The sequence below is a fragment of the Aliarcobacter vitoriensis genome (assembly GCF_003316695.1).
GTDB classification, from domain to species: Bacteria; Campylobacterota; Campylobacteria; order Campylobacterales; family Arcobacteraceae; genus Aliarcobacter; species Aliarcobacter vitoriensis.
In genome coordinates, this window is sequence record NZ_PDKB01000017.1 from 1 (window position 1) to 56428 (window position 56428).

Here is a 56428-nt window from a genome sequence, read left to right on the forward strand (position 1 = left end):
GGTTATAGCTTTCATCTTCTTCATCAAATTCATATTTTGCATGGGCTTTTGGTGGAGGAGGGGATTTTTTACCAAACAATCCACCTACTATTCCTCCTATTACATTTCCTATGGCTGAACCACCAAACACCACAAACACTGCAGCTATCCAACCTACTGGTCCCAAAGTAAGTAAACTTCCGATAAGTTGAGCTTGCATAACAGAGACAGCTACTGTTCCAACTGCTGAACCTATACTTGCTCCTAAAGCTTCTTCTTTACTATCCCAACCCATTACTTTATTTGCGAAGGCATTTCCTAAATATCCTCCTACTGCTCCTACTACTCCAGCATAAAGGGGATTTACTGCATTACTAGTTGCTCCTGCTGTTGAACCTATTGTTGATGAACTTGAAGAAGCGACAGTAGAAGAAGCAAAAAGTTCTGACACAGCTTGTGAACCATAATAACCAAGTGTATAACTCACTGTAGAATCTACCAATCCACCTACAAGTGTCCCATCCATCCCTAGAATATCTGCTAAAGTATCATTTTTGGCAAAAAAAGATGATATTGCAAATGATACTACTGCTCCTTGAAGTGTATTTTTAAAATCTGCTTCTATATCTTGAAATGCTCCACTACCATTCCCATTTTTACTATCCCAAAATACATATTCACCTACATTTTGTCCGATAACTGTTGTTGAAGTTGAAATAGCTAGTTTTTCTATATTTGAATAGTCATTATTTGCTATGATTATACTTCCTATACTTCCACCTATAGTACTTCCTAATTGTGTTGAAAGTTGTTTCCCCTCTTCTGTTTCAAGAAAAACTCTCTCTTTAATATCAGGTGGAGTATTCGGTTTAAATTTCCCATCTCCTGTTATCCAACTTGCAACATCATCATTCCCTTTTTGTTCCAATACTTCTTTTAATTTATTCATAATACTAGGAGATTTCTCTACAGCTTGAATTACTTCAGCTAAGCTTATATCTTCACCTTTACTAAATCTATCTAAAGCTACTTTTGCATGATATTCATCTTTTGCTTTTTGTTCATTATCATGGTGTCTTACATCTACAACACTATATTCTTCTCCACTACTTGTTTCTTCTTCTGTAATACTTGGGTCATTTGCATTGTTCCAGTCAGATGTATTATCTGTAATAGATTTTATCTTTTCTTCTAACTCTTTATTAAGTTCTTGGAGTTTATCTAATGTTGGGTCATAATCCAATGGTGTTCCACCAGAGTTTATCCACTCTGCTTTTTTTTCTGGACTTAAACTTTCCCAAGCTTCATACTTATTTTGTTGATTATTTGTTATATCTTCTAGCTTATTTAAAAAGTAATTTTTAATTGCAAATACATCATAGTCTTTTGAATCTAAATAATCTAAGACTGCTAATCCCATACCAATAGCTAAAACTCCTCCAGGTAAAGTAGTTCCTGCAACAAGAGAAATAAGTCCTGCTGTACTAGTTCCAATTGCAGTAACATCTTTTATTACATCTATATAATCATTTCTTGTAGCTGTACCATTATCTATTTTATTTACTAAATCTCCAAAGCTAGTAACTATTCCAGCATTTGCTGTGAAAAATTGTACATAATATTTCTGAGGTCCAGGAATCATTCCTAAAAGTTGTAATTTATCTACTAATGATTCAGCATTTTGAATATTACTATTTTCTTGTTTTATAGGTTTATCATCTGGTGTTACTATTACAGGGTCTAATACTGTTGTTGCCATTTATTATTTCTCCTCTCCCTAATTTAAAATATTATTTTTAAAATAATTATTGAAAATATACCTATACAAATTAGTACAATACCTATTTTTAAGAATAATGCCTTACTTACAAATATTCTGATGTATAAGTCAAATTGATAAAACCAATTTAATTTACCTTCTTCATTCATTTTTAAACGCTCTTGTAACACTTCTTCAGAAGATTTTTTTGCAATATATCTATCATCAAAACCTGCATCAACTTTCATATATATTTGAAGCAAAATTAAAAATACTCCTAAAATAATCAATAATAAACCATAATCTTCCATTTTTTATCCTACCTTTTTAAATAATTTATTACTTTTATAATTTAAAGATATCAATACATTACTACATTCCCAAGCTCTAATTTGATAATACATACTTTTATTAAAATTATCATAGTTTATTGTTTTTATATTTTTTGATTTTAAAAAGAAAGTTGTATTAGTTATATATCTAAGTATATAGCTAAAACTTATAAGTACAGTATCTAAAGATTTTAATTTTCTAAAAGTTTTCACTTGTTTCCTTGTATAATTTTAATATTCTAAACCCTATTAAAAAATGATATTAAAAACTTAATTATTTAATATCAATTGTCATTTTGTATATTATATTTTTATTCCTTAAAGTATCTTTATTTTATGATACATTTTTAAATATTTTATTATTACTATAACTTATATTATTTACAGAAAAAGCAAAAAGTTCTGATACAGCTTGTGAACCATAATAACCAAGTGTATAACTCACTGTAGAATCTACCAATACTCCTACAAATATACATCTATCATAGAAGCTTATGAACCTATTCCAATTAAAATACTAGTAGTAATCGCACCTTGTATAAAATTTCTCTTATCGTGGAAATTTCATAACTTTTTCTAGTTCTTTTATAATGTCTTGATGAAATTTATCTATATCTTTATTTTTATCAAGATTTGGAAATGTAATGAAAGCTGAATAACCAGATGTGTTATGATATTCACCTAGTGTAAATTCTTGTGAGTATATTAAATTATCTTTGTTTAAAAATTTTATATCATTAGCATAATTCTTTATATCATCTTTATTCCAATTCTTAGAAATTTCTTCTGTATCGTATAATTCAATTTTAATATCTATTCTACTTGGTGTACAATTTTCATCTAATTTACTGAAGTATCCTTCTGGTTTTATAATTAGAACTTTTTTTGTAGGCTCTATATATTTAATTTTGACATTTCTTTCTTGTAACAATTTTGAAATCAATGTTGTATTTAGAATTTCTTTATCATACTCCTTTCTCATTTGTTTACATTTGTAAGGAGTTGTAGAATATTTACTAAATGTTGTACTATTACTCTCGCTGCCTATAATAGAAACTTCATCTAAAATTTTATAATTTTCTTTTTTAGATATATTATTATATATATTATTTTTAGTTCCACAAGCACTAAATCCTAATGATATAAATAGTAAACTTATCATTATTTTCGTATACATTTTATTTCCTTATTTTAATTCTAATTTATTTAATTCTTGGATAAATTTTGCAAAATTTAGTCTTATTGCTCCTGAATAAGAATGTCTTAGAGATAAATTTGTAAAATGTTCTTGTTCACTCGCTATCTCTTTATCAACAACATAAGCCGTATATTCTAAATATTCTTTTCTAAATTCAGGAGTATTATATAGATCATCATCAACTCCATATAAAGCAGAATCTAAATATTCTTCATTCTTTTCTGTTTTATTATCTTGTTTTCTTGAATATTCTGATTGTATATTAATAGTTTTTATAAGATTATTATCTTTATATACTTTGTAGATACTTTTAGTTTTAACAGTAACTTCAAGAACAAATCCTTCTCTTTCCAAATCCATAGATAATTCTACTTTATAAGGATTTATTGTAGAGTTTTGTGGATAAAACTTATCAAGATTTTCTTGTAAACTATTTTTTATATTTTCTTCTTCAATAACGAATCCTTGGACAGTATAAGTTGGTAAATCATTAAGCAATTTTACATTAGAAACTTCAAAGCTAATATCTTTTTTAGCATTTGTTAAAGTGTCTGGATTTAAAGAAAGAACTTTCCCTTGCATACTATATACAGTACACCCACTAAATACAAAAACTGTAAATACAGTAACAAAAGCTATTTGTAGCAATTTTGCCATTTTTATTTCCTTGATTATTTGCTATAAGAAGTTGAAAATTCCAACTTCTTATTTAATATATAGTTCTATCGTGTCTTTTTGTGCTTTTTTTTCAAAATCTTTTTTATCACCTAGTTCTTTATAAGTTTTTTCTAAAAAGATATTTCCTTTACTAGAGTTTATATCTCCAATAGCTTTTAATGCCATAATCTTATCTTCCCAAGCATATGATGAGTTGTTATATATACTTATCAAATAATCAAGATATTTTTCTCCACCTAGCATTCCTAAAGTAGAAATAGAAGCAAATCTTACATAGTCTGGATAAGTATGTTTAGTATGTTCATATATAAAATCTAATGCCAAAGTATTGTTAGAAAGACCTAGTTTATAAACTGTTAAATAAGTAAGATTATATTTATTTGAAATTTGATTATTTGCTATTGTTATCAATTCTTTTACACTCTCATCATCTAGTTTATAATCAAAAAATATTTTATTTAGTTTAGCTACTATTTCTTGTATGATAATAGATGTAGGCTCGTAATAACAAGGTTCATAGCTTTCAGTTACACTAAGCATAAGCATTTTAGCTCTTTTTACTACAGATACGATATTGTGTTTTTCATTGTCTTTTTCTAAAGATAATTTTACTTTTGTGAAAGTAGTCAATGGAGTAAATCCAGTCGTTTGATGAGAGTTTATTTTAAAACTATTTAGATGAAGATTATTGTCTGAAACTTCATCTTTTTGCAGTTTTATAGGTAGATTTCTTGCTTCAATCTCTCTTTTTAAATTGTTAAATATAAAATCATAACCATTTATATCTTTATTTTGATATTCTAAGAAAAGTACCTTTTCAAATTTTCCTTCTGTTACTTTATCATTTTTAGTATCATTTACTAAATTTAGTTTTATTTCTTTATCACCACTAGTAACTTCAAATTTTTCTTCAGAAGTAGTCACATCTTTCATTGGTATTTTTGTAGTACACCCACTAAATATAGCTATTATAAATAGCAAACTTAAAACCATTTTTTTATACATCTTTTTTCCTTATATATTTTAATGAAACCAATTATTAGTTGCATAACAAAATTATATCAAAAAATTGTCACATTGCTGTCACATTTTTATAATATTTGAAATTTATATTATTTTTAGAAGAAAATAGCTTTATATATAGAGTTTTATTAATTATAATTTATACCATTTAAGGCATAATTAGAACAATTAAACTAAAATAATTGAGTTACTTTGAAAAAAATTTTATTCGTATTTATGATATTTTTATCTTATTTATTTTCAAACTCCATTGATATAAATAAATCTTCAAATAAAGATATTTTAGCTTATTCTGAAATATTCATTGACTACACAAAAGAATTGACAATTAATGAAATATTAAATAATCAAGTTAATTTTTCTGAAATTAAAACATCTATTAAAAGATTTGGTTATTCTCCTGATTTTAAAGTATGGATTAAATTTACATTACAAAATACGAAAGATGAAAATATTTCAAAGATTTTAGAATTTGATGACTCCTTGGTAACAGATATTATTTTATATGAAAATAACACTTTTATAGACAAAGAAGGATTATTAAATACAAATATAGAAAGGAAAACCATAAATCCTATATTTTATATAAATTTAAATAAATATGAAACAAAAACTTACTATATAGAAGCCTCATCAAAAAAAACCTCTTTAACATTAGAGTTAGGACTTTATTCTTTTGATGATTTTTATACAGAAGAGATAATCCATCAAATAATTTTAAGTCTATTTTTTGGAGCAATGATAGTATTGGCGTTGTACAATTTATCTATATATTTTATGATAAAGGACATAAGTTATTTTTATTATGTTGGATATATAGTAACTTTAGTATTTCATCACTTACTTTATGTTGGGTTTGCAAATTTATATATTTTCAATTCATCTTTTATGGAACATATAGTTAATTATGCAGCAATTTTTATAGCTTTACCTGTTTTGTTTTTATCACTTTTCTCAAAGTCATTTCTTCAAACATCTCAATATTATAAAATAAATTTAACCTTAAATATTTTCATAGGATTATTGGTTCTATCAGTTATATTTTTTATCTTCACTAATTACTTTGAGAAATATAGAAATGTTATTCCAATATCAGTTATGATTTATCTATTTTTTATAACTTTGTACTCTGTAATCAAAAAAAATAGCCAAGCAAAATTAATATTATTTGGTTGGGCTGCCATCCTTTTTGGTGGATTGATTATGTACCTATCAAGTGCAGGGATAATAAATGTTGATTTATCGTCATATTATGTTGTTGAAATCTCTTTCGTATTGGAAGCTTTAGTATTTTCTGTTGCTCTTGCAAATAGAATAAAAAAATTACAAGATGAAAAGGACAAAATACAAATCAAATTAATTGCTGAACAAAAAGACATCCAAATTAAACTAAATAATCTTGTTAGTACAAAGACTAATAATCTACAAATTGCTCTTGAAGAAAAAGAGATATTGTTAAAAGAATTAAATCATAGAGTTAAAAATAATATGCAAACAATAATTTCTTTGATTAGACTACAAAATGACGAAATAAATGATTCAGAAATAAATAGACTTTTAACAACTATTCAAAATAGAATCAGTGCTATGAGTCATCTACATGAGCTTCTTTATCAAAAAGACACTATTACATTTATAGATGCAAATGAATACTTTGAAAGGATTATTTTTGAAATACAACAAAGTTTTGAAAATAATATTGAAGTTGAATACAACATAAATTGTACTTTAAGTTCCGAATCTGCTATTTATTGTGGATTAGTAGTAAATGAACTATTAACTAATAGTTTTAAACATGCATTCAATAAGGATGAAGCAGGAATAATATCAATAAGTTTTTTCAAAAAAGATGAAGAATATTATCTTATTTATAGTGATAATGGAAAAGGATATGACCCAACTATCAAAAAAAGTTCATTGGGATTAATACTAATTGAAACGCTGACAAAAAAACAATTAAAAGCACAATTAAACATAATTAGCAATGATGGTGTAAAAGTAGAAATTACGTGGAAAGACTAATTTTGTGACACAAATGTGATTATATTACTGTAATATACCTATAAAAAATTTGGAAATTTAAAATATGACAAAAATATTGATTGTTGAAGATGAAACTATTGTTGCACTTGATACAAAAAGCACTTTAATTAAATTAGGTTATGAAATAACTGATATTGTGACTAATTATGATGAAGCAATATCTTCTTTTTTAAGCAATAAACCTGATATTGTATTAATGGATATTTTTCTAAAAAATAGTCTTAGTGGTATAGAAATTTCAAAAAAAATAAATGAAATAAAAACTACTCCTATTATATTTATGAGTGCTTATTGTGATGATGAAACATTGTCACAAGCTGCTAAAATTGAACCTTTTGGTTATTTAGTAAAACCTTTTAATCGTAATGATTTAAAAAGTACTATGAATATAGTTGTATATAAACTACAAAAAAAACATATAAATCATAATTTAGTTGATGGAAAATTTAAAATCTCTGATGGTTACTATTATAGTTTGGATGGTTATCTAAAAATATTCTATGAAAATCAAGAAATTGAATTAACAAAAAATGAAAGATTATTTTTAGAAGTTCTTATAAAAGCAAAAGGAGAACTTGTTACATTTTCGGATATTGAGCATTTTATCTGGTCTAATAAAACAGTATCAAGTAGTACTTTAAGAACTCTTATATATAGACTTAGAAGTAAATTAAATCATAAATTAATTGAAACTATCAGTTCTTTAGGATGTAAAATAAAGATATAATGATTTTTTTAAAATATAAAATTTATTTCATAGCAGACAATATTTTGTACTCTTCCAAAGCAAAGTCATCAGTCATCCCACTAATATAGTCAATTATCAGTCTAACTCTATAATAATATTCTAAAATATTGAACTCTTCAATATTATCAATATTAAGTTTTTCAACATCATTTTTATAAGCTACTATTTGTTTAGAAGATACTCTTTTTATCAATCTTTTTGATATAAAACAATCTATTTTTTCATCTTTTAAAAGTTTTGAAAAATCTTCATTTTTTAAGTCTAAAAGTGGTTTATACATATCAAACAAAGAGTTGATAATTGTATAAGCTTGAAGCTCCAAAGTTTGAACTTCTTTATTTTGATAGATATATTTTATTGAAATATCTTGTAAAACTTTCAAAGCTTTATAATATTTACTTTGTTTATCATACTCCAAAAGTGCGTGATTGAAACTTCCTTCAAAGATAGCTTGATGATTTTGTACAAATACACTCGAAACATGTCTTACAAAACTAGTAACCAGTCCAACTCTTAAGAATGTAAAAAACATATTAAATTGATATGGTTCATCATCTTTTTTTGCTTTTTCATACTGTTTTTCTATGATTTCCAATAAAAACTCTTCATTTTGTTTTTTACACTCTGTTTTGATGATATTATAAACTTCATCTAAAGACAAAATTCCTTTTTCAACACTATCTTCTAAATCAGCTGTTAAATATGAGATATCATCGGCTGCTTCCATAATATAAGTTATTGGAAATCTATGTCCTACTTCTATTTTTAGTCTATCTTGTATTTTTTCAACTAACTCTTTTTCACTATAATAAAATCCTGGTTTTTTCTTCAAATATGATAAATTATCTTCTTTTAAAGGTTTTTCTTCAAAAGCACCTCTTGTATATTTTAAAACAGCAATTATTTGAAAATATGAAAGATTTAATCTTTGAAGTTTTGTAATAATCCTTATAGCTTGGGCATTTCCATCATAGTTACAAATATCTTTAGATATTAATTTTTTCAATTCTTTAGCTTCTTGTGTTGTTGATTCAAGTCTATCTAAAATCGGTAAAATATTTATCTTTATCCATTTATTTATAGTCTCTTCTGCAAAATGCCCAAAAGGTGGATTTCCTATATCATGAATCAAACTTGTCATTTCAGAAGTTGATATAAAAGCATTTTCTAAACCATCTAATCCATAAGTTTCCAATTTCTCTTTTTTCAACTCATCTAAAATAGTTCTAGCAATATATCTTGCATTTTGTCCAACTTCAAGTGAGTGTGTAAGTCGTGAACGAATAGAAGCATTTAATTCCAAAGCAAAAACTTGAGTTCTTTTTTGAAGTCTTCTAAAAGCTGATGAAGATAAAATACGTCCTCTATCACTTTCAACTGTTATTTCTATATCTTTTGATGGATAAAACTCTCTATCTAAAGTAAATTTTTCTTTATAATTTATCATATATCATCTCTTTTATATAAAAGTTTATTCTAGTATCTTATCAAAAATATCTACTATACTTTCATCTATTTTGCCATTTTTAGCTTCATTTTTCATAATTTCTATTGTTTCTTTATGAGAAAAACTATCTCTATAATCTTTTTTCTCTCTTAAAGCACTATAAATCACCAAAGAAATAAGCAATCTATCTTTAAAACTCAAATCTTTTGCACTTAAACCAAAAGTTCCACTGCCATCAAGTCTTTCTTGAACTTTAAAACTAAGATTACAAATATCAGCAAATCCCATAATAGAGTTTAATACTCTTTTTGTGTGATATGGATATGATTTTATTATCTCTTTTTCTTCATAAGTTAAAGGCTCGATTTTCTCCAAAATCTCTTTTGGAATATATAATTTTCCTATGTTTTGTAGAGATATTGCTATTAAAAAAATTTGTTTATCTTTATGTTCAAATTCAAAATAATCTGTGATTATTGAAGCATATTTTAAAATCTTTGAATTTAGATTTTGGAATTTATGGAATATTGTAGTCATATTTAAAATATCTTCAAAATCTAAAACTTTTGTAAAATCACTCAAATTTGAATAAATAAACATCACTATTTCACTTTCATTTTCTAAATCAAGCCAAAATGAAAGTTTATTTGAAATTTTACAAAATTTTTCTATCAAATCTTTACTATAAATATCCTCATTATTTTTTATATACTCTAGACATTCAACTCTTTGTTTTATACTATTTTTATGAAAATCAAATCTTTTACAAATATCATTTGAAAGTTTTACAATATCTTGAAAAACTTTATCTTCGAAATATGCTTTATCTATAAAATCAAATTTTTTTATATCATCTTTTGAAAGATTTGCTATCAATGAATATGAACATAAATCAGCTAGTTTTTTGGCTTCTAAACTATATTCTAAAGCTAAATTCAAAGCGATGTATGAAGTTTTTTTACTATCCAATATTTCGCTAAAAGATAGTAGAAAATTGTTTAAATTAAATGCCATCTGTTTTTTTTTATCCATTTTATCCTCATTTCAAATTACTTATATAGAATAGATATTATAATATAATTTTTAATTATACTAAAGGAGAATTTTATGTTGAAAAAAGTTGCTTTTTCACTAATTCTTTGCTCTTTTGCTTTTGGGTTTGATTATAACTTAAAACCGCAAAAAGTGAGTAAAGATATCTGGTGTTTTTTTGGAAAAACTGAAGTTCCATCAAAAGAAAATGGTGGATTTATGGCAAATTCTTGCTATATAAATGCAAAGGATAGCTATGTTTTAATCGATAGTGGTACAAGCTACAATTTTGCAAAACAAGCATATGAAGCTATGCAACAAATAGCAAAATTACCTGTTAGCAATATAATAATCACTCATGAACATGATGACCATTGGATGGGAAATAGTTTTTATAAAGATAAATTTAATAGCACAATTTATGCTCCAAAATCAATAAATGAGAACTATGATGAAAAATCTCGTCCTAGAATTTTTGATATTTTAGATGCAAAAGATTTGGAAAATACAAAGATTATAAAAGCAGATATTTTAGTAAGTGATGAAAAAACATTAAAAATAGGCAATAAAGAGATAAAAATCATACCAACAAAAATAACTGCTCATACAAATGATGATTTATTAGTTTATCTCCCAAATGAAAAAGTAATATTTACTGGCGATGTAATTATGAATGAAAGAATTACATCAAATAGAGATGGTTCTGTAATAGGCACTTTAAAAACTATTGATTTTATAGAAAATCTTGATTGGAATATTTTGATAGCAGGACACGGACATATAACAGATAAAATGGCACTAGAACATACAAAAAAATATTTTACTCTTTTAAAAACAAGAGTTTTAGAAGCTATCGATGCTGGAGTAACAGCGCAAGAGATTGCAAAAATTGTAACAATGGATGATTTTAAAGATATTGCTATGTTTGATGAATTAAATAGTAGAAATGTTTTTGACGCTTTTACAGAGCTAGAATTTTATGATGAAGAATAAAGAAGAGTAGAAAATTCTACTCTTCAACTAGTTCAACTATAGCATTTTTAGATTCACTTGTCATATCTAAATCAAGATGGACTCCATCTTTAACCTCAACTAAATTTACATCTAAGCCTTTTAATTTTGCCAGATTATAAAAATCTATTGTCATTTGTGGAGTTGAAATATCATCTGCTGTTCCATAAACCAAAACTATTTTAGTATTTTTTGAAATATTATCTATCACATCAATAGCTGAAATAAGATTTTTATCATCACTTTTTTGATGAATATCGTAAATTCCACCAACACACACTAAATTATCAACTAAATCTGACTTTAAGCCAATAAGTGTTGAACTCATCAAACACCCTGCACTATGACCTATTAAATTTATTTTTGAAGCACTATATTTTTCTTTTAAAGCTTCCACCAAACTAGCTAAAAAACCTATATATTCTTTTGTAGCAGCCAAATTCTTAACTTTTTTATTTCCAATAGAAAGAAGCTTATTTGATGAGCTTTGTGAGTATCCTGGAAGTGCAATAGCAATAGTAGAAATATCACTCATCATTGCTATATCTTCTGCAAAAGGCGAATATCTAGCTAAAGTATCACTTCCTTCATCCCATGTTCCATGAATAATAATATTTAAAGAATCTCCATCTGCATCAAATTTTTTATAATTTATACACTCATTTTGTACAAATATAAATCCTTCACCTTTTTTACTGCAATCATCTTTTGTAATATTTGCTAAAAGTGAACTAGCAAAAAATAGTGATAAAACTAAAAATTTCTTAAACATTTTCTCTCCTTTTATTTAATTAATACGCTGTAATACCTATATATCCATCAACTTGCAGTTCTATAACTTCTACAATTCCAGCTTGTACAAAACTCATACCATCAATAAAATCTTCGTCTTTCCAACCCATACTATCCATAGTATTTCTACATCCTATGAACTCCACATCATATTCCATTAATGATTTTATTCTGTCTAGTGTTGTTTTATCATAGTCATTTTTAAATACTCTCATACCTTTTCCATAAGCAACAACAACTATTTTTAAACTTTCCGCTGGATACTCTTTTAAAATATTGTACATAGAACCAACTGTTGCTTTTACAGTATCCAAATCATTTACATATAAAGAGTAAACAACTTTTCGTGGGTTTTCAAAGCTTGGTTGTGGATTACTAAAAGTACTTGCTCCAAATGAATAAATAGCAAATATACAAATTATTAGTAGTTTCTTCATATCTTATCCTTTTAAATAAATTTTAGTATCTTTTGATACAACACCACTTTTTAAAATTCTACAATAAACTCCCCTATGTCCTTTTAATAATTTTGGTAAGTTTTCATCAAAAATACTTAAATGATTACAAACGGTACAAATTTGAGTAATTTCTATGATACTATTTTCTATTTGTAGATTAACTCCAACTTCAAAATCATGTGGGTCAAAATCTAATAAAATATTTTCTCCCAAACTTCCAAACTCTAAATCAATTCCATAATTTTTTGCTATTTCATAAGATTTTAATCCCACAATCATAACTGTTTGATCAAGATTTTTCAAAGCAAATTTATCAAACTCTATTCCATAATCTTTGATTAAATTCAATTTTTCAACTTTTGGTCGTGGTAAAGAAGAAATAGAATCTTTTTTAGCACTAAAAACTTCTAAAACTTGTCCTATTTCTAACACTATTTATTCTCTTGCAAAATTTTAGTAAAATCTTCTAATGTCCATGAACCAACATATTGTTTTGAAAAAGTTGCATTTTTATCTACAAAAAAGAAACTAGGAGTTATTTTTTTATACTCTTTTTGTAAATTAAATGGTAAAGAAACATTATCCATATCAACTTCTATAAAAATATAGTTTTTATCAAGCAAAGTTTTAACTTCACCTTTTGGAAACACTTCTTTATCCATTCTTTTACAGAAAAAACAAGTTTTTGAAGTAGCATAAACTATGATTTTTTTATTTTCTTTGTTTGCAATTTTTAGATATTTTTCTTCATCTTCAGGCGATAAAAAAGGTTTTTTTTGAGTAATTTCTTCTTTAAAATTATCCTTATATTCTAAAAAATAGTAACTAAGATTTGTATAGTCATCTTCGCTTAATTTACCTTTCATACTATCTTTATTGTCATAGTAACCTAAAACATTTTCATCACAAATTGAATTAAATCTATCTGGATTTTCCAAATAATCTTTTAAAAATTTTTCTATTTGTATTTGTTGAAAATCTGGTTCATTTGGATCTCCTATCTTTTTAGAACTATCCATCATAGCCCAAACTATCATATTTGCACTTGGAGCTTTTAAATTTAATAAGCTATTGTTTTTCTCAAAAAAATTCTCTTTGATAAGATTTAAAGATATATACTCTTTATGGCAAGTTGCACATTTTTGTACAAAAACCTCTCTACCATCTTCAAAAGATGAAAAAAGAGTTGAAATACTTAATAAAATCAAAAATAAAACTTTCATATTTTTATATAATCCCTGGATTCCCTTTAACTCCAACAATATCAGGAGTATCAACTTTTAGGTTACTTATATGTTTTACATTTTTCAAATATGTTTCAACAGTTTCCCAAACTGGTTCTCCTTCACTTTGAGCACCAACAGTTGACCAACCAGCAACTTTATAAGATTTATTTGCATCTAGTTTTTCACCAGTTTTTGTTAATACAATTTCAGAAATTCTACTTCCTATTTTTGCTTTTGGATCTATTTTATATGAAATCCCACCTGTTCTTACCATATCACCACCTTGTTGGTAAAATGGGTCTTCATTAAACAAGTTATCAGCAACATCTTCTAAAATATCTTTAATATCACTACCTTTAATATCCCTTGCATAGGTTTCAGGATATGTCATCGCTGTTTGAGTCATTAAATCATCAAAAGTTATAGTTTGACCAGCTATTACAGAAGTTCCCCATCTAAATCCAGGACTTAGCGAAATTTGTGCTTCTTTAACTTCTAAAAGAGCATCACATATAATTTGATCCCAAGAACCATTGAAGTTTCCTCTTCTAAATAGAGTCTCTTCCGTTGTAGCTATTGGTCTTGTTAATTCTTTTATAAATGGTAATCTTACATCTTCAATATATTTTTTCATCTGTTTATCTTCAGGAACTAAATCAGAGAAAATAGGAAGAAGTGTAAATTTAAAATCTTTTATTTTTCCATTTTGAATATCTAAATCCAATACATTTAAGAATTTTCCATTACTTCCAGCATTGCAAACATAAGTTACACCATCTGCATTTTTAACTGGTACTGCTTCAGGAACACCATCGTGAGTATGTCCACCCATAATAAAATCTATTCCAGTAACAATTTCTGCCATTTTTTTATCTGTATCAAAACCATTGTGAGATAAAACAATAACTGCATCTGGTTTCTCTTCTTCTCTTATAGTATTAACAAGATCTTGCATAGTATCATCATATATACCAAAACTCCAATCAGGAATAAATCTTTGTGGATTTGCAATAGTTGTATATGGAAATGCTTGTCCGATAATAGCAACTCTAGCATTTCCCATTTTTTTAATAGTATATGGTTTAAATGCTAATCCACTATCTTCATCATATGCTTCAACTCCATTCATCAAAGAATCTTCTTTAACAAAGATATTTTGTGCTAGAAATTCTGCATTAAGCTCTTTTATATTTTCTAAAATTTCTTCAGCTTTATATGTAAACTCCCAGTGTCCAACACAAACATCAACACCAAGCAAATTTAAAGCACCAACCATATCTTTTCCTCTAGTCCATAAAGATGTTGCACTTCCTTGCCAAGTATCTCCACCATCTAAAAATAGAGTTTTATCTTTTCCAAAACTATCTCTTAAAAAATCAACAACTGTTTTAATTTGAGAAAAACCACCAGTTCGTCCCATAACTTTTGCATGTTCTTCAAAATTTACACATGAATAAGCATATTCAAGTCGTTTATTACCTTTTATTCCATAATGTTCTAAAAATTTTTCTCCAACAATATGTGGAGTTTTTCCTAAATTTCCAAATAGACCTAAATTTACGCTAGGTTCTCTAAAATATACAGGAAGTAATTGAGCGTGAGAATCTGTCATATGTAAAAATCTAGCATTTCCAAATGGTTTTAATTTATAATAATCTTCAAGTTTTTTTGAAGTTTCTACCATTCGAGTATGGGAATTTGCAAATACTGGTGCTGCACCTAAAACTGCCATCATATAAACAAATTCTCTTCTACTTAATTTACTCATTTTATATCCTTTCATTATAAATAAAAAAAGCCAAGATAAAATCTTGACTTTTTTAAATAGATACTTTTAAAATTTAATACTTATATCCATCACTTGGACTAGCTAATTTCCAAGTTTTCTTTGATTGTTCTTTTTGTGTTAAAGCACTAATACCAAAGCTACACGCTCTCCAAGCTGCAAATTCAATAGAAACTTTTTCTCCAGTTGGTTTAGCTTTTTCATCAACTAACTCTATCTCTTTTGAACCATTTTTTAAAGCATCTTGAACTGATTGAATATATTGACTAGCTTTCATTCCAAATCTCATAAATTCAACTTTTTCTTTAATGGCTATTTCATTATACTTTGTAGCTGTTTGTATCACTTTTTCTATACCATTAGATTTTACATCACACTCTTTTTTTACATCAAGATGAGAATAACTATCTGAGAATAAAGAAACTGAAAACAAAGCTGTAACTAAAGATATTTTTAAAATTTTATTCATCTTTTATCCTTTATTTTCTTACATCAGGTCCATCAACTGGTAAACCATTTGACATATAAGCTAAGAAGTAAAGAAGTTCTATCATCTCTTGACTCTCATCTTTTGGTGGAACTTGTCCTTGATCAACAACACAACCAGATATTCTTCTTTCTAAAGTACCTATTTCATCCCATTTAAGTCTATAAACAGGGAAATGTGTTACTTGTCCAACTAAAGGAGAAAGTATCTCATTTCTAACTCTTTTTCCTGCTCCATCAACATGGCAATTAGAACAAGCTAGTTTTAAATAACCTCTTTGAGTATAATAATATTCTTTCCCTCTTTCATAAGCATCTTTTTGTGCTTGACTTTCTATTTTAATATCAAAAATTTTACCAGCTTCTTTGCTTTCATTTAAAAAATATGCTTGAAACTCTGCCATAGAACCTTTTCTAGTTCCCCACTCTTTTTCTCCATTTGACCTTAAACAGTCATTAATTGCCGAAGTTAAAGAAACCATCTTTTTTGTTTTCTCATCATAGTATGGGAATGTACCAGCAATCGTTAAATCAGGAAAACATGTTTGTAGTGAATTACCATTTAAAAAAGGTTTTGTGTAGAGTTCTTCTCCTTTTTCGATAGCATCTTCATAAGGTGGCATCTCTTTTAATTCATCATATTGAAATTTTGCATCTTTTGCATAAGCATAACTTCCAATATTAAAATCCAAAAATTTCAAATTTTTTTCATACTTTGTTTCTAGTTCTTGAGCATCAGAATATGGAAAAAATCTAGCTTGGTTTTTTGCTGCATCTTCAAACTTTGCCTCAAAATATTTAATCATTTCAAGTCTATCTTTCTCTGCTTCTTTATTAAAATTTGAAGCATTTAAAGATATAGTTGAAATAACTAAAAAAGCTATTGTTGTAACTATTTTAGAAAACATCTTCTCTCCTTTATTGAATCAAGTAGTTAAAACTACTTGATTTTTTCACTACTTGTATCAGTATTACCTTTTAAATCTTTCCAAGTCATTTCAACAGTATCTCCAACTTTTGCTCCCGTAAATGAGAATTTAAAGTATGGATCTTTTGATAAAAATTGACTTGAACTTACTTCATAAACAACTTTATCTCCAACTTTTGCAACTAAATAAGTAATAAAATTCGCCTCTTTTTTTGCTCTTTGTGCTTCTTGATAACTTAACATTTCATGACTTGCCAAAGCTTTTACTTCACAAACACCATTTTTATCTATTTTTGCTTTTATTTTTGTAGTTCCTGACATACTATATCCTTTTTAATTTATTTATATTTTTAATTCTTTATTTTTTATGATGATAAAATCAACCACCACAACCACCAAGTGTAACTTTAATCTCTTTAGTTGCAGAGTGTAATTTCCCATCAACTTCTGCAATAACAGTAACTTTCCCTGTTTGAGCCATTTTAATTCTAAATGCATAATCTAAAACCATACTATCATTTACAGTAAATACTGCAACTGTACTTTCAGGATTTGCATCTTGGAATACTGCAATTTTTGAAGCTTTTAATTTTGTATCAAATGATATAGGCACAACTGCTCCATTTTCTGCAATTTCTGGTGCTTTTAAGTTAATACCACTTTCAGTTGTAGCAGTTGTTCCAAAAAGCTCTTTTATTGCTTCATCAACTTTTGTAGCAGTCCAAGCTTTTGGCTTGCTTGCTCTAAAATCTTCTGCACTCAAATTTGTAGTTGCAATTGCAACAGCACTTAAACCTATTCCTAAAAATTTTCTTCTATCTAACATAATTCATCCTTTATTTTAATTTATTGTTTTTATATATGCAACAACAGCTTTAATCTCATCATCACTTAACCAACCATTTCTTCCAAAAGCTGGCATTGAAGTAGTTGGATTTGTCGTTGATGGATCAAAAATTTTGTCATATAAAACTTCCTGCGGCCACAAAGCTAAAAATTGTAGTTTTGGTCCCATATTTCCTGGTCCATCAAGTTCTTTACCATTTGCATCATGACATGCCAAACAATTTCCTTTAGTATTTGTATTAAAAATTTCTTCTCCCTTTTTAATCAAATCACTATCCAAAGCAAAGCTATTTAAAGCTAAAAAAGAACTTATTGATAAAACAGTTACATATTTTTTGATTAATGTCATTTGAAATCCTTATTTACTTGAATTAATCATATAATCAATGATTTCTTTTGTTTTTTCATCGCTTATATCCACTCCACCTTTAGGTGGCATAGTATTTATACCATTTATTCCATTATAATAAACTTGTTCTAAGCCTTTTTCCATAACCTTTATCCAAGCTTCTTTATCCCCAACAACTGGTGCTCCAATAGCTGCATTTGAGTGACAAGCTGAACAATTAGTTTCATAATCTACTTGTCCAGGAAGCATAATACTTGTATCCAATTTTGGTAACTCTCTAAGCGTTGAAAGTGGTTCATTTGCAGTTTTAGTTAAATCATCTTGAATTCTTAAAACAAGATTTTCAACATCACCTTGAATACAATCTTTCATACATCTAGTTCCAGTTCCATAATTTGTTGGATTACCAAGATATTCCGTCATATTTTTTACACCTTGAATTGGATTATCAGTTGTGTTTGTTTCAGGATAAAATCCATTTACATTTGGCATAACAATTTTCAAAAATTTCTCTTTATCTAACACATAATCATCATCTAATTCTTCACCATCTATTGTAATATCATTTAAAGATAATAAATAAGCAGTTAAAGCATAAGTTTCACTATTTGTTAAAGTTTTTGGAGCATTAAATGGCATCGATTCTTGAACATACCAAAATAATGTACTAGCATATGGCCAAAATGAACCTATTGTTTTATCAGGGCTTTCTGGATTTGGATGTTCATCTGCTGGATTTAGTCTTTGTTTTTTCAAACTTTCAACAGTTCCACCAGCTAGTTTTGGATAACCTTTTCCTCCACTTCCAAAATCACCATGACACATAACACATTGAGCATCATAAAGTTCAGCTCCCTCTTCTACACTTCCTTGGGCTTTTTTTGGTTGCCCATTTTCATCTAAAACAGCTTTTCCATGTTTCATATCAAATTCTGGTAATCCTGTACCATCATACATAACATCTAAATCCCAAGCTGCAATTTCAGTAGGAGTTGCATCTCTTCCTATATTAAACTTAGTACTATTTATATTTACATGGTATTGTGTATATTTTTCATCTTTTATCGGATATTTCACTCCTCCATCAACTGATGTTTGAGTTTCATTATTTGTACTTGATGATTTATCAGATGTATCATTACAACCAGTAGCTACTACTATAAAACCAACAGCTAAAAGAGCAATTTTAAGCTTTGTGATGTTTTCTAATATGAACATTGTTACACTCTCCTTTATCTGTAATTTCCCAAGTTACTATTGCATTTCTATGGTAAACTGACTCAACTCCAACGGCACTTGTTTCTTGATCAATTGTTGGTTGAATATTTCCAAAATCATCATAAGCACGACTTGAAAGAAGTATGGGTTTTCCATCCCATTTATAAATAAAACTAAATCTCGTCCAAGATTTTGGTAAAACTAAACCTTTAAGTTTTGCTTCAACCCAATTATTTCCACCGTCAAAAGATATATCAACACCTTTTACTGTTCCATGTCCACTCCAAGCAATACCTTCTATTTCTACCATATCACCAGCTTTTAGTTGTGTCCAAGGTTTTTCTGGACATGGTTTTGTAATAACTGAATTTACTTCATTTACCCAAAAGAATCTTATAGATTTTCCATCTTTTTGAAGCATAGTATATTTTGAAGTTTCTTCCTTTGCATGCCAAGGTTTGTCACTAAATTCTAATCTATTTAACCATTTAGTATTTAAATTACCTTCCCAACCTGGAACAACAAGCCTTATTGGATAACCTTGTTCTGCCCTTAAAGCTTCACCATTTTGTCCCCAAACAACCATCACATCATCAAGAGCTTTTTCTACTGGAATTGTTCTTGGATTTGAAGCATTATCACTTCCAACAGCTAACATCCAAACTGCATCTTTTTCTAAACCAATATCTTCAAGTATTGTTTTTAGCATAACTCCAGTCCATTGTGCTGAACTCATCATACCTTTCATAAACTGTAAGCTATTAAATTGTGGAGCTCTCCATTCTGGACTTCCATTTGCTGGACATTCGATAAAATATGTTCTTGTTTCACTTGGATATCTTTTAATATCTTCTAGTGTGAGAACTACCTCTTTCTTTACTTTACCATGAATCATCAATCTATACTCATTTGGATCAATGTGTGCTGTTCCACCATGATTTCTAGTAAAAAATAATCCATTTGGAGTAATTATCCCTTCACTTTCATGAATTGGGCACATTGATATAGATGCATATGCATCACCAGATGATAATAAATCATGAGTCCTTCTAATATTATTATGTTCATAAGGAGATGGTAATCCATAAGGATTTTTATTTACAACATCTCCAAGCTTCTGTCCCCAAGGTGCTTCATTTATAATTGCTGGATCATCTGCTCTTAAAGCAACTGGCGATAATACTGATGCAACACTCAAAGCTCCAGCTGAGTACATAGCAGTTTTTTTAAAAAAATCTCTTCTGCTAGTTACTTCTACAACTTCAGAATTTTTACTATTATCTAAAACTTTACTGCTCTCCAAGCTAACCTCCTATAAAAATTTATTTAAATCTATATTCTCAATTTGATTATAAATACCATAAGTTAAATTTAAACTTAAAATATTAAATATTCTTATATAGATTTAAAATTCTACACCCATTGAGTAGCATAAATATAGCATTAAAAATAAGTTTTTATTGATTATTTTATTTTCTTATAATTAAAAAAACAGCAAGTTATAATTTGCTGTTTTTTATAAAGTTTAGTTGATTTGAGGATTTACTTTAAAGAATTTATATAGTTTTCTAATAATTACCATTAAAAGTAAACCATCTATCATACTTGCAATAATAAATGAAAAATATTCAGATTCACTAATCAATCCATAATTGTATGAAAGCATTGCAATTGCAACCATAAAAGTAAGTGGCATAGAATCACTTAAAGCAAAAAGTGCAGTTTGTTTTGGTTTTAGATATTTTAAAAATACTAAATAAGAGCTAATAAACCTTATACTAACAATTGCACACATAATAAATAGTGCATGAGTTAAAATATCTAAAGTTATCATATCTAATTTTACAGTTGAACCAGTATATATAAAAAATATTGGAGCAAAAAAACCAAAACCAAAAGATTCTATTTTGTGTAGAAGTTCTTGTTTTTGATGAAAAAACATTTTAAAGAAAAGTCCAGCTGTAAATGCTCCCAAAACAACATCTATTTTTAAAATTAGCATAATAGATACTAATATTAAAAGTAGTGATATCGAAAATCTTATATCTTGGTCATGTTTATCATCAACATTATCTGGAATTAAATATTTTTTTACTTCAGGAAACCACCAAAAAGTCATATATGAAAATCTTAATAATAAAATCGTAGCAGCAACAACTCCTATAATAGTAAGGATAGAAATAAAGAAATTACTACTTAATCCATACTCTGTCCAACCAGCAAATAAGGTAAGTGCCAAAATACTTATTATTTCTCCAACAACACCTATTGATAAGGCAAGATTTAGCCATGGTTCTTCTTTTCCATACTCTTTTATAAGCATCATTAACATTCCAAGAGAGAAGATAGGAAGAGCAACAAAATAAGTTAAACCTAAATCAAAAATCCAACAAACAATACCTGAAATAGTGTATAGAAGTATAAAATATAAAATAACATTTACAGCCATAGTAGATTTTATAACTTTTACTAATTTGAAATTTATTTCTAATCCTGCTAAAAACATCAAATAAACAAAGCCAAACTTAGCAACAAGTTTTAATGTCTCATCATCATAAATAAGACCTAAATAACCACAAAGTAATCCTAACAATATTTCTATAACAACAACTGGTGTTTTTATAAGCTTTGAAATAAGTGGAGATACCATAATTATGGTACAAATCGTAATAATTAAAAGTATTTTTTCCATATTTTTCCTAAAAAAATATCAACATTTTATTGATTTTCATCTTTGATTAATCCAGCTTCTTTTAAAAATGGACTATAAATAAAAGTTAATTTTTTTATTTTGTCATATTTTGCATAAGATAGATATAAAATATCCTTTGCTCTTGTAACGGCAACATAAAAAAGACGTCTCTCTTCTTCCAAACTTCCACCTTTACTCATAAGTTTTCTATTTGGAAATCTTCCATCCATAAGATCTATTACATAAACTTCTTTAAACTCTAACCCTTTACTTGCATGGATTGATAAAAGGTTTACTCCTTCTCCTTCACTTAATTCACTTCCGCCTAAAATCATAGAATTGATAAATTTTGATAAATCACTAAAATTTCTTGAAAGATTTTTTAAAAGCATTGCTTTTCTATTGATTTTAGCTAAGGCTTTTGTTTTTTGTATTGGATTTATTGTTCCATCTTTTTGAGTTGCTCTTTTTGTAGATAAAAACTCTTTAATTTTTGAATAAGCCATTGATGAACCAATCATAGTTATTAAACTTTCAGGATTTTTTGTTCTTCTTAATTGTTTGAAAAGTAAATATAAATCATATAAATACTTTGCACTATCAACATTTAGTTTTGGATGTTTTAATATAGGATTTGATAAAAAAGATTCTTCAAAATTACAATCTTTATATTTAGATACACTTCCTAATTCTAAAAAATCATCAAAAAGTCCTAGTTGCTGATTTTTAACTTTTTTATTATCAAAAGGGTTATTTATAGATGGATTAGGAGAAAAAAGTCCCTGAAAAATATTTCCATCTCCTAAAGTAATCAAAGCATCGAACAAATCTTTTGCAACGGCTTTTCCTATGCCTTTGCCATGTTCTACTATATGAATAAATGCCATCATATCATTGTTTGAAACTTGTAATACCAAAATATCAAGTATAAATTTAACCTCTACTGAATCAAAAAAACTCATTCCACCTTTTCTTTTAGCTGGAATTGAAAACTCTCTTAAATTTGCTTCTATTCCATCTGCACTTGAGTTATTTCGATAAATTATTGCTATTTCATTATGTGGAGTTTGACTTTGTGAAATCAGTTTTGAAATATATTCATATTGAGAAAAAAGTTCATCAAAAGCTAAAAGTTTTGGCTGGTAAATAGCTTCACTTCTTACAACTTCAAGTTTTTTTTCATAAATTCTTTCATTGAACTCTATAACTTTTGTTGCTAAATCTAAAATAGGTTTAGTTGAACGATAGTTTTTTCTTAAAGTAAAAACATTTGAATCATTATATCTTTTTGAAAAAGTAGAGATAATTCCAATATCTGAACCATTGAAAGCATAAATACTTTGGTCATAATCTCCTACACAAAACAGAGATTTTGGTTTAAAAGCATCAAGTAATCTTCCTTGCAAAGGATTTGTATCTTGATATTCATCTACTAAAATTTCTTTAAATTCAAAATCTTTATCTCCTAAAACTTCAAGCATAGTTGTAAGCAAATCATCAAAGTTTACATATCCATACTCTTTTTTTAGAGTGTTAAACTCGTCAATAACATCTTCATATATTAAAGTATATATTTCATGTGCTGGACTTTTTTCTTTTATCCATGTTGAAAAATCTTCATTATTATGAGAATTTAAATATAAAGAGTACATATCGTATAAATATCCACCATCATAAGGCGAAGCTTCATCGCTTCTATCCATAAAAACTCGTTTTTCATATAAGGATTTAAATAAAGTTTTTAATTCATTTGGTTGTTTTAATGCAATATTTAAGTTTAGCTCTTTTAAAAGCTTATACGAAACGGAGTGAAAAGTTCCAGCTGTAATTTTTTTAGCTATCTCATTTCCAAATATTTTAGAAACCCTAGAAACCATCTCTTGGGCTGCTTTATTTGTAAAAGTAAGTAGTAAAATTTCTTTGGGATTAATACCAGAATTCAACAAATAAGATATTCTTCCAACAATCGTAGATGTTTTTCCTGTTCCTGCACTTGCAATTATAAGATTATATCCGCTTCTGCAAGTTGCTGCTAAGAGTTGTTCTTGATTTAAGTTTGATAGAGGCATTTTTAGGCTTATTTAATTATTGTATAAAGTGAAATCATTTTGGAATAGTATCATAAAAGTTTTAAGAAAGATTGAAAAAAAGACAAAAAAAAAGGTCGCCTAGGGGAAGCGACCTTTTCTACACAAGGAAACATAAAAAAATTATCTATTTAAGAAACTTATCTTAAAAATACTCGTATAAATTAAGCTATGTTAAACTTAACTTATACCGAAATTATACACTAAAAAGATTAATCGAAAATTAATTCGAACTCCATTTTGAAATATTTTCTACCTTTTTTTCATTTTCCACTAAAATAGTAATGTATTTAAAAGACCATATTATAAGGGCTAAAACTAACAAAATAGCACTTAACTCTATAAAAAAGATATAGTTTAAACCAAAATTTGAACTAATTGAAGCAAAGATTCTAATAAAAGTTAAAATCTGAACTGCAACAAAAACTGAAACTGCAAAAAGTTTTGTTTCTATTTTTCTTCCAGAGTGTCCTAAAACAACTCTAGTTCCAAATCCAACTAAAACTGTAACAAAATATCCAATAGCAATAGTATGAATTACAACTTTCTCAAAGAAAAAATTTGGGTTAATAAAAGCAAAAATTCCTTCAATAATTGATATAAAAAATGCAATTAAAATCCAATACAATCCCAAATGTAAAATCCAAACAATTGGAGGAACTTTAAAAGTTGGTAATTTCCATATAAATAACTCTCTTACTAAAAATATAAAAATAGGAATATCAGAAATTAGATTTAATTTAGGATTATCAAAAGATAGCAATATAACTTTTAAAATAAGTAATAGAAATAATATATCTAAAAGTTTGCTACTTTTATTTATAACATAGTTTGGAACCATAACTCTTGTAAAAAAAGGTATCATTCTTTGAGAAATTGCAAAAACAATCATAAATAAAAAGAGATAAAAACCACTATTTATAGCAACTTTTGATAGCATATAAGAGTTTGTAAACTCTAAATTTGAAGCAATGTAAAAAAAGTGAGATATAAGTCCAGCTATAAAAGAAATTAAAACCCATTTTGTATCATTTTTATCTTTCATAATACTTTTTTTATGAATTGAATATAGCAATTTAAAGCTCATAATCTGAACAATAAAAAGTATCATTTGGAAAATAAAAGTTATTTTTGAATAAAAAATCAAAGATAAAAAAATACCAATACTGGCAAATAAATATATAAAAAATTGCTTCATATATTCACTTACAGCTATTTCACTTTGCATCAAAAATTTTGGAAAAACAACAAATAAAAACCCTAAAAAAAACTGTATAAAAACAACAAATATTAAACTATAAGCATGATAAGTTAAAAGTGAACTATCTAAATTTATTATATTAGAGTAAGCAAAAGCAAATATTGTAATAAAAAGTATGAAAAAAACTATACCATTTGTAAAAAATGGTTGATGTGGCTGAGAAGCAAATTTTTTATACCAAGAATTCATAAAATCTCCTAAATATTAATTTAGAAGATTTTATCTATTTTTTATCAAATCTACCTTGATATTAAACAAGATCTAAAGATTATTCAACTCTTTACAAGCAATATCTAATTTCATATCACAAGCTTGTTTAAAATATTGTTTTGCTTTATTTTTATTTTGTGATAAAAACTTTCCATCAATATACATAACTCCCAAATTGTAACAAGCATAAGAATATCCTAAATCACAAGATTTTTGATATAGATTTATAGCTGTTAAAGGAGATTGTTCTACACCATCTGCATTATTGTATTTTAGTGCCAAAGAAAAACAAGCTTTAGGATTGTTTAATTCACAAGCTTTTGTATAAAACTCTACAGCTTTAAAATTATCTTGCTCTACACCATTCCCCTTTTCATACATTGTTGCCAAGTTAAGACAAGAAAAACTAATTCCATCTTTACAAGTTTTTATATACAAATCAACAGCTTTAAAACTATCACTTTGTACTCCTTGTCCTTTTTCATACATATATGCTAAATTATAACAAGCATTTTTATGCCCTTCATCACAAGCTTTTGTAAATAATTGAAAAGCTTTTTCATAGTTTTTAGCTATATGTTCACCCTTGTAATACATAAGTCCTAAATTATAACAACCAGCAAATGCACCTTTTTCACAAGCATTTTTAAATATATTTGCAGCTTCTAAGACATTACCTTTTTCAAGTTCTAAATAACCATCTTCTACCAAACTTGCATTTGATATTTGAAAAGAAAAAAATGATACAAACAAAAGTTTAAGTATATTTCTAATCATAATTAACTCCTTTAAAATAAAAAGATTTTACGAAACATGTTACTATTTTTAGATTAATTAAAGATAAATTAGAGAGATTTTAAAAGATTATAGCTTAGAATTTTTCTAAGCTATAATTATATTATTTTAGTGACAACTTCCACAACAAGAAGTTGATGTAGCATCTTTAAGAGCAGCTAAAACAGAAGCATAGTCTGGTTCAGAAGTTATTTCAGGAACTATCTGCTTATAAGTTATTTTCCCAGAAGGATTTATTATAAATATTGCTCTTGCAGTTAAACCTGCCAATGGTCCATTTGCTTGTAAAACTCCATAAGACTTTGCAAAAGCTTTTGCTCTAAAGTCAGATGCAACTTTTAGGTTTTCAATTCCTTCTGTTGTACAAAATCTTTTCATAGCAAATGGTAAATCCATTGAAATTATAACAACTTGGGCATTTTCTATTTTTGAAGCTTCTTCATTGAATCTTCTAGCTTCTGCAGCACAAACACCAGTATCTAGAGATGGAACTGCTACAACAATTTGAGTAAGACCTTGTTGTCCACCAATAGTAACATCACTTAAATCAGCTCCAACTCCACTTACAACAGGAGCTATATCTCCAACATTTACTTCGCTACCACTTAAATTTACTTCTAATTCACCTTTAAATTTTACTGTTGCCATTTTAAATCCTTTGTATTAATTTTTTATTATACTTTTTTCTTCTAATGCCTCTTTTTTTGCTTTTTCATTTATCTCATCAAATCTTTTTAATATAGCTTCAATACCATAAAAAAATTGAAAATAAAAAGTAAAAAACATAGGAATCAACAAAGAAAAAAACTCATAACTCTTTCTATAAACTATAAAATCATAAGTTTGAAAAGAAAAAGATGCAAAGAAAAGTAATAAAAAAAAGAAATAACCAAATTTTCTAAATTTCTCAAATCTTATACTATTACTAAATCCAAACATACCTTTCCTTTTTTTTTATGATATTCGTTTGTAATTATATTAAAATAGGATAAAAATACTCTTATTCTAAATCAAGAATTTTTACTATTTAATCTAATACAATTTTCTTCTAATACAATTTTTTTTCGTTCTATTAATTTTGTTAAAGTAGCCTTAAAAGCCTTTTTACTCATAGCAAATATATCTTTTATATCACTAGCTTCACTTTTATATGTAAAATTTACACTTCCATTATTGGCTTTTAATATCTCAATAACTTTATCTTCATCAACTTTTTGTCCTATTTTTTGTAAGCTAATATCCAATTTTCCATCTTCTCTTACACTTTTTACATAAGCTCTCTTTTTGTCACCTATTTTAATATTTTCAAAAATTTCAGAGTGAAAAATCATACCTTCATAAAGATTATTTACAATAACTTTAAAACCAAGTGGAGTTTTTGAATATAACAATATCTCAACCTCATCACTTTTATTTAAATTTTTTATCTCTTTTTTTAATTCAAATTTTTCAGAAGCACAAAGTCTATTTGTTCTTTTATCTAACTGAAGTTGAAGAACTTTATAAGTTCCTTTTACAAAAGTACTTTTTTGTTTATTCTTTGGAACTAAAATATCTTTTGGCAACCCAATATCTACAAAAGAACCAAATTTTGCATTGTCAACAACTTGTAAAAAAGCAAATTCATTTACATAGATATAAGGTTTCAAAGTGGTAGCAACAAGTCTATCTTCACTATCAGTATAGATAAAAACATCAAGTAAACTATCTATTGCCATCTCTTTTTTAACATAGGCATTTGGCAATAAAACCTCTTCTTCATCTAAACTTTTTAGGTAAAGCCCTGGTTCACTTGCTCTATAAATTTTTAGGGTATTTATCTTCCCTACTTCTATTTTTTTATTCATTTTGGTTTTTCCGTTTCATTTTTATTTTTTATATTTGATTAGCTTTACAACTCCTAAAGCAACAACTGCGACCATAATTATACTAGCTCCAGAGCTTATATCATAAAAATACGAAAATATAAGCCCAACTATTGTAAACATTGTAGCTAAAATTGAACTAATTATCATCATAGTAGATAATTTTGAAGCAAAATTTTCTGCTAAATATGTTGGAATTGTAAGAAGTGCGATTACAAGTATTAATCCAACAGCCTTTATAGCCGCAACTACACAAAGTGCTGATAAAATCAATATCAAAGTATAAAAAAACTTTACATTTATACCTCTTAAAGTTGCAAATTCACTATCATATGAAACTGCTAAAATTTCTTTATAAAAAAACAAAACAATTGCTATTATAAAAATATCTAATAAACTCATATATACTATATCTTCACTAGAAACTGCAATAATAGAACCAAAAAGGTAACTCATCAAATCTACATTATAGCCAGGTGTTAAATCCACAAAGATAATACCTATTGCCATTCCACTTGCCCACATCATACCAATAATTGCATCTATTCTGCTTCTATTTTTCAAAGTTATAATAGCTATGATGATGGCTGTAATTACAGCAAATATAGTTGCTCCAAATAAAACTGGAATTCCTAAAAAAATAGCAAGACCAATACCACCATAAGCACTATGTGCTATTCCACCAGTTAAAAATGTTATTTTATTTACTACTACTAAAGTTCCAATAACCCCAGCCGCAATAGATATCAAAACTCCTGAAATAAGTGCATTTTGTATAAAATCATATTGTAAAATTTCCATAAATATTTGCCTTTAATGTACGTGGTTGCAACAAATTTGTGTTTTACCTAAAGCTGAAAGAAGTTCAACTTCACAAAGATGGTCATCTGTTAAAGTAACATTTTTTTGTACTTGTTCTAAACTATGAAAAACTAAACTTCTATTTACATGAGCTACATTTTTTGCATAGTTTAATAGTATTGATAAATCATGACTTACAACAACTATACAAATTGATTTATTTAACTCTTTCAAAAGTTCATATATCTCTTGTTGCCCTTTTACATCAATACTTGCTGTTGGTTCATCCAAAAGCATAATTTTGGGATTGGAACACAAAGCTCTTGCAATAAACACTCTTTGCCTCTGACCTCCACTTAAATCACCTATTTTCTTATTTGAAAACTCTTTCATACCTACTTGCTCTAAAGAAGTTAAAGCACAAGCAATTTCATCTTTTGAATATCCAAAAAATCTTTTTTTACTACTTATATGTCCCATTAAAACAACTTCTAAAGCTGTAATAGGAAAATCAATATTTAAATTTGTATTTTGAGGAACATAGCCTACTTCACTAGTTTTTATATTTTTTTCTATTGTTCCATTTTGAATAGGTAAAAGCCCTAAAATCAGCTTTAAAAGAGTTGATTTTCCACCACCATTTGGTCCTATGATAGCTAGAAAATCATCATTTTTAATTGTTAAGTTTACATTTTCCAAAACATCTGTTTTTTGATATTTAAAAAAAAGTTTATTTATATTTATTAAATTCACTAAAAACCTTTATTTGCAACTTTGTTGCAATAGTATCAAAATGTCGATTAAATTTGCTGTTTTTTATTTTTATATAATTAAATGCTATAATAAGAGCAAAATCATAAGGAGTAAGTTTTGAAAATAACAAAAAAAAATATAAAAAGAATTAAGCTTAACTCAAATAATATTTATGGTAATGTGTCTTGTTCAATAACAAAAAATATAGATCTAAATAAGTTAGTTCAATCTATGAAAAATTATAGGTTGAAAAAGATTATCTTATCAGATGTTATGAAAACTAATTTAGATAAATTAGGTATATATTATGCAAAATAGACCAAAAGCTTTTATATTTGTCGGTGCAAATGCTTCTGGAAAATCAACATTTATTTCACATCTATTAAATAACAAAATCATTGCTGGAACTTATATAAATCCTGATTTAATACTGAAAGAAGAATTAAAATTAGAAGAAACAAAAGAAAACTATATTAAAGCTTTTAAAATAGCAGAAGATAGAAGAAATGAATTACTACAAAACAATAAAGATATGATTGTAGAAACTGTATTCTCTACACAAGAAAAAGTAGATTTTTTATTCAAATTAAAAGAAAAAAACTATGATATAGTAACTTTTTTTACAAATACAGAAGATGAACAAATAAATGTTTTATATCTTTATAATAGAGTTAAACAAGGTGGTCATGATGTGCCAATTAAAAAACTCATTGAAAGAAAAGAAAAATGCTTTAATAATGTAAAAAAATCAATCAAGAATATTGACTGTTTAATATTAATAGATAATTCAAGAATAAATGAACCACCCATAATTGTAAAAAGTATTTCTCAAGGGAATATTTGTTTTGATAATTTAGTTAATTTAAAAATAAACTGGATTGATGATTTGACAAAAGATTTGATTTTTGATGACTCAAATATCCAAAAAAGTCACTTGCAATTATGTAATAATATTATCAATTCAATGAATAACTACAAATATATTCTAACTAAAACATATAATGAAAAAAATAAGATTCTTCAACAATGAGATTTTAAAACCTAAGTATGAGTTACAAAGTATGAAAGGAAATGCTATGAAAATAAAATTATTTTCAAATTGTTTATTGTTTATCGTATTTTAATCTAAAATTTAATCACAAGAAAAATACTTTATAACCCACACTTAAATTTTTTCATTCCCAAGTTAATAACTTGAGAACGAATAAAAATAAAAAATCTATCTATTTTAGAATGTATATCTAGCACTTAACCAGAAATTTCTACCTGCTGGTTTATTATTATACTCATCATAGTAATTTGTAGTTCCAACTCTATCAGCTAAACCATATTCTAAATAATCTTTATCAAATAAGTTGTTTACTCTACCTATAAGAGTAAAATCTTTTGTAAACTTATACGAAGCACCTAAATTCCAAATAGAGAAATTTTTATAGTATAAATCTTTATTATTTCCATTAGAATCTGCATAAGTACTTCTATATCTATCGATATCTCCTGATAATTGTAAATATGTATTAAGTTTAGATGTAGCTTCCCAATCTAAAGTAGCATTATACATATGTTTTGGAGAATTAGATAATGGTTTATCATCTGCCTTATTCTCTGAATTTAAATATGTATAGTTTGCTTTAATAGATAAATTATCTAAGATATAATATTTACCAGCAACTTCAATACCTTTTATAGTAGCTTTAGCAACATTTTCTTTTTTACTTAATGAACCATTTGCAGCTCTTAAAGCTTCCCATCTATCTCCAGCTGTTCCTTTAAAATCACTATTTGTTTCAATTTTATCTTTAAAATTATTTTGGAATAAAGTAACATTGAAATTATGTTTATTTTCATGCTCATAGTAAGCTGCTATTTCATAACTTATAGATTTTTCAGGTTTTAAATCTGGATTTCCAATCATAGGATTAGCCCCTTGAGATCCAAATCCAGTAATACCATCATAAAGGTCGGTTGCCTTTGGAGCTTTATATCCAGTAGATACTCCTCCTTTAAACGTCCAACTATCAGTTGCGGCATAGCTTAGATAAACTCTTGGGCTTATATTATCTCCAAAATCTTCATGTTTATTATATCTTGCCCCAACAGTAAGAGTTAATGGATCTATAATATTCCAATTATCTTCTGCATATAGAGCATACTGATAATATTCTTTAGATACATCTGAGTTTCCTTTTTCCATACCAAAAACACCATCTTTAAGTTCAGATTTTTGATATTCAGCTCCTACAACTAAGAAATGATTATTTAAAGGTAATTCATATTTTGCACTATATGTAGTATTTTTTGATTGTAATGGTCTATCAGGTCTTGGTAACATAGCAAGAAAAACTGGGTCTTGCATTGCAGCAGCTAATTTTGCTTGATTTGCTGCACTATTTACATTACTACCACTATATAAATACCCCATATTTTTCATATATTCTCTTTCATCAAGAGTTGGAGGTAAAGTTCTTCCATTATTATTTGTATCCACATGATGAATACCAACTGTACTTTTACCAACAGCCCAATCAGCTTCCCAATTTAAAGCATATTGTTCTCTTTCAAATCTTAACTCATCTTTATACCCAGCTCTTTGTTGAAGTAAAGCACTATATGTATCATTCGTACCTAATGGATCCCCTATTGTGCCATCTCTTTTTATATAAGGTGTATTATCATATTTCTGTTTTGCTACATCATAATCAAATTTAATTGTATGATTTTCATTTGGAGTAAATGCCAATCCTGCGCCAAATGTCCAATCTTCATGCTTAACATTTCCTTTTCCTGAACCAAAACTATCATTTCCCTTGCTAACATCTGTTCCATTATAGTACAACTTAGCATATTCAGGATTTGATTTATCTACATCAAAGAAACTTCCTCTCAAACTTAAACCTAATTTATCTTTTACAATTGGTCCCATAATAGAAAAATCTACTCTATCATCATTTCCATAATCATTTTCTGTTTGGATAGTTTTAGCATAACCTATCGCACCTGTCCATTCATTTGATATTTTTTTAGTTATGATATTTATAACTCCACCCATTGCATCAGAACCATAAAGTGTACTCATAGGTCCTCTTACAACTTCTATTCTCTCCACCATAGAAAGTGGTGGAATACTTGCCCATTGAACACCGCCAAAACTATTTGGATATAAATCTCCATTATTATTTTGTCTTTTTCCATCTACAAGCAAAAGAGTATAGTCAGCACCCATACCTCTGATACTAACTTGTCCATTGTTAGTTTTATCATTTGTTTCACCTATATCAACACCTTCGATATCTTTAACAGCATCTAGTAAGTTTGTATATGGTTTTTTTTGTAAGTCTTCTTGAGTGATTACAGAGATTGATGCGGGAGCATCTGTTATTTTTTGTTCATACCCAGCAGCAGATGTTACAACTTGTACATCATCAAGTACAGTTGTTTCGTTAGCACTTAGTAGGTTGTACCCCCCCCCGTAAACTAGTAGAGCTGTCGCTACTGTTTTAGCCATTCGTATTTTCATTTTCTTCCTTTTTTTGTTTTTTTCGACTTAAAATTTCTTAAAATAGTTTTAGGAGAAACTATTTTATTATCTTTGTATTAATGTTGATAGCAACTATTAATAAAAGGTAAATGCCATCTTAATGTTTTAAACTTAAAAAAAGATAAAATCAATAACAATTATTAGAGATTTTTAGAAATTTATTGTTATATGTCACCTTTTAGGTAAGAATATAATATTCCTAAATATTCATGAAAAGCTAGTTCAACTTTTTTTATATTATTTGCATCAAAAAATGAAGTAGGATAAATCGTGCTATATCCTTTGTGTTGTGTAGGGCTTGGAAGTACGGTTAAACCCTCTTTTTCAAAAAGTAACACAGCTCTTTTCATATGACTTGCACTTGTTACTAAAATAACTTCTTCATCTTCTACTATTTTCTTTGTTTCTATTGCTTCCTCTTTTGTATCTTTTGGTGTATCAAGAGTGATGATATCATTTTCATCTACACCCAAAGATATTGCTAATTTTTTTTGCATTTGTGCATGAGAGTTTATATCATCAAAACTATATCCAGAAACTATTAGTTTTACAGCATATTGCTCATTCTTCAAATTATTATAGTGTCTTATACCATCAACCAATCTATTAATGGCAGTCTCTTTTACTTGAGAAGATATAGCCAAATTTTCATCACTTTTATGTGCATTTCCTAAAACTAAGATATAGTTTACTTTTGGTGTATCTATCAAAGCTGGATAATAATTTTCAAGGGGAGAAAGAAGAGCATTTGATACTATTTGATTTGATATTAAAACAAACCAAACAAAAGAAAAAACTAAAAATAATTTAGCTTTTTTATATGAATTCTTTAGTAAAAAGAACAGAGATAAAATTAATAAAAACAACCCTATTGGGATAGGTAGAAAAAAAGCAGAGATGATTTTTTTGATTACAAACATAGAAAAACCTTACAAATTTGATATAGATTTAAAACTATCTTTATAACACAAATTAACAAAATTTTTGGCAAAAACACCCAAAATTTAAGATAAAAAAAGCCTTTAAATGCTAAAACTCTATAAAAATTTTTAAATTGAGAGAAAATGAACAAAGTATATTTAACAGGAGCAGGTCCAGGAGATATTGAACTATTAACTTTAAAAGCCTGTAAAGTTATAAAACAAGCAGATATAATAATCTATGATAAATTAGCAAATCCTGATATTTTAGATATGGCAAAAGATGGATGTGAGTTTATATTTGTAGGAAAAGAGTCTGGAAAACATATAATTCCACAAGATGAAATAAATGAGATAATATACCAAAATAGTTTAAAATATGATGTTGTTGTAAGGCTAAAAGGTGGAGATCCTTTCGTATTTGGACGAGGAGGAGAGGAAGCACTATATTTAAAACAAAGAGATGTTAAATTTGAAATAATTCCTGGAGTTACTTCAAGTATTAGTGTTCCAGCTTATGCTGGAATTCCTGTAACTCATAGAGGAATAACTTGTTCTTTTAGAGTTGTAACGGGGCATGAAACTCCAGATAAAGATGTTTGTCAAATAGATTGGGAAAGTTTTAAAACAAATGAAACAATAATTTTTTTGATGGGACTTCACAATATTGAGTTAATAAAAAACAGACTATTAGAAATTGGAAAACCATCAAATACACCTTGTGCTATTATCTCAAAAGGAACAACAAAAAATCAAAAAGTTGTAACTGGAACTTTAAAAGATATCGTACAAAAATCAAAAGATATGCCAACTCCCGCTATTATAGTAGTTGGTGAAGTTGTAAAGCTAAGAGAAGAGTTAGATTGGTTTAGTTAAATCTTATCTTTTATCCCAAGAGTTTATATAATCTTTTACTTTTTTATCAAAAAGTTGCATTCTTTCTTTTCCTTTGGGAATGATAGTTCGTAAAGATTTTAACTCTTTTAAAAAATCTTCTACATCTTCTGGTATTACTTTTAAAAGATACTGCTTAAAATTTTTAGCAAATGCAGGAGAACTTCCACTTGTTGAGATAGCAACTGTTAAATCACCTTTTTTTATATACGAAGGGAAGATAAAATCACAATATTGTTGTAAATCTACACAATTACATAAAATATTGTGATTTCTTGTTTCAAAGTAAATACTTTCTTGTAGATTAAAATCATCAACTGCAACAATAACAATATCAAAATCTTTTATATCACCTTTTTCATAAGCTCTTTTAAAAAATTTTAAGTTATTTTCATCTATCAAACTTTTTGTTTGAAGTAGATAATCTTTTGCTATTAAAGTAATATTTGAAGAAAAATTTAGAATATGAGTTAGTTTTTCTAAAGCTATATTTCCACCACCAACAATTAAAATACTCTTATCATCAAACTTTAAAAATGCTGGAAAATATGCCATAAATAAGCCTTTTATTTTATAATATCTTTAATAGTTTCTATAAATTCATCACTATCATTTACACATCTACAAACTTTATAATCTTTTATTCCTAAATTTTGTGCAATATGTCTATATTCAATATCTAGTTCAAAATCCGTTTCAGAGTTATCAACGATAAAAGACAATGGATATATGATGACATTTTCATCTTTGAAATTTTTTAACATTTCTTCAAGTGATGGTTCAAGCCATTTTAAAGGTCCAACTTTTGATTGATATGCTAGATTTATTGATTTAAAAACTTTACCTTTTTCTTCTAACTTTTGCTTTAAAAGTTCTATTTGTTCAATCATTTGTCTTTGATATGGATCTCCATTGTCCACTATTTTTTGTGGTAGTCCGTGAGCTGAAAATATTAGATTGTAATTTGTTTCATCATCAATATTTCTTAAAATTTCATTTACAATACTGTTGTTAAAACTATCATTTTTATAAAAATCATATATTACTTTTATTTTAAAACTATTTTTTTCATATTTTAAAAAATCTTCTAAAGAAGATTTTGTAGTAGTTGTAGAGTATTGTGGATACAAAGGAAGCAAAATAATCTCTTCTATACCATCTTTTTTCATTTTTTGTATTACTTCATTTGCAAAAGGTGGCGTATATCTCATAATTTGGTAAGTTTTAAAATCTTTTATTTGTTCATTACATTTTTCAACCAGTTTTTCTGTAAGAGGATTGATAGGAGAGCTATTACCTATTTTTTCATAATTTTCCCAAGCACTATCCAATCTTTTATTTACAATAACAGAAGCTACTATTTTTCTAATCAAACTATTTTTTATTGTTAAAATATTTTCATCATTAAACATATTTGTTAAAAACATTTTTAATTCATTTTTGTTTCTAGCTCCGCCCATATTTAGTAGAACTATTGCTCTATTTGTTTGCATCTTCTAACCTTATTATTTTATTACTACACCATTTTGCCATATCTATATCGTGAGTTACCAACAAAATAGCACTATCTTTCAAAAGTGTAATTAAAAGTTTCATCACATCATAAGCTATTATATTATCAAGTGCGGATGTTGGTTCATCTATCAAAAGTAAATCTGGCTTTTGTAAAATTGCCCTTAAAATAGAACATCTTTGAAGCTGTCCGCCACTTAACTCATAACTTTTTTTATGTAAAAGTTCCAAATTTAGACTTAATTTTTCCAAAATAGTATCTATCTCTTCTTTAAAATCTCTTTTTACAACATCACATATTTGTTCATAAATCGTATATGTTGGATGAAAAGAGTTAAATGGGTCTTGAAAAATCATCGCTATTTTTGATTTGTATATTGTTCCTTTTTGTGCTTTTAAATTGCCTAATATAAGTTCAAAAAGTGTTGTTTTTCCACTTCCACTTTTTCCAAAAATAGTTACAAGTTCTCCCTTTTGTAAAATCAAATTAAAATCTCTATAAATTGGACTATCTTTTTTGTAATAAAAAGATAGATTTTTTATCTCTAAAACTACATTTTCCAAATAAATATTCCTTTGTTTTTAATCTACACAATCATTATACAATAATAAGCAAAACTTCTAATTGTAATAGCTAAAAAAACCATAGTTATTAAGCAAAAAAACAAGAAAAGATTGATAAAATTCTTGTCCAAATTTAAAGGAGTTTAAAATGAAAAAAATAGTTCTTGCAACTGTAGCAATGGCTGCTTTCGCTTTTGCTGATGCACCTGCTGCTTATGTAACATGTAAAGCCTGTCACGGGGTAAAAGGTGAGATAAATATTACTACTCAAAGTAAATCTCATGTTCCTGCTAATCAAACTAAAGCTGAAATTGAAAAAGCTTTACATGGTTATAAAGATGGTTCTTATGGTGGTCCTATGAAAGCTTTAATGAAAGGTCAAGTTGCTAAATTGTCTGATGCTGATATCAAAGCTTTAGCTGACTATATGGGTAAATAATTTAGATTATTTTTCTATTCTTGAGGAAGATTTTTATCTTCCTCTTTTTTTTGCTCTTTTTTAGCTTCTTTTACAGAATTTTCTTTTTTTATTGCATCATTTAAATCTTCTACACTATCAAAAAGCAATCCATTTGTCATTTTTGAAGAATCATCAAATTGTCCTGATTTTGCTCCCCAAATAAATAACATTAACATTCCTGCAGATATTATCAAACCTACAATTAACATAAAAAATAGTGTATCATCAATCATAATTTATTTTAATCCTTTTTTTATTCTCAGTGAGTTTAAGATTACAATAAGTGAACTTAAACTCATAGAAAGTGCTGCAAACAGTGGTATTACATATCCTAACATAGCTAATGGTATTGTAACAGCATTGTAAACAAGTGAAAAAATCAAGTTTTGTTTTATATGCTTATATGTTTTTTTAGATATTACAAAAGCATCTTTTAAAGCTTTTAATTTTGAATTAAGTAAAACTATATCTGAAACACTCAAAGACACATCAGCAGAATTTCCCATAGCAATCGAAACATCGCTACTTGCGAGTGCAACACTATCATTTACACCATCCCCAACCATAACAACAATTTTTCCAGAATTTTTTAACTCTTTTATATAATTTGCTTTTGATGTTGGAGTTTGAGAAGAATAAAATTTTTCTATTTTTAGATTATTTGCAACTTTGGAAGCTACATATTTATTATCACCTGTTAGCATAATAACTTCAACTTGCTCTTTTTTTAAATAATCTATCAACTCTTTTGCATCATCTTTTATATCATCTTCAAGTTCAAAAATAGCAACAACTTTTTTATTTATGGCAAAAATATATAAACTATTATTTGTAGTAAATTCAAACTCTATTCCAAACTCTTTTAGAAGTTCAATATTTCCACCTAAAATTTCTAAATCTTCAAAAGAAGCACTGAGTCCTTTTGCTTCAATATTTTTTATATTTTCTAAAAATAATTTCTGATAAGTAATATTTTCTTGTAAATATTTTTTGATACTTTGACTAATAGGATGATTTGAACTATCTACCAAAGAGAATAGTAAACTTAAATTTTTTTCATTTTTATCAAAATATGTCGCATTTACAATGCTTAATTCACCTTTAGTTAAAGTTCCAGTTTTATCAAAAATAACAGTTGTAGCATTTGCAATAGTTTCTATAAATTTTGCTTCTTTAAAAAGCAGTGATTTTTTAGCCAATTGTGAAATCCCAACCAAACTAGCCATAGGAGTTGCAAGTGCCAATGCACAAGGGCAAGCTATGATTATTACAGATACAGCTACCATAAAAGACCGCTCAAACTGATTTATACCGTCAAAATAAAATCCTAAATCAAGCCCTAGAAAATACCAGACTAAAAATGTAATAAATGCTATTGTTAATATTGTCGCACTAAATTTTCTTGAGATTTTATTTGCTAGAGATTGGATTTTTGGTTTTGAATTTAGTGAGTCTTCAAGTAAAGTAACGATAGATGAAAAAGTTGAATTTTTAAAATCTTTTGTAACTTCAAAATGTACTAATGAGTCTAAATTTATAGTTCCACTATATACATTATCACCCTCTTTTTTATATACAGGCAAACTCTCTCCTGTTAAACTAGATTCATCAAAACTTGCACTTCCAAAAGTTATTTTTCCATCAACTGCAACTTTTTCACCAGTTTTTATCTCTATGATATCTCCAACTTTTACACTATTTAAAGCAAGTACTTTTTTTTCACCATTTTTTATAACTGTTGCTTCCAATGGAATAGTTGATTTGATCTTATCCAAAGTATCAACAGCCGATTTTTTACCTATTACTTCCAAATATTTTCCAACTAAGACAAAGGTTATTATCATAGCTACAGAGTCAAAATAGCTTTCACCTCTGGTAATATGAAATAAAACTGCCATAGAGTATGTATAAGTCAATGTTGCACCTGTAGAAACAGCCAAATCCATAGATACAATTTTATTTTTTAAGCCAAAATAAGCACCTTTGTAAAATACCCAACCACTAAAAAACAAAACTGGGGTTGTAAGTATAAACTCTGCAAAATGTATCATCTGTTTTACTTCATTACTCATTCCAGTAAAAAATCCTGTATATTTTGCAACACTTAACATCATAATATTCATAGTACAAACAACTGCAACCATCATTCTTATAAAATAATCTTGTTTTGCCTTATTTGCTTCAATATCAGCTATACTTGAATCATAAGCATAAGCGTTATATCCAATAGAACGAATTTTTAAAATAATTTGTGATAATTTAATAACTTCAGGGTTAAAAATAATTTTAGCTTTATTTGTAGTAAAATTTATATTTGCTTCAAAAACACCTTTGGTATCATATAAAACCTTTTCATTTAACCAAACACAAGCTGCACAATGAATTCCCTCTAGGATTAAATCAATTTGTAAAAAACCATCTTTTGTAAAAGTTGTGTAGTTATCTAAAAAATTTTGTGAATCAAATTTATCTAAATCATTGTTTGAAATTTCTAAAGGTGGAGCTATTTTTTTATTTCCAAGTTTCTCATAAAAAGATTCTAAACCATCACTTTTTAGGATATGATGAACATTTTGGCAGCCATTACAACAAAATCTTAAATCATTCTCTTTTATCATTATTTCATCATCAAATGATAAATGACAATGATTACACTCAACTTTTGGCAAAAAAACACTCCATTTTTATTAATATTAAACTTCTTATTAAAATTTTTGTGTATTATATCTTAATAATTTTCAAAGAGTGGTTTAATGAATAACGATATATCAAATCTTAAAAATATTACAGTTTTATATGTAGAAGATGAAAAGGATTTAAGAGAAATAACTTCTTCAATTTTACAATCTTTCACAAAAAATCAGTTTATTGCATCAAATGGTCAAGAAGGTTACAATCTTTTTTTAGAAAATGAATTAGAAATAGATTTAATTATTACTGATATAAATATGCCAATTTTAAATGGCTTAGATATGATAAAAAAGATAAAAGATATAAATAAAAAAGTTCCAATCATTGTAACAACTGCCTTTTCAAATAAAGAATACTTACTTGATGCTATTGATATTGGTGTAGATAAATATGTTTTAAAACCAGTTGATATTTCAAAACTACTACATGCAATGGCACAATCTCTAAATTATCATGAACTAAAAGATTTATATACAGATGCATTAACAAATCTTTCAAATAAAAACAGATTAAGAAAAGATCTAAAAAAATTAAATTATGAAATTATGGCTATGATAGATATTGATGATTTCATAGCAACAAATGATCTATTTGGAGAAGAAATAGGTGATAAAATATTAAAAGAATTTGCACATAAAATGAGAACATTTTTTGATGTTGATGAATATTTGTTATATAGAATTGAATCAGATAAATTTGCAGTTGTTCCCAAAAATCAGATTGTAATTGAAAAGTTTTTTACTATTTGTAAAGAATTCCTAGAAAAAATAGAGGGTGAAACATTCTTAATTGATGAAAATGAAATTGATGTAAATATTACTATTGGAATTGCACAAGGAGAAGGTCCACAGGCATATAAATATACAAAAAGAATTATAAGTTATGCTAGAAAAAAATGTCAAAAGATTATGCTTTATGATGATTCATACAATATTCATAAATCTTTCGAAGAAAATATTAAATGGATAAAACAGTTAAAACAAGGCTTTAAAGATAATCTTTTGAAAGCATATTTCCAACCAATAGTAGATACAAGAACAAAAGAGATCATAAAATATGAAGCACTGATAAGATATATTTCCCCTGAAGGTGTTGAGTTTGGTCCATATAGCTTCTTACATATTGCTAAAAAAACAAAAATGTACTCAAATATTATAAAAGTTGTTTTAGATGACTCTTTAAAATTAATAAAAGAAAAGCATAAAAGAGTATCTGTAAATATATCTTATGAAGATATTTTAAATGAAAAAACTACGAAATATATTTATGAATTCTTAGAAAAAAACAAACAATATTCATCTAGTTTAGAGTTTGAAATACTAGAATCAGAAGAAATTTTAGATTTTAATCTTGTTGATACATTTATTGAAAAAGTATCTTTATATGGTTGTATTGTAGGGATAGATGATTTTGGAGCAGGATATTCAAATTTCCATCTTTTATCGACTTTAGCTATAAACTTCATAAAGATTGATGGTTCTTTAATAAGAAATGTTCACGAATCAAAAGATTTAGAAATTATTGTAAAAACTATCTCCAATATTGCAAAAGAGTTCAACATCAAAACTGTTGCAGAGTTTGTTGCGAATGAAGAAATTTACAATAAAGTAAAAGAATTAAATATAGATTTATCACAAGGTTACTACTTCGATAAACCTCTAAGTTATGAACAAATTGACTAATTAATTTAGCCAGTTTGATACTATTTCATCTTTATTAAAAAGCTTTGATTTAGTTCTTGCAATACTTGCTATAGATAAAATTTCTTGTGTGGCTTTATGAATATTTTCGTTCACTATCAAGTAGTCATAGTCTGTAAAAGATTCTATTTCAACTTTAGCATTTCTTAATCTTTTTTCAATCATCTCTGAAGAGTCTGTATCTCTACTAACCAATCTTTGTTCCAATATTTTTAAAGTTGGTGTTGTAATAAAAACCGAAGTTATCAAAGAATTTAACTTTTCTCTTAATATCTTATGTCCTTGAACATCTATATCAAAAATTACTAACTTTCCTTCATTTAAAGCCTGTACTATTGGTTGTAATTTCGTTCCATAATAGTTGTCATGAACATTTGCCCATTCTAAAAAATTTCCATTTTCTATGTCTTTTTCAAATTCTTCTTTAGTTACAAAAAAATAATCAACTCCATTTTCTTCAACATCTTCTCTTTTTTCCCTTGTTGTTGTTGAAATAGAAAAAAAATAGTTAGGAATATTTTTATAAATTTCTCTTAAAAGTGTCGATTTTCCGCAACCGCTAGGACCTGAAATAATTAAAATTGCACCTTTAATCTCTTTTATCATTGTTCATCCTTTAAAGATATTTTTATATCAATAGTTTCACCACGACTCAATTTATCAACTAAATCTTGATTTAATTTTGTTAAAAGTGGTTTTAAATCATCAATTTTAAATTTACTTAATATAAGATGGTACTGTTCTTCTTCATTTAGTTCAAATTCGTAATCTTTTACTTCATCTAAAGCTTCATCTATTATTTGTGAAATATCTTTCCAATCTTCTTCTTTGATAGTAGTTGAAGTATCTTCTAAAATTGTATTTATCTTATTTAATTCAGTATTGTCTAAAACTCCACCTTTTTGTAAAGCACTTAAACTCACTATACTTTCGTCTTCTTCAATATAATCTTCTTCTACTTCAAATTCTATATTATCCTCAAGTTCATCATTTATAAAATCTACTAAAGGGGTTACAATATCTTCTTCATTTTCAGTAACAAAATGAGACAATCCTATATTATCTTTCTGGTCTTGTTTTATAATCTCAATTTGTTCTTTCAATAAACTTTCAAGTTTTGTTGGAAGAAAAGGTCTTGGAATTAAAAAATCTCTTGGCTTATCAAAAGGTAACTCTTCAGCACTTATAGCTCCAATTTTTTGTGCAAATCTTTTAATTTTTATAAATTTACTATCTAAAAAAGGCTGGTCAATTATTATCAAATCGTATTTTGCTGAAACACTATTCGTATTTTGGATAATAAGCTCAATCTTCAATCTTTTACATACTAGAGAAAAAATATGCTCAATTATAGCTGTGTTGCAAATTAAAAGTAATTTCACTTTATAATCTCCCTTAAACTAAAATCCTCTAACTTATATACTTTATCACATTTAAAAGCTAAATCATGTTCGTGTGTTACCAATATAAGTCCTGCGTCATAATTCTTTATATAATCAAATAATGAATCCATCACTATATTTGCTGTATCTTTGTCTAAATTACCTGTTGGTTCATCTGCAAAAATAATTTTTGGTTTTTTCATCAATATTCTAGCAATAGATAATCTTTGCTGTTGCCCACCACTTAACTCTCCAACACCTTGATTTATAATATGTTCTATATTTAATGCTTTCAATAAATCATTATCTAAATTATTTTTACTTAAAAGTGTAGCAATTTGCAAGTTTTCAAAAGCACTAAATCCACGAAATAAATAATGTGCTTGAAAAATGATACCAAAATCATCTCTTCTAATTTTTAGTAAATCATTTTGTTTTAGTTTGTAGATATCTTTACTTTGAAAAACAACATTTCCAATTGTTGGCTTTAAAAGGGAAGATAATACATTTAACAAAGTAGATTTTCCACTTCCACTTGTACCTATAATAGCGATTGATTCTTTTTTATGTAAGCTTATATTTATATTTTTAAAAAGTTCATAATCAAAGTTATGAGATATATTTTTTGCTTCAAGTAGAGTCGATGCAAGGAGTGTATCCTTCTTGAAATTTTCACTCATTGCATACCCTTTTTATATTTTCATAGTTAAAGAACTATGTTATTTTCCCATTTGTTTTGCAACTTCAGCTGCGAAATCTTCTTCTTTTTTCTCAATTCCTTCACCTAACTCAAATCTTACATATCCAGTAATTTGAATAGATGCATCAACTTCTGCAATTGCTTGTTCAACTGTTTGTTTATCGTTCATAACATAAGCTTGAGATAAAAGTGCAAATCTTCCATCTAATTGAGTATTATCAATGATAAATCTTTCAACTTTTCCTGGAATAATATTTGCCCAAATTTTTTCTGGTTTTCCATCTGCTCTTAACTCATCTTCAAATCTTGCTTTTGCAGCTGCAATTGCTTCATCTGTCAATTGAGATTTAGAAACAAATTCTGGAATTTTTTTAAGAGGTTTTTTTAATCTTACTAACTCTTCATTTTCAGCTTCAATCTCAGCTCTAATAGCTCTATTTTCACTTTCAACAAATGCTGGATCTAAATCTTTATAAGATATAACTGTTGGTTTCATAGCACTTGCATGCATTGCAATATTTCTTAATAATACTGCAGCTTTATCTTTAATACCAGCATCACATTTTGCAGCTAAGATAACACCTGTTCTTCCAGTAACATGCACATAACCATTAACAACTTCTCCACTTAAAGTTGATAATTTTCTAGCAACAATATTTTCACCAATAGTTGCAATTTTTTCTGCTAAAAATGTTGAAAACTCTTGTCCATTAATTGATGAACTATTTAAAGCTTCAGCATCTTTAATTCCATTATTTGCAGCATGAGAAGTAATCTCTTTTGTTAAGTTAATAAAATTCTCATTTTTAGCAACAAAATCTGTTTGTGCATTAAGCTCTAAAATTACACCTTTAGTATTGTCACTATTTATTTCAATAGCAATTAAACCTTCAGCAGCTACATTTCCAGCTTTTTTAGCAGCTTTTCCAAGCCCAGCTTCTCTTAAAGCTTGAACAGCTTTATCTAAATCTCCACCAGTCTCATTTAAAGCATTTTTGCAGTCCATCATTCCTGCACCAGTAAGTTCTCTTAATTCTTTAATTAATTGTGGTGTAACTGCCATATTATGCTTCCTCACCTTCAAAAGCAACTTCTTCACCTTCAGCCATAGCTTCAGCTAAAACTTCATCTTTTTCAGTTTGAGTTACGGGCTCTGCAAATTCTTCACCATTTGCATCAGCAAGTGCGGCTTTACCTTCGTTCATAGCTGCTGCCATTTCGTTGCAGAATAAATGAATTGATCTAATAGCATCATCATTTCCTGGAATTGGTAAATCAACAACATCTGGATCGCAGTTTGTATCAAGTGGAGCTACAACAGTAATTCCAAGTCTTCTAGCTTCAGCAATAGCAATTTTCTCTTTTACTGCATCAAGAACAAACATCATATCTGGTAATTTATTCATTTCTTTAATTCCACCAAGATATAACTCTAATTTTTCTTCTTTTCTAGTAAGCATTAAAGCTTCTTTTTTAGTTAAAAGGTTTATTTGGCCTTCTTCTCTCATTTTTTTAATAATTTCTAATTTTCTAATTGATTTTTTAATTGTTCCAAAATTTGTTAGCATTCCACCTAACCATCTGTGGTTTACATATGGCATACCGCAAGATTCAGCAGCTTTTTTGATAGTTTCACTAGCTTGTTTTTTAGTTCCAACAAAAATCATTGTTTGACCTTCAGCAGCTCTATCTCTAACAACATTGTATGTATATCTGAAATATCTTAACGTTTTTTGTAAATCTATAATATAGATATTTTTTCTAACACCGAAAATGAATTTTTTCATTTTTGGATTCCATCTTCTTGTTTGGTGTCCGAAGTGTACACCACACTCTAATAGGTCTTTCATAGTAACCATGAGTAATTCTCCTTGAATTAATTTGTTTTATTTTTTGTATGGGTTTAGCCTCTGTATCCCTTAATGCCAAGCTTACACTCAACACAACCCGAACAAGGATTGATACATGTGAGGTACTAAATTTCAAAAAATTGAAAAATAGAACTGCGATTATATCCAAATTATATTAAGATTTGTTTAATATTTTTAAGATCTCTTCTTTATCACTAAATGGATATTTTTTATCTTTTATAATTTGTGTAGCTTCATCACCTTTACCTAAAACTAGAACTACACTTTTATCATTTGCCATTGAAATAGCCTTTTTCAAAGCCTCTACACGATTAACTTCAACTATAACATTTGATTTATCATCTATACCAGTTAAAATATCTTCAATAATTCTTTCTGGCTCTTCATATCTTGGATTATCACTAGTTACAACTATACTTTTTGAATACTTTTGTGCAACTTTTCCCATAAGTGGTCGTTTTGCACTATCCCTATTCCCACCAGCACCAAAAATACAAATTATATCTTTGTTTGGAAAACTTTTTAAAACTTCTTCCATTCCATCAGGAGTATGTGCAAAATCTACAATAACAAGTGGATTTAAAGATACAACTTCAACTCTACCACTAACACTTCCAAAATTTTCCAATGTTTTACAAATATCTTCTAATTTTCTATTTGTCAAAATATGAACTGCTCCTAGACTAGCCATAAGATTGTAAATATTAAAAATTCCCATCATTTTTGAAAAAAATGTATAAGTTTTATCTTTGTACAAAAAATCCACTTTCATACCATGTTCAAACTCATATTTATTTACTTTATAGTCTGAATTATTTTCTAAAGAGTAGGTAAAAGAATTTGTAGAATTGTATTTGACAACTTTATCGTCTATATTTACCAATTTTGGTGATTCATCACTCAAAAAAAGATTTTTAACTCTTATATACTCTTCGATAGTTTTATGATAATCAAGATGGTCTCTTGTGATATTTGTATGAATCTTTAAAGCAAAATCCAATCCTTCAATTCTTTTTTGTTCTATTGCATGAGAACTTACTTCCATAATAAAAAATTCACAACCATTTTGTATAGCTTTTTGAATATGTGCAAAATTTCCGATTTGAACAGGAGTAGTTAAAGAATAATCTTCAACTTGATTTTCATTTATAAAAAATCCTCTTGTACCTTGAAGTGCAACTTTATATCCTAAATTTAACAAAATATTATAAATAGTTGTTGCTGTTGTTGTTTTTCCATTTGTTCCAGTTATTCCAATAACTTTAATAGAACTCATATCCAAATAATTTTTTAGTTCATCTGCATTTATTATTTCAAATCCACCATTTAATGCAACATCTTTATATTGCTCATTTTGTTTTGAAACTACAAAAACACTATTTTGCTCAAGTTCACTTGTATTATCTGTAAAAATTCTATCTTTTATGATTAGTTTCATTTTTTTTCTCTTCTAATTTTTCATATAGTTTTAAAATCTCTTTATCATAAGTAAAGTACTCATTAAAACCTTCTAAATAATTGTACGCTGTACTACTAAAGCCATTTTCTATAAGTTTTGTAACAAAATCATAAAAATCTTCTTTTGTTTCAATAGCAACTTTTGTTGAAAACATAATATCTTCAAAAGCAATTTTAAAAGAACCTCTTTCTTCTATTAGCTTTTTAAAATCATCATATTTTATTGCTTCAAGAGAATCAACAGTTGAATCACTAAACTCTTTTAGCAAGTTCATCATTTTTTCAACATCACCATCATAAGCATTTATCATATCTTCCATATATTTTATAGCTTCATCTAAATCATTGGCTTTAACAATTGTGAAATAATCAAATAAAGCAATAGCTTTATTTTCATCTTCTAAAGCTATATCACAAAATAATGGATAGAGTTTATACTCTTTATTTTCTGGAAAATGTGAAGTTAATAAAGAGTATAAAAATAAAGCTTCATCAAATCTTCTTTGCATAAACAAAGAGTTAGCATCATCTAATAATCTACTCTCATTTACCATTATTTCAATCCTCTAAATAGTTTTCTTGCCCTATTGGAACATTTATTATTTGTAAATCTGGATGTATTGCACTTTTCAACTCTTTTTCAACAACATATTTCAATGTACTTCCACTTGCACTACAACCAACACATGCACCTTGAAGCTGAATATAAACTTTTGCATTTTTGATAGCTAAAAGTTCCATTGCACCACCATCTCGTGCTAACATTGGAGATATTTTTTTCTCAACAATATTTTTTACTGGCTCTTGTAAATCTTCATCTGTAAATGGAAACATCTTTATCTCCTTACTTTTTTTTCTTCTTATTTACTAAATATATTCCAATAGCAGTTAATACCAAAAGAACTGCTATTGTTTGAAATATAAAGTTTAAAGTTACTTCTTCTTGAAACATTTTTTTCCTATTTTACTACTTCTTCACATCTTTGACAAAGAGATTCTTCATCATTTGCTGTAAACTTCCAACATCTTGGACATTTATGTGCTGTTGCTTTAAATATTTTAAACTCTTTATCTTCTATTTTAAAACTTCCTAAAATATCTTTAGCTTCTTTATTTGATAATGAACTAACCAAGAACCAATCACTTGCTTCAACTTCATCTAAAGCCAAAAATTCTTCACAATTTGTAGATATTTCCAACTCTAAAGTTGATTTTATAATTTTTTCTTTACTTAAAGCATCTTTTACTTCAGAGAATTTTTCTTTAGCTTCTAAAAATAACTCTTCATTGATATTTGACTGAATTTCTGGTAAATCAAACTTTTTAAAATCAAATATATCTTGGCAATCTTCTTTTATAATAGCTGGTGCATACTCTAAAAGCTCATCCATAGTATATGTCAATATACAAGCCATAGTTGATATAAGCTTTTTAGCAATTAGTGCCATTGCACTTTGAGATGCAGTTCTATGAATATCGTTTTTATCATCACAATACAATCTATCTTTACAAACATCAAGATAAATCCCAGATAAATCAACAACTAAAAAATTGTTTAATTTATTTAATCCTTTTGAGAACTCATAAGCATTAAAAGATTGTTCAATTTCATCAAATACTTTTTTAGCTTTATTTAAAATCCACTTGTCCAAAATTCCCATTTGTGAAACATCAACTATTTTTTCTAAACCATCAATATTTGCTAATAAAAATCTTGCAGTATTTCTTATCTTTCTATAAAGTTCACCATTTTGTTTTAAGATATTATCAGAGATTTTTAAATCACTTTGATAATCACTCATAGCAACCCAAAGTCTCAAAATCTCACTTCCATACTCTTTTAAAACTTTATCAGGAGCTACAACATTCCCTTTAGATTTACTCATTTTTTCACCTTTTTCATCAACAGTAAATCCATGAGTTAAAATTGATTTATAAGGTGCGATTTCACTACTTGCTAAAGTTGTAAGAAGTGAAGATTGGAACCAACCTCTATGTTGGTCACTTCCTTCAAGATACATATCAGCAGGAAAAGTTCCAGCATCGTAATTTCTACTTCTTAAAACTGCATTTTGTGTACTTCCACTATCAAACCAAACATCTAAAATATCTAAAGTTTTTTCTAAATCATCTGGATTTAGTCCACTTCCTGGATATAAAAGTTCGCTAACTTCCAAATCATACCAAGCATCACAACCTTTTTGCTCAAAAATCATAGCTGTATAATTTAAAACTTTTTCATCAAAGATGATTTCATCAGTTTTTTTATTTCTAAAAAATGCAATTGGAACTCCCCAATCTCTTTGTCTACTTATACACCAATCAGGACGACCTTCAAGCATAGCTTTTAGTCTATTTCTTCCCCATTCTGGATAAAATTTTAGATTTTCTACAACTTCAAGTGCATTTTCTCTTAAAGTTTGATTTTTATTTCCATATTTATCATCTATTGAGATAAACCACTGTTTTGTTGCTCTAAAAATAATTGGTGTATGAGTTCTCCAACAGTGCGGATAAGAGTGTCTTATATCACTTTTTTTAAGCAATGCTGAACCTAACTCTTCAAGAATTAAATCATTTGCTTTAAATACATTTAAACCTAAATATTTAGAAGTATCTTTAAAAAGTTTTTCTCTAACTATTGTCTCATCATATTTTCCAAAAGCATCAACAGGCATAATTACTTCAATTCCATATCTAAGCGATACTTTGTAGTCATCTTCACCATGACCAGGTGCAGTGTGAACAGCACCACTTCCAGCACTCATTTCAACATGATCTCCAAAGATAATTACAGAATCTCTACCATTTAATGGATTTATAGCTTTTGTATTTTCTAACTCTTTTGTATTTATAGTTTCAACTATTTCACCTTTTATTACTTCATTTTCAATCAATGAATTATAAAGTTTCTTTGCTACTATAAATTTATCACTAGTTTTTACATATTCTTCTTCTGGATTTATAGCAATTGCTTGATTTGCTGGAAGAGTCCAAGGTGTTGTTGTCCATATAATCAAACTTGCATCAAGATTTTGGTGTTTAAATGCTACATAAATTGATGGAGAAGTTTTATCTTCATACTCAACTTCAGCTTCAGCAAGTGCAGTTTGTGCTGCCCAAGACCAATAAACTGGTTTGCTTCTTTGGATTAATAATCCTTGTTTTGCAATAGCACATAACTCTCTATAAATATTTGCTTCAAATTTGAAATCCATAGTTAAATAAGGATTTTCCCAATCTGCAATTACTCCAAGTTGTTTAAATTCATTTTTTTGAATATCTACAAATTTTGTAGCATGTTCTCGACATAGTTCTCTAAGTTTTGATTTTGCAATAGTTTTTTTCTTCTCACTTCCTATTTTTTCTTCAACTTTTTGCTCAATTGGAAGCCCATGACAGTCCCAACCTGGAACATATCTTATAGTTTTTCCTTCAAAATAGTGAAATTTATTGATAATATCTTTTAAAATTTTATTTAAAGCATGACCTATATGTATATTTCCATTTGCATAAGGAGGTCCATCATGAAGTGTAAATGACTCACAACCTTCTCTATTTTTTTTCATCTTTTCATAAACTTTTTTTTCATCCCATTGTTTATATTTCAATGGTTCATTTTGTGGAAGATTTCCTCTCATAGGAAATTCTGTTTTTGGAAGCAACAAACTATCTTTATAATCCATTATTAACACCTTTATTCTCAAATATTTATAGTTTTATTAAAGAATAGATTATATCTAAATATATTTTAAAACTTATATTTAATGATTTTTAAGGCAATTTGATGAGAAAAGTAATAAAAAATGATGAAGTAAATAAAGAGAGTAAAAAACTCTCTTTATATCTTATTTAATACTAAAATTTATATTTCAAACTAACCATAGCATTAACAGGATCACCATAGTTATAACTAGAAGTACCATATCCAATATAATATGTTTTATCAAATAAGTTATTAATATTTAACTGTCCAGATAAATTTTTACTAAAGTTATAAGATGCCATCAAATCAACAGTTGCATAAGCATCTTGAGTAACTTCTAGTGTTCCAGATTTACTAAATCCTTTACTTTTCCAGTTTACTCCAGCACCTACACTAAATTCATTGATACTATATTTTGTAAAAATACTTATATTATTTCTAGGAGCTGTTGTATTTACTTTTTCTTTCTTAGCATCCTTTGCTTCAAAATGAGTCAATCCTGCACTAATATCCCAATTATCAGTGATTTCTCCACCAATTTCAAGTTCAATTCCTTTTGAAGTTACACCTTTCATACTTTTATAAGCTTGTTCAGTTCCATTTGAACCATCCACAAAAACGCCATTAATCGATTCAGCAACATTATCTTGTTCTAATCTAAATAAAGTTAATCCAGCATTTAATTTTTTATCAAAATATTCACCTTTGATACCAGCTTCATAGTTACTTCCCTCTTTTGGATCTAAGATATTTCCACTTTTATCTTTAACATTACCTTGAGGTTGAAAAATATCTGTATAACTTGCATATACTGAATGATTTTCATTTATATCATAAACTAAACCAACAAATGGTGTAAATACATTGTCATGGTCATATTTTGTTCTGCTATTTGTATCCCAACTATAACTATTATATTCCCAAGTTGTAAGTCTTGAACCAAGAATTAGTTTTAAATCATCAATTAATTCAAATTTTCCAGTAAGATAAACTGATTTTTGTTCTGTATCAGCATTTTGTCTTAAAATATTTTTTCCCATATTTGGTTCAGATGTAAATTCACTACCATTTTGTGTGAAGTAATTAGTAATATTGTATGTTCCTGAAAATTCTGGTTTATATCTTTTATCATTTTCTTTATTGTATTGTGTTCCGATAACAATCTCATGTTCTTTATTTACTAATTCAAATGGAATAGAAGCATAAATATCAATACTATCTTTTTTAATTTTTTCTGGGTATTTACCATAACCTGTAGTTAAACCTGAACCATCTTTATTTAAAGTACCTTGAATATTTGTAAAATTTCTGTCTTTTGTATAGATTTCATTATGAGAGTATGTAGCATTTAATAAAATATCATTATCAAAATAGTGTTTTATATCTGTAAAATATGAAGTTATACTTGTATTCCATTCACTCCAATCAAAGTTGTAACTTTTAGAACGGTCAAAATTTGTTTTTGTTCCATCACTATAAAATGTTGGTAAAGAACGGCCTCCTCCCATAATACCATCTCTATTATTTTCTTCATAGTTAGCACCTGCTGATATTGTAGTATTATCTGTAATATCAGCATCTACAACTGCATAAACCAAACTATTTTCTTGACTTGTTTTATCAACAAAAGAATTTTTATCCTTATAACTTGCTACTAATCTTGCTCTAACACTTCCATCTTCATTTAAAGGAGTTTGAATATCTGTTTTTAATTTGTACATATCCCAAGAACCTGCACTTGCTTCTATATTTCCTTTAAAGACTTTTGAATCTGCATGTTTTCTTACCATATTTATAGAAACAGCAGGATTTCCTGCTCCTACCATAAGTCCATTTGCACCTTTTACAATCTCAACTCTATCGTATGCATCAATATTATAATTATTTATTGTGTACCAATTTTGTGTTACAGGAAGTCCATCAAGTAAATAATAATCAAGGGCAAATCCTCTTGAATAATAAGTTGCTCTACCATCAAATCCTTCGCTTACTGATACACCAGTTACTTTTTTTATCAAAGAATAAAATTCATCAGTTTTTCGATCTTCTAACATTTGTTGTGTTATAACTGAAACTGATTGTGGAGTTTCACGAATAGATAAATCAAGTTTTGTAGCAGTATTCATACTTCCTGTTGTGTATGAGTTTGAGTTCTCTGTTGTACTTCCTAGATAATTTCCACTATTTATAGATATTTCATCTAAAACAGTAGTATTACCAAAGTTTTGATATTTTGGTTTTTCTATTATATATATTACACCATCTTCTTGAATAGCTTTTAATTCATTTGGATTTAGTACACTATTTAAACTATCTAATACCGTACCCCCCCCCGAAACTTAACTTTTCCGAATCTACTATTTTATTTTTTAAATCTTTTGATTTTGAAATATATGTTACATTATATTTCTTTACTATATTCTCTACTGCTTCTTGCAAACTTATCTCTTTTGCATTTGCAAAAGAACTTCCTAACATCAAAGATGTTACAACTGACATGAAAACTCTATTTTTCATCTTAAATCCTTTGTATTAATTTTGAGAATTTGTTTCTCTATATAGTAAGACGATTTAAATGAAAAAAATGGACAATTTTTACAAAAGAATTTTCAAATTTGTTAGTTGGAGTTACTTTTTGTAACAAAAACAATCTATTCTAAAATATTTTATTAGGAAATATATTTATATATCTGTTAAACTAAAATAAAAATATTATATGATAGAATCTTTGCAAAATTTTGAAAAAAATATAGGATAGGAAAAAATGAGTGCAAAACACTATGAAGTAATTATTGTAGGTGGTGGGATTTCTGGTGCAGCTTTATTCTTTGAGCTAGCAAAATATTCTGATGTAAATAGTATCTGTTTACTTGAAAAGTATGATGATTTAGCAACTTTGAATTCAAAAGGAACAAGTAATTCTCAAACTATTCACGTTGGAGATATTGAGACAAATTATACTTTTGATAAAGCAAAAATAACAAAAAGAACAGCAAAAATGATTGAAAAATTCAATCTTATGTATGATCTTCAAGATAAAATTATGTTCAAACACCAAAAAATGGCCTTAGGAGTTGGTGAAAAAGAAGTTGAATTTATCACAAATAGATACAATCAATTTAAAGAAATTTTCCCTTATTTAGAACTGTGGGATAAAGAAACTTTAAGAGAGAAAGAACCACTTTTAGTTTATGCAGATAAAGAAAGAACTAAAGATAGACCAGAACCAATAGTTGCTATGGGAACAAATGACCAATATACAACCGTTGATTTTGGAGCTATGACAAAAGAGCTTGTAAAAGCTGGTCAAAATGCAAACAGTGAAAAAACAACTGATGTATATTTTAATTCTGAAGTTGATGAAATAGAAAAAATTGCTGACAAATTTAAAGTTACAACAGTAAATGGTACTGTTTATACTGCTGATTTTGTTGTTGTAAATGCTGGTGCACACTCTTTATACTTAGCACATAAAATGGGATATGGAAAACATATGGGTTCTTTATCTATGGCTGGGTCATTTTATATTACAAATGGTACATATTTAAATGGTAAAGTTTATATGGTACAAAATGACAAATTACCGTTTGCAGCACTTCATGGTGATCCAGATATTTTATGTGAAGGTAAAACTAGATTTGGACCAACTGCTCTTGCACTATTAGTTTTAGAAAGATATAAAGGTGGAAAATCATTCTTCCAATGCTTAAAAACTATGAATTTTGATGGAAATATTATGAAAATTTTCTGGGATTTAATAAAAGACAGTGAAATTAGAAATTATGTATTTAAAAATTTCTTATTTGAAATTCCTGGGATTAATAAAAAGTTATTCGTTCAAGATGCACAAAAAATTGTTCCTTCTTTAAGTGTAGAAGATATTGAGTATGCGAAAGGATTTGGGGGAGTAAGACCACAAGTTTTAAATAAAGAAGAGAAAAAACTAATGCTTGGAGAAGCTTCAATCAATCCAGGTAATGGAATTATTTTCAATATGACTCCATCTCCAGGTGCTACTTCTTGTTTAGGAAATGCTGAAAGAGATATCAAAGAAGTTTGTAAATATTTAGGAAAGGCTTTCCACGAAGAACAATTCTTAGCTGATTTTACAGAAAAATAATTTTAAAAAGGGTTTAAAAGCCCTTTTTTATAAAGGCTTTCTATGTCAAAAATATTCTCTAACAAAAATATGCAAAAATTACAAAATACTTTACGCAAATCACAAAAAACAATTACAACAGCAGAGTCTTGTACTGGTGGATTAGTTTCTAGTATGATTACAAAAATATCTGGTTCATCTGATATTTTCAATGGAAGTATTGTCAGCTATTCAAATCATATAAAAGAGAAAGAATTAGGTGTTAAAAAATCAACTTTAGATCGTTTTGGTGCAGTAAGCATCGAAGTGGTTGAAGAGATGCTTGTAGGTGCTATTAAAAAGTTTGATTCAAATTTTGCTATTGCAATATCAGGAATTGCAGGACCATTAGGTGGAACAAAAGAAAAACCTGTAGGAATGGTCGTTATTGGAATTTGCAATGATTTAGGGCATAAAAAAGTAAAAATATTTAACTTTAAAGGTAAAAGAGAAGAGATACAAAAACAAGCTGCACAAACAGCTTTAAAACAAATTTTAAAATTTGTGAAAAAAACTCTTGACAATTAAAATAAATTGCACTATAATTCCAGTCCATTTTAAGTAGAACACTTAAAATATTTTAAATGACTCGTTAGCTCAGCCGGTAGAGCATCTCACTTTTAATGAGGAGGCCGATGGTTCGAATCCATCACGGGTCACCATTTTTATTGTTACATACTTGGCCCCTTCATCTAACGGTTAGGATTCATGGTTTTCATCCATGCCACAGGGGTTCGAATCCCCTAGGGGTCACCAAGGTCAATATGTAACTTTAATTGGTCGATTAGCTCAGTTGGTAGAGCGCTACCCTTACAAGGTAGATGTCATAAGTTCGAGTCTTATATCGACCACCATTGTTTATTTAGGTGCGGCCGTAGTTTAGTTGGTTAGAATGCCTGCCTGTCACGCAGGAGGTCGCGAGTTCGAGTCTCGTCGGCCGCGCCACTTAAATAACTTTTTATTTTGACTCGTTAGCTCAGCCGGTAGAGCATCTCACTTTTAATGAGGAGGCCGATGGTTCGAATCCATCACGGGTCACCACTTTTTATTGTTGTATAACTTGGCCCCTTCATCTAACGGTTAGGATTCAT

The 56428-nt window shown here is 27.4% G+C and carries 58 protein-coding genes and 5 tRNA genes; 15 read left to right on the plus strand and 48 right to left on the minus strand.

Annotated features, from left to right (window positions below; translation table 11 throughout):
• From CRU91_RS09555 to CRU91_RS09580, 7 genes are all read right to left on the minus strand, one after another.
• The coding region (locus tag CRU91_RS09555; RefSeq protein WP_222718449.1) for a hypothetical protein at positions 1-1738 on the minus strand (1738 nt) is incomplete at its 3' end.
• Positions 1739-1761: 23 nt separating this feature from the next.
• Positions 1762-2049, minus strand: coding sequence for a hypothetical protein (locus tag CRU91_RS09560; RefSeq protein WP_113895001.1), 288 nt, complete (start codon positions 2047-2049; stop codon positions 1762-1764).
• A 3-nt stretch (positions 2050-2052) separates the two neighbouring features.
• A complete protein-coding gene (locus tag CRU91_RS09565) occupies positions 2053-2283 on the minus strand; it encodes a hypothetical protein (RefSeq protein ID WP_113895002.1) in 231 nt (76 codons plus the stop codon).
• A 121-nt stretch (positions 2284-2404) separates the two neighbouring features.
• A complete protein-coding gene (locus CRU91_RS12490) occupies positions 2405-2530 on the minus strand; it encodes a hypothetical protein (RefSeq protein ID WP_257118529.1) in 126 nt (41 codons plus the stop codon).
• 90 nt (positions 2531-2620) lie between these two features.
• Positions 2621-3247: a hypothetical protein gene (locus CRU91_RS09570; protein ID WP_113895003.1), complete on the minus strand. Its 627-nt coding sequence runs from the start codon at positions 3245-3247 to the stop codon at positions 2621-2623.
• A 9-nt stretch (positions 3248-3256) separates the two neighbouring features.
• The gene (locus CRU91_RS09575; protein WP_113895004.1) at positions 3257-3925 is read right to left on the minus strand and encodes a hypothetical protein; all 669 of its coding nucleotides are present in this window, start codon (positions 3923-3925) and stop codon (positions 3257-3259) included.
• A gap of 48 nt (positions 3926-3973) precedes the next feature.
• Positions 3974-4951 (minus strand): hypothetical protein, encoded by a 978-nt coding sequence (locus CRU91_RS09580; RefSeq protein ID WP_113895005.1) that lies wholly within the window; start codon positions 4949-4951, stop codon positions 3974-3976.
• Between the two features lie 210 nt (positions 4952-5161).
• On the opposite strand from CRU91_RS09580, the gene CRU91_RS09585 reads away from it, so the two are divergent.
• Both CRU91_RS09585 and CRU91_RS09590 read left to right on the plus strand, forming a co-directional pair.
• Positions 5162-6991 (plus strand): 7TM diverse intracellular signaling domain-containing protein, encoded by a 1830-nt coding sequence (locus CRU91_RS09585; RefSeq protein WP_113895006.1) that lies wholly within the window; start codon positions 5162-5164, stop codon positions 6989-6991.
• Positions 6992-7055: 64 nt separating this feature from the next.
• Positions 7056-7739 (plus strand): response regulator, encoded by a 684-nt coding sequence (locus tag CRU91_RS09590; protein WP_113895007.1) that lies wholly within the window; start codon positions 7056-7058, stop codon positions 7737-7739.
• Between the two features lie 22 nt (positions 7740-7761).
• Here CRU91_RS09590 and dgt read toward each other — a convergent pair whose 3' ends face one another.
• Both dgt and CRU91_RS09600 read right to left on the minus strand, forming a co-directional pair.
• On the minus strand, positions 7762-9207 hold the full coding sequence (gene dgt / locus CRU91_RS09595; RefSeq protein ID WP_113895008.1) for a dGTPase: 1446 nt from the start codon (positions 9205-9207) through the stop codon (positions 7762-7764).
• Positions 9208-9231: 24 nt separating this feature from the next.
• On the minus strand, positions 9232-10239 hold the full coding sequence (locus CRU91_RS09600) for an HD-GYP domain-containing protein (protein WP_113895009.1): 1008 nt from the start codon (positions 10237-10239) through the stop codon (positions 9232-9234).
• Between the two features lie 75 nt (positions 10240-10314).
• Here CRU91_RS09600 and CRU91_RS09605 point away from each other — a divergent pair, with 75 nt between their 5' ends.
• Positions 10315-11232: an MBL fold metallo-hydrolase gene (locus CRU91_RS09605; protein ID WP_113895010.1), complete on the plus strand. Its 918-nt coding sequence runs from the start codon at positions 10315-10317 to the stop codon at positions 11230-11232.
• Between the two features lie 16 nt (positions 11233-11248).
• Here the strand turns inward: CRU91_RS09605 and CRU91_RS09610 are convergent, their stop codons facing one another.
• The 21 genes from CRU91_RS09610 to CRU91_RS09710 all read right to left on the minus strand — a co-directional run bounded on the left by CRU91_RS09610 (position 11249) and on the right by CRU91_RS09710 (position 29803).
• On the minus strand, positions 11249-12022 hold the full coding sequence (locus CRU91_RS09610) for an alpha/beta hydrolase family protein (protein WP_113895011.1): 774 nt from the start codon (positions 12020-12022) through the stop codon (positions 11249-11251).
• A 19-nt stretch (positions 12023-12041) separates the two neighbouring features.
• The gene (locus CRU91_RS09615; protein WP_113895012.1) at positions 12042-12479 is read right to left on the minus strand and encodes a DsrE family protein; all 438 of its coding nucleotides are present in this window, start codon (positions 12477-12479) and stop codon (positions 12042-12044) included.
• 3 nt (positions 12480-12482) lie between these two features.
• Positions 12483-12932, minus strand: a complete 450-nt coding sequence (locus CRU91_RS09620) for an MOSC domain-containing protein (protein WP_113895013.1) — start codon at positions 12930-12932, stop codon at positions 12483-12485.
• On the minus strand, positions 12932-13723 hold the full coding sequence (locus tag CRU91_RS09625) for a thioredoxin family protein (protein ID WP_113895014.1): 792 nt from the start codon (positions 13721-13723) through the stop codon (positions 12932-12934). Before CRU91_RS09625 ends, CRU91_RS09620 begins: the two co-directional genes overlap by 1 nt.
• Before the next feature lie 4 nt (positions 13724-13727).
• A complete protein-coding gene (gene soxB, locus CRU91_RS09630) occupies positions 13728-15494 on the minus strand; it encodes a thiosulfohydrolase SoxB (RefSeq protein ID WP_113895015.1) in 1767 nt (588 codons plus the stop codon).
• Between the two features lie 73 nt (positions 15495-15567).
• Positions 15568-15981 carry a hypothetical protein gene (locus tag CRU91_RS09635; RefSeq protein ID WP_113895016.1) on the minus strand — a complete coding sequence of 138 codons (414 nt, stop codon included), beginning with the start codon at positions 15979-15981 and terminating at the stop codon, positions 15568-15570.
• A gap of 10 nt (positions 15982-15991) precedes the next feature.
• On the minus strand, positions 15992-16906 hold the full coding sequence (soxA, locus tag CRU91_RS09640) for a sulfur oxidation c-type cytochrome SoxA (RefSeq protein WP_113895017.1): 915 nt from the start codon (positions 16904-16906) through the stop codon (positions 15992-15994).
• A gap of 32 nt (positions 16907-16938) precedes the next feature.
• On the minus strand, positions 16939-17247 hold the full coding sequence (gene soxZ, locus CRU91_RS09645) for a thiosulfate oxidation carrier complex protein SoxZ (protein ID WP_113895018.1): 309 nt from the start codon (positions 17245-17247) through the stop codon (positions 16939-16941).
• A 58-nt stretch (positions 17248-17305) separates the two neighbouring features.
• Complete coding sequence (soxY, locus tag CRU91_RS09650) at positions 17306-17752, minus strand: thiosulfate oxidation carrier protein SoxY (RefSeq protein ID WP_113895019.1); 447 nt, start codon at positions 17750-17752, stop codon at positions 17306-17308.
• Positions 17753-17767: 15 nt separating this feature from the next.
• Positions 17768-18121: a sulfur oxidation c-type cytochrome SoxX gene (soxX, locus tag CRU91_RS09655; RefSeq protein WP_113895020.1), complete on the minus strand. Its 354-nt coding sequence runs from the start codon at positions 18119-18121 to the stop codon at positions 17768-17770.
• 9 nt (positions 18122-18130) lie between these two features.
• Positions 18131-19339, minus strand: a complete 1209-nt coding sequence (locus CRU91_RS09660; protein WP_113895021.1) for a c-type cytochrome — start codon at positions 19337-19339, stop codon at positions 18131-18133.
• Positions 19308-20642: a sulfite dehydrogenase gene (soxC, locus tag CRU91_RS09665; protein ID WP_113895022.1), complete on the minus strand. Its 1335-nt coding sequence runs from the start codon at positions 20640-20642 to the stop codon at positions 19308-19310. Before soxC ends, CRU91_RS09660 begins: the two co-directional genes overlap by 32 nt.
• Positions 20643-20864: 222 nt before the next feature.
• Positions 20865-22031 (minus strand): cation:proton antiporter, encoded by a 1167-nt coding sequence (locus tag CRU91_RS09670; RefSeq protein WP_113895023.1) that lies wholly within the window; start codon positions 22029-22031, stop codon positions 20865-20867.
• A 26-nt stretch (positions 22032-22057) separates the two neighbouring features.
• Positions 22058-24100, minus strand: a complete 2043-nt coding sequence (locus CRU91_RS09675; protein WP_113895024.1) for an ATP-dependent helicase — start codon at positions 24098-24100, stop codon at positions 22058-22060.
• A gap of 241 nt (positions 24101-24341) precedes the next feature.
• Positions 24342-25568: an NnrS family protein gene (locus CRU91_RS09680; RefSeq protein ID WP_113895025.1), complete on the minus strand. Its 1227-nt coding sequence runs from the start codon at positions 25566-25568 to the stop codon at positions 24342-24344.
• A 72-nt stretch (positions 25569-25640) separates the two neighbouring features.
• Positions 25641-26366 carry a tetratricopeptide repeat protein gene (locus CRU91_RS09685; protein WP_113895026.1) on the minus strand — a complete coding sequence of 242 codons (726 nt, stop codon included), beginning with the start codon at positions 26364-26366 and terminating at the stop codon, positions 25641-25643.
• A 126-nt stretch (positions 26367-26492) separates the two neighbouring features.
• Positions 26493-27032: a thiol peroxidase Prx-SUH gene (gene prx-suh, locus CRU91_RS09690; protein WP_113895027.1), complete on the minus strand. Its 540-nt coding sequence runs from the start codon at positions 27030-27032 to the stop codon at positions 26493-26495.
• A gap of 15 nt (positions 27033-27047) precedes the next feature.
• Complete coding sequence (locus CRU91_RS09695; RefSeq protein WP_113895028.1) at positions 27048-27323, minus strand: hypothetical protein; 276 nt, start codon at positions 27321-27323, stop codon at positions 27048-27050.
• Between the two features lie 71 nt (positions 27324-27394).
• Entirely contained in the window at positions 27395-28231 is an 837-nt protein-coding gene (locus CRU91_RS09700; protein ID WP_113895029.1) for a CvfB family protein, read from the minus strand.
• Positions 28232-28252: 21 nt separating this feature from the next.
• Positions 28253-29050: a metal ABC transporter permease gene (locus CRU91_RS09705; RefSeq protein WP_113895030.1), complete on the minus strand. Its 798-nt coding sequence runs from the start codon at positions 29048-29050 to the stop codon at positions 28253-28255.
• Between the two features lie 12 nt (positions 29051-29062).
• Positions 29063-29803 carry a metal ABC transporter ATP-binding protein gene (locus CRU91_RS09710; RefSeq protein WP_113895031.1) on the minus strand — a complete coding sequence of 247 codons (741 nt, stop codon included), beginning with the start codon at positions 29801-29803 and terminating at the stop codon, positions 29063-29065.
• A 117-nt stretch (positions 29804-29920) separates the two neighbouring features.
• Between CRU91_RS09710 and CRU91_RS09715 the strand changes: the two genes are divergently transcribed.
• Together CRU91_RS09715 and CRU91_RS09720 are read left to right on the plus strand one after the other, a co-directional pair.
• Complete coding sequence (locus tag CRU91_RS09715) at positions 29921-30121, plus strand: hypothetical protein (RefSeq protein ID WP_113895032.1); 201 nt, start codon at positions 29921-29923, stop codon at positions 30119-30121.
• A complete protein-coding gene (locus tag CRU91_RS09720) occupies positions 30111-30833 on the plus strand; it encodes a zeta toxin family protein (protein WP_113895033.1) in 723 nt (240 codons plus the stop codon). Before CRU91_RS09715 ends, CRU91_RS09720 begins: the two co-directional genes overlap by 11 nt.
• Before the next feature lie 198 nt (positions 30834-31031).
• Here CRU91_RS09720 and CRU91_RS09725 read toward each other — a convergent pair whose 3' ends face one another.
• The gene (locus tag CRU91_RS09725) at positions 31032-33320 is read right to left on the minus strand and encodes a TonB-dependent receptor domain-containing protein (RefSeq protein WP_113895034.1); all 2289 of its coding nucleotides are present in this window, start codon (positions 33318-33320) and stop codon (positions 31032-31034) included.
• A 185-nt stretch (positions 33321-33505) separates the two neighbouring features.
• Positions 33506-34261: a YdcF family protein gene (locus CRU91_RS09730; RefSeq protein ID WP_113895035.1), complete on the minus strand. Its 756-nt coding sequence runs from the start codon at positions 34259-34261 to the stop codon at positions 33506-33508.
• 144 nt (positions 34262-34405) lie between these two features.
• On the opposite strand from CRU91_RS09730, the gene cobA reads away from it, so the two are divergent.
• The gene (cobA, locus tag CRU91_RS09735) at positions 34406-35137 is read left to right on the plus strand and encodes a uroporphyrinogen-III C-methyltransferase (protein WP_113895036.1); all 732 of its coding nucleotides are present in this window, start codon (positions 34406-34408) and stop codon (positions 35135-35137) included.
• A 3-nt stretch (positions 35138-35140) separates the two neighbouring features.
• Here cobA and CRU91_RS09740 read toward each other — a convergent pair whose 3' ends face one another.
• From CRU91_RS09740 to CRU91_RS09750, 3 genes are read right to left on the minus strand one after another with little or no spacing between them, the layout of a single operon-like run.
• Complete coding sequence (locus CRU91_RS09740; protein ID WP_113895037.1) at positions 35141-35710, minus strand: precorrin-2 dehydrogenase/sirohydrochlorin ferrochelatase family protein; 570 nt, start codon at positions 35708-35710, stop codon at positions 35141-35143.
• 11 nt (positions 35711-35721) lie between these two features.
• Positions 35722-36648 (minus strand): ferrochelatase, encoded by a 927-nt coding sequence (gene hemH / locus CRU91_RS09745; RefSeq protein ID WP_113895038.1) that lies wholly within the window; start codon positions 36646-36648, stop codon positions 35722-35724.
• The gene (locus CRU91_RS09750; protein WP_113895039.1) at positions 36635-37231 is read right to left on the minus strand and encodes an ATP-binding cassette domain-containing protein; all 597 of its coding nucleotides are present in this window, start codon (positions 37229-37231) and stop codon (positions 36635-36637) included. The genes hemH and CRU91_RS09750 overlap by 14 nt, the downstream gene beginning before the upstream one ends.
• Before the next feature lie 148 nt (positions 37232-37379).
• Here CRU91_RS09750 and CRU91_RS09755 point away from each other — a divergent pair, with 148 nt between their 5' ends.
• Positions 37380-37670 carry a c-type cytochrome gene (locus CRU91_RS09755; RefSeq protein WP_113895040.1) on the plus strand — a complete coding sequence of 97 codons (291 nt, stop codon included), beginning with the start codon at positions 37380-37382 and terminating at the stop codon, positions 37668-37670.
• Between the two features lie 14 nt (positions 37671-37684).
• On the opposite strand, the gene ccoS is transcribed toward CRU91_RS09755, so the two are convergent.
• Positions 37685-37924, minus strand: coding sequence for a cbb3-type cytochrome oxidase assembly protein CcoS (ccoS, locus tag CRU91_RS09760; protein WP_113895041.1), 240 nt, complete (start codon positions 37922-37924; stop codon positions 37685-37687).
• A 3-nt stretch (positions 37925-37927) separates the two neighbouring features.
• Positions 37928-40360 carry a heavy metal translocating P-type ATPase gene (locus CRU91_RS09765; RefSeq protein WP_113895042.1) on the minus strand — a complete coding sequence of 811 codons (2433 nt, stop codon included), beginning with the start codon at positions 40358-40360 and terminating at the stop codon, positions 37928-37930.
• A gap of 84 nt (positions 40361-40444) precedes the next feature.
• On the opposite strand from CRU91_RS09765, the gene CRU91_RS09770 reads away from it, so the two are divergent.
• Positions 40445-42064 (plus strand): EAL domain-containing response regulator, encoded by a 1620-nt coding sequence (locus CRU91_RS09770; RefSeq protein ID WP_113895043.1) that lies wholly within the window; start codon positions 40445-40447, stop codon positions 42062-42064.
• On the opposite strand, the gene gmk is transcribed toward CRU91_RS09770, so the two are convergent.
• The 11 genes from gmk to CRU91_RS12280 form a co-directional block, all read right to left on the minus strand.
• Positions 42065-42688: a guanylate kinase gene (gene gmk, locus CRU91_RS09775; protein WP_222718450.1), complete on the minus strand. Its 624-nt coding sequence runs from the start codon at positions 42686-42688 to the stop codon at positions 42065-42067.
• Entirely contained in the window at positions 42685-43464 is a 780-nt protein-coding gene (locus CRU91_RS09780) for a hypothetical protein (protein ID WP_113895044.1), read from the minus strand. Before CRU91_RS09780 ends, gmk begins: the two co-directional genes overlap by 4 nt.
• On the minus strand, positions 43461-44144 hold the full coding sequence (locus CRU91_RS09785; RefSeq protein ID WP_113895045.1) for an ABC transporter ATP-binding protein: 684 nt from the start codon (positions 44142-44144) through the stop codon (positions 43461-43463). The genes CRU91_RS09780 and CRU91_RS09785 overlap by 4 nt, the downstream gene beginning before the upstream one ends.
• Positions 44145-44183: 39 nt before the next feature.
• Positions 44184-45227 carry a translation elongation factor Ts gene (gene tsf, locus CRU91_RS09790; RefSeq protein WP_113895046.1) on the minus strand — a complete coding sequence of 348 codons (1044 nt, stop codon included), beginning with the start codon at positions 45225-45227 and terminating at the stop codon, positions 44184-44186.
• Position 45228: 1 nt separating this feature from the next.
• On the minus strand, positions 45229-46023 hold the full coding sequence (gene rpsB, locus CRU91_RS09795) for a 30S ribosomal protein S2 (RefSeq protein WP_113895047.1): 795 nt from the start codon (positions 46021-46023) through the stop codon (positions 45229-45231).
• Positions 46024-46189: 166 nt separating this feature from the next.
• Positions 46190-47473: a UDP-N-acetylmuramoyl-L-alanyl-D-glutamate--2,6-diaminopimelate ligase gene (locus tag CRU91_RS09800; RefSeq protein ID WP_113895048.1), complete on the minus strand. Its 1284-nt coding sequence runs from the start codon at positions 47471-47473 to the stop codon at positions 46190-46192.
• A complete protein-coding gene (locus CRU91_RS09805; protein WP_113895049.1) occupies positions 47451-48047 on the minus strand; it encodes a hypothetical protein in 597 nt (198 codons plus the stop codon). The genes CRU91_RS09800 and CRU91_RS09805 overlap by 23 nt, the downstream gene beginning before the upstream one ends.
• Positions 48048-48051: 4 nt before the next feature.
• On the minus strand, positions 48052-48327 hold the full coding sequence (locus CRU91_RS09810) for a NifU family protein (RefSeq protein ID WP_113895050.1): 276 nt from the start codon (positions 48325-48327) through the stop codon (positions 48052-48054).
• 125 nt (positions 48328-48452) lie between these two features.
• Positions 48453-51179, minus strand: a complete 2727-nt coding sequence (gene ileS, locus CRU91_RS09815) for an isoleucine--tRNA ligase (RefSeq protein ID WP_113895051.1) — start codon at positions 51177-51179, stop codon at positions 48453-48455.
• Positions 51180-51351: 172 nt separating this feature from the next.
• A complete protein-coding gene (locus CRU91_RS09820) occupies positions 51352-53325 on the minus strand; it encodes a TonB-dependent siderophore receptor (protein ID WP_222718451.1) in 1974 nt (657 codons plus the stop codon).
• A gap of 184 nt (positions 53326-53509) precedes the next feature.
• Positions 53510-53716: a hypothetical protein gene (locus CRU91_RS12280; RefSeq protein ID WP_113909509.1), complete on the minus strand. Its 207-nt coding sequence runs from the start codon at positions 53714-53716 to the stop codon at positions 53510-53512.
• A 247-nt stretch (positions 53717-53963) separates the two neighbouring features.
• Between CRU91_RS12280 and CRU91_RS09825 the strand changes: the two genes are divergently transcribed.
• The 7 genes from CRU91_RS09825 to CRU91_RS09855 all read left to right on the plus strand — a co-directional run bounded on the left by CRU91_RS09825 (position 53964) and on the right by CRU91_RS09855 (position 56378).
• Entirely contained in the window at positions 53964-55319 is a 1356-nt protein-coding gene (locus CRU91_RS09825) for an FAD-dependent oxidoreductase (protein ID WP_113895052.1), read from the plus strand.
• Between the two features lie 42 nt (positions 55320-55361).
• A complete protein-coding gene (locus tag CRU91_RS09830; RefSeq protein WP_113895053.1) occupies positions 55362-55865 on the plus strand; it encodes a CinA family protein in 504 nt (167 codons plus the stop codon).
• A 58-nt stretch (positions 55866-55923) separates the two neighbouring features.
• Positions 55924-55999 (plus strand) — tRNA-Lys (locus tag CRU91_RS09835).
• A 19-nt stretch (positions 56000-56018) separates the two neighbouring features.
• Positions 56019-56093, plus strand: a tRNA-Glu gene (locus CRU91_RS09840).
• A 22-nt stretch (positions 56094-56115) separates the two neighbouring features.
• Positions 56116-56191 (plus strand) — tRNA-Val (locus CRU91_RS09845).
• Between the two features lie 14 nt (positions 56192-56205).
• Positions 56206-56282, plus strand: a tRNA-Asp gene (locus CRU91_RS09850).
• Positions 56283-56302: 20 nt separating this feature from the next.
• Positions 56303-56378 (plus strand) — tRNA-Lys (locus CRU91_RS09855).
• The last annotated feature ends 50 nt before the right edge of the window (positions 56379-56428 follow it).

Bases quoted from the DNA above. Each gene is read 5' to 3' on its own strand.
- CRU91_RS09560 (WP_113895001.1), bottom strand. From the start codon at position 2,049: ATGGAAGATTATGGTTTATTATTGATTATTTTAGGAGTATTTTTAATT.
- CRU91_RS09570 (WP_113895003.1), bottom strand. From the start codon at position 3,247: ATGTATACGAAAATAATGATAAGTTTACTATTTATATCATTAGGATTT.
- CRU91_RS09575 (WP_113895004.1), bottom strand. From the start codon at position 3,925: ATGGCAAAATTGCTACAAATAGCTTTTGTTACTGTATTTACAGTTTTT.
- CRU91_RS09580 (WP_113895005.1), bottom strand. From the start codon at position 4,951: ATGTATAAAAAAATGGTTTTAAGTTTGCTATTTATAATAGCTATATTT.
- CRU91_RS09590 (WP_113895007.1), top strand. From the start codon at position 7,056: ATGACAAAAATATTGATTGTTGAAGATGAAACTATTGTTGCACTTGAT.
- dgt (WP_113895008.1), bottom strand. From the start codon at position 9,207: ATGATAAATTATAAAGAAAAATTTACTTTAGATAGAGAGTTTTATCCA.
- CRU91_RS09600 (WP_113895009.1), bottom strand. From the start codon at position 10,239: ATGGATAAAAAAAAACAGATGGCATTTAATTTAAACAATTTTCTACTA.
- CRU91_RS09605 (WP_113895010.1), top strand. From the start codon at position 10,315: ATGTTGAAAAAAGTTGCTTTTTCACTAATTCTTTGCTCTTTTGCTTTT.
- CRU91_RS09610 (WP_113895011.1), bottom strand. From the start codon at position 12,022: ATGTTTAAGAAATTTTTAGTTTTATCACTATTTTTTGCTAGTTCACTT.
- CRU91_RS09615 (WP_113895012.1), bottom strand. From the start codon at position 12,479: ATGAAGAAACTACTAATAATTTGTATATTTGCTATTTATTCATTTGGA.
- CRU91_RS09625 (WP_113895014.1), bottom strand. From the start codon at position 13,723: ATGAAAGTTTTATTTTTGATTTTATTAAGTATTTCAACTCTTTTTTCA.
- soxB (WP_113895015.1), bottom strand. From the start codon at position 15,494: ATGAGTAAATTAAGTAGAAGAGAATTTGTTTATATGATGGCAGTTTTA.
- CRU91_RS09635 (WP_113895016.1), bottom strand. From the start codon at position 15,981: ATGAATAAAATTTTAAAAATATCTTTAGTTACAGCTTTGTTTTCAGTT.
- soxA (WP_113895017.1), bottom strand. From the start codon at position 16,906: ATGTTTTCTAAAATAGTTACAACAATAGCTTTTTTAGTTATTTCAACT.
- soxZ (WP_113895018.1), bottom strand. From the start codon at position 17,247: ATGTCAGGAACTACAAAAATAAAAGCAAAAATAGATAAAAATGGTGTT.
- soxY (WP_113895019.1), bottom strand. From the start codon at position 17,752: ATGTTAGATAGAAGAAAATTTTTAGGAATAGGTTTAAGTGCTGTTGCA.
- soxX (WP_113895020.1), bottom strand. From the start codon at position 18,121: ATGACATTAATCAAAAAATATGTAACTGTTTTATCAATAAGTTCTTTT.
- CRU91_RS09660 (WP_113895021.1), bottom strand. From the start codon at position 19,339: ATGTTCATATTAGAAAACATCACAAAGCTTAAAATTGCTCTTTTAGCT.
- CRU91_RS09670 (WP_113895023.1), bottom strand. From the start codon at position 22,031: ATGGAAAAAATACTTTTAATTATTACGATTTGTACCATAATTATGGTA.
- CRU91_RS09675 (WP_113895024.1), bottom strand. From the start codon at position 24,100: ATGCCTCTATCAAACTTAAATCAAGAACAACTCTTAGCAGCAACTTGC.
- CRU91_RS09680 (WP_113895025.1), bottom strand. From the start codon at position 25,568: ATGAATTCTTGGTATAAAAAATTTGCTTCTCAGCCACATCAACCATTT.
- CRU91_RS09685 (WP_113895026.1), bottom strand. From the start codon at position 26,366: ATGATTAGAAATATACTTAAACTTTTGTTTGTATCATTTTTTTCTTTT.
- prx-suh (WP_113895027.1), bottom strand. From the start codon at position 27,032: ATGGCAACAGTAAAATTTAAAGGTGAATTAGAAGTAAATTTAAGTGGT.
- CRU91_RS09695 (WP_113895028.1), bottom strand. From the start codon at position 27,323: ATGTTTGGATTTAGTAATAGTATAAGATTTGAGAAATTTAGAAAATTT.
- CRU91_RS09700 (WP_113895029.1), bottom strand. From the start codon at position 28,231: ATGAATAAAAAAATAGAAGTAGGGAAGATAAATACCCTAAAAATTTAT.
- CRU91_RS09705 (WP_113895030.1), bottom strand. From the start codon at position 29,050: ATGGAAATTTTACAATATGATTTTATACAAAATGCACTTATTTCAGGA.
- CRU91_RS09720 (WP_113895033.1), top strand. From the start codon at position 30,111: ATGCAAAATAGACCAAAAGCTTTTATATTTGTCGGTGCAAATGCTTCT.
- CRU91_RS09725 (WP_113895034.1), bottom strand. From the start codon at position 33,320: ATGAAAATACGAATGGCTAAAACAGTAGCGACAGCTCTACTAGTTTAC.
- CRU91_RS09730 (WP_113895035.1), bottom strand. From the start codon at position 34,261: ATGTTTGTAATCAAAAAAATCATCTCTGCTTTTTTTCTACCTATCCCA.
- cobA (WP_113895036.1), top strand. From the start codon at position 34,406: ATGAACAAAGTATATTTAACAGGAGCAGGTCCAGGAGATATTGAACTA.
- CRU91_RS09740 (WP_113895037.1), bottom strand. From the start codon at position 35,710: ATGGCATATTTTCCAGCATTTTTAAAGTTTGATGATAAGAGTATTTTA.
- hemH (WP_113895038.1), bottom strand. From the start codon at position 36,648: ATGCAAACAAATAGAGCAATAGTTCTACTAAATATGGGCGGAGCTAGA.
- CRU91_RS09755 (WP_113895040.1), top strand. From the start codon at position 37,380: ATGAAAAAAATAGTTCTTGCAACTGTAGCAATGGCTGCTTTCGCTTTT.
- ccoS (WP_113895041.1), bottom strand. From the start codon at position 37,924: ATGATTGATGATACACTATTTTTTATGTTAATTGTAGGTTTGATAATA.
- CRU91_RS09770 (WP_113895043.1), top strand. From the start codon at position 40,445: ATGAATAACGATATATCAAATCTTAAAAATATTACAGTTTTATATGTA.
- gmk (WP_222718450.1), bottom strand. From the start codon at position 42,688: ATGATAAAAGAGATTAAAGGTGCAATTTTAATTATTTCAGGTCCTAGC.
- CRU91_RS09785 (WP_113895045.1), bottom strand. From the start codon at position 44,144: ATGAGTGAAAATTTCAAGAAGGATACACTCCTTGCATCGACTCTACTT.
- tsf (WP_113895046.1), bottom strand. From the start codon at position 45,227: ATGGCAGTTACACCACAATTAATTAAAGAATTAAGAGAACTTACTGGT.
- rpsB (WP_113895047.1), bottom strand. From the start codon at position 46,023: ATGGTTACTATGAAAGACCTATTAGAGTGTGGTGTACACTTCGGACAC.
- CRU91_RS09800 (WP_113895048.1), bottom strand. From the start codon at position 47,473: ATGAAACTAATCATAAAAGATAGAATTTTTACAGATAATACAAGTGAA.
- CRU91_RS09805 (WP_113895049.1), bottom strand. From the start codon at position 48,047: ATGGTAAATGAGAGTAGATTATTAGATGATGCTAACTCTTTGTTTATG.
- CRU91_RS09810 (WP_113895050.1), bottom strand. From the start codon at position 48,327: ATGTTTCCATTTACAGATGAAGATTTACAAGAGCCAGTAAAAAATATT.
- ileS (WP_113895051.1), bottom strand. From the start codon at position 51,179: ATGGATTATAAAGATAGTTTGTTGCTTCCAAAAACAGAATTTCCTATG.
- CRU91_RS09820 (WP_222718451.1), bottom strand. From the start codon at position 53,325: ATGAATACTGCTACAAAACTTGATTTATCTATTCGTGAAACTCCACAA.
- CRU91_RS12280 (WP_113909509.1), bottom strand. From the start codon at position 53,716: ATGAAAAATAGAGTTTTCATGTCAGTTGTAACATCTTTGATGTTAGGA.
- CRU91_RS09825 (WP_113895052.1), top strand. From the start codon at position 53,964: ATGAGTGCAAAACACTATGAAGTAATTATTGTAGGTGGTGGGATTTCT.
- CRU91_RS09830 (WP_113895053.1), top strand. From the start codon at position 55,362: ATGTCAAAAATATTCTCTAACAAAAATATGCAAAAATTACAAAATACT.